59 protein-coding genes, 1 tRNA gene and 1 pseudogene (2 of these 61 cut by a window edge) are annotated in these 54975 nt (G+C 64.1%); 34 read left to right on the forward strand and 27 right to left on the reverse strand.

What is annotated here, in order from left to right:
- The 7 genes from MHZ91_RS15210 to MHZ91_RS15240 form a co-directional block, all read right to left on the reverse strand.
- On the reverse strand, positions 1-100 hold the start of the coding sequence (locus MHZ91_RS15210) for a tyrosine-type recombinase/integrase (RefSeq protein ID WP_239214392.1). Its footprint begins 425 nt before the window's first position; the window shows 100 of its 525 coding nt (coding positions 1-100); it begins with the start codon at positions 98-100; the stop codon falls past the left edge of the window.
- A 108-nt stretch (positions 101-208) separates the two neighbouring features.
- Positions 209-661, reverse strand: coding sequence for a hypothetical protein (locus MHZ91_RS15215; RefSeq protein ID WP_239214393.1), 453 nt, complete (start codon positions 659-661; stop codon positions 209-211).
- 44 nt (positions 662-705) lie between these two features.
- Positions 706-1158, reverse strand: a complete 453-nt coding sequence (locus tag MHZ91_RS15220; RefSeq protein WP_239214395.1) for a hypothetical protein — start codon at positions 1156-1158, stop codon at positions 706-708.
- 50 nt (positions 1159-1208) lie between these two features.
- Complete coding sequence (locus MHZ91_RS15225; RefSeq protein WP_239214397.1) at positions 1209-1580, reverse strand: hypothetical protein; 372 nt, start codon at positions 1578-1580, stop codon at positions 1209-1211.
- A 131-nt stretch (positions 1581-1711) separates the two neighbouring features.
- Positions 1712-2125, reverse strand: coding sequence for a hypothetical protein (locus tag MHZ91_RS15230; protein ID WP_239214400.1), 414 nt, complete (start codon positions 2123-2125; stop codon positions 1712-1714).
- Between the two features lie 105 nt (positions 2126-2230).
- Positions 2231-2662: a hypothetical protein gene (locus MHZ91_RS15235; RefSeq protein ID WP_239214402.1), complete on the reverse strand. Its 432-nt coding sequence runs from the start codon at positions 2660-2662 to the stop codon at positions 2231-2233.
- Positions 2663-2791: 129 nt separating this feature from the next.
- A complete protein-coding gene (locus MHZ91_RS15240) occupies positions 2792-2941 on the reverse strand; it encodes a hypothetical protein (protein WP_239214404.1) in 150 nt (49 codons plus the stop codon).
- 678 nt (positions 2942-3619) lie between these two features.
- On the opposite strand from MHZ91_RS15240, the gene MHZ91_RS15245 reads away from it, so the two are divergent.
- The 5 genes from MHZ91_RS15245 to MHZ91_RS28275 are packed head-to-tail and all read left to right on the forward strand — an operon-like array spanning position 3620 to position 4818.
- Positions 3620-3805 carry a hypothetical protein gene (locus tag MHZ91_RS15245; protein ID WP_239214405.1) on the forward strand — a complete coding sequence of 62 codons (186 nt, stop codon included), beginning with the start codon at positions 3620-3622 and terminating at the stop codon, positions 3803-3805.
- Positions 3802-4041, forward strand: coding sequence for a hypothetical protein (locus MHZ91_RS15250; protein ID WP_239214407.1), 240 nt, complete (start codon positions 3802-3804; stop codon positions 4039-4041). Before MHZ91_RS15245 ends, MHZ91_RS15250 begins: the two co-directional genes overlap by 4 nt.
- Positions 4038-4265: a hypothetical protein gene (locus tag MHZ91_RS15255; RefSeq protein WP_239214409.1), complete on the forward strand. Its 228-nt coding sequence runs from the start codon at positions 4038-4040 to the stop codon at positions 4263-4265. The genes MHZ91_RS15250 and MHZ91_RS15255 overlap by 4 nt, the downstream gene beginning before the upstream one ends.
- Positions 4262-4684 (forward strand): hypothetical protein, encoded by a 423-nt coding sequence (locus MHZ91_RS15260; protein WP_239214410.1) that lies wholly within the window; start codon positions 4262-4264, stop codon positions 4682-4684. Before MHZ91_RS15255 ends, MHZ91_RS15260 begins: the two co-directional genes overlap by 4 nt.
- Positions 4684-4818, forward strand: a complete 135-nt coding sequence (locus MHZ91_RS28275) for a hypothetical protein (protein WP_255809726.1) — start codon at positions 4684-4686, stop codon at positions 4816-4818. Before MHZ91_RS15260 ends, MHZ91_RS28275 begins: the two co-directional genes overlap by 1 nt.
- A gap of 73 nt (positions 4819-4891) precedes the next feature.
- On the opposite strand, the gene MHZ91_RS15265 is transcribed toward MHZ91_RS28275, so the two are convergent.
- Positions 4892-6178 (reverse strand): hypothetical protein, encoded by a 1287-nt coding sequence (locus tag MHZ91_RS15265; RefSeq protein WP_239214411.1) that lies wholly within the window; start codon positions 6176-6178, stop codon positions 4892-4894.
- On the opposite strand from MHZ91_RS15265, the gene MHZ91_RS15270 reads away from it, so the two are divergent.
- Positions 6149-6844, forward strand: a complete 696-nt coding sequence (locus MHZ91_RS15270; protein WP_239214413.1) for a hypothetical protein — start codon at positions 6149-6151, stop codon at positions 6842-6844. The genes MHZ91_RS15265 and MHZ91_RS15270 overlap by 30 nt on opposite strands.
- A 996-nt stretch (positions 6845-7840) precedes the next feature.
- Here MHZ91_RS15270 and MHZ91_RS15275 read toward each other — a convergent pair.
- Positions 7841-8311 carry a hypothetical protein gene (locus MHZ91_RS15275; protein ID WP_239214415.1) on the reverse strand — a complete coding sequence of 157 codons (471 nt, stop codon included), beginning with the start codon at positions 8309-8311 and terminating at the stop codon, positions 7841-7843.
- A 373-nt stretch (positions 8312-8684) separates the two neighbouring features.
- Here MHZ91_RS15275 and MHZ91_RS15280 point away from each other — a divergent pair, with 373 nt between their 5' ends.
- Together MHZ91_RS15280 and MHZ91_RS15285 are read left to right on the forward strand one after the other, a co-directional pair.
- The gene (locus tag MHZ91_RS15280; protein WP_239214418.1) at positions 8685-8879 is read left to right on the forward strand and encodes a hypothetical protein; all 195 of its coding nucleotides are present in this window, start codon (positions 8685-8687) and stop codon (positions 8877-8879) included.
- A 792-nt stretch (positions 8880-9671) separates the two neighbouring features.
- Positions 9672-10553: a hypothetical protein gene (locus MHZ91_RS15285; RefSeq protein ID WP_239214421.1), complete on the forward strand. Its 882-nt coding sequence runs from the start codon at positions 9672-9674 to the stop codon at positions 10551-10553.
- 37 nt (positions 10554-10590) lie between these two features.
- On the opposite strand, the gene MHZ91_RS15290 is transcribed toward MHZ91_RS15285, so the two are convergent.
- The 3 genes and pseudogenes from MHZ91_RS15290 to MHZ91_RS15300 form a co-directional block, all read right to left on the reverse strand.
- Entirely contained in the window at positions 10591-11484 is an 894-nt protein-coding gene (locus tag MHZ91_RS15290; RefSeq protein ID WP_239214424.1) for a hypothetical protein, read from the reverse strand.
- Between the two features lie 33 nt (positions 11485-11517).
- Positions 11518-11811 carry a hypothetical protein gene (locus tag MHZ91_RS15295; RefSeq protein WP_239214427.1) on the reverse strand — a complete coding sequence of 98 codons (294 nt, stop codon included), beginning with the start codon at positions 11809-11811 and terminating at the stop codon, positions 11518-11520.
- A gap of 48 nt (positions 11812-11859) precedes the next feature.
- Positions 11860-12521 (reverse strand): annotated as a pseudogene (locus tag MHZ91_RS15300) (SOS response-associated peptidase).
- 64 nt (positions 12522-12585) lie between these two features.
- Between MHZ91_RS15300 and MHZ91_RS15305 the strand changes: the two are divergent.
- The gene (locus tag MHZ91_RS15305) at positions 12586-13431 is read left to right on the forward strand and encodes a hypothetical protein (protein WP_239214430.1); all 846 of its coding nucleotides are present in this window, start codon (positions 12586-12588) and stop codon (positions 13429-13431) included.
- A 54-nt stretch (positions 13432-13485) separates the two neighbouring features.
- Here the strand turns inward: MHZ91_RS15305 and MHZ91_RS15310 are convergent, their stop codons facing one another.
- Positions 13486-13788: a hypothetical protein gene (locus MHZ91_RS15310; RefSeq protein ID WP_239214431.1), complete on the reverse strand. Its 303-nt coding sequence runs from the start codon at positions 13786-13788 to the stop codon at positions 13486-13488.
- A gap of 1677 nt (positions 13789-15465) precedes the next feature.
- Between MHZ91_RS15310 and MHZ91_RS15315 the strand changes: the two genes are divergently transcribed.
- The 3 genes from MHZ91_RS15315 to MHZ91_RS15325 are packed head-to-tail and all read left to right on the forward strand — an operon-like array spanning position 15466 to position 16783.
- Positions 15466-16152, forward strand: coding sequence for a hypothetical protein (locus tag MHZ91_RS15315; RefSeq protein WP_239214432.1), 687 nt, complete (start codon positions 15466-15468; stop codon positions 16150-16152).
- A gap of 56 nt (positions 16153-16208) precedes the next feature.
- Complete coding sequence (locus tag MHZ91_RS15320) at positions 16209-16430, forward strand: hypothetical protein (RefSeq protein WP_239214433.1); 222 nt, start codon at positions 16209-16211, stop codon at positions 16428-16430.
- Positions 16427-16783: a hypothetical protein gene (locus MHZ91_RS15325; RefSeq protein ID WP_239214434.1), complete on the forward strand. Its 357-nt coding sequence runs from the start codon at positions 16427-16429 to the stop codon at positions 16781-16783. Before MHZ91_RS15320 ends, MHZ91_RS15325 begins: the two co-directional genes overlap by 4 nt.
- A 47-nt stretch (positions 16784-16830) precedes the next feature.
- On the opposite strand, the gene MHZ91_RS15330 is transcribed toward MHZ91_RS15325, so the two are convergent.
- The 6 genes from MHZ91_RS15330 to MHZ91_RS15355 all read right to left on the reverse strand — a co-directional run bounded on the left by MHZ91_RS15330 (position 16831) and on the right by MHZ91_RS15355 (position 20452).
- On the reverse strand, positions 16831-17064 hold the full coding sequence (locus MHZ91_RS15330) for a hypothetical protein (RefSeq protein ID WP_239214435.1): 234 nt from the start codon (positions 17062-17064) through the stop codon (positions 16831-16833).
- A 199-nt stretch (positions 17065-17263) separates the two neighbouring features.
- A tRNA-Ala gene (locus MHZ91_RS15335) sits at positions 17264-17392 on the reverse strand.
- A 73-nt stretch (positions 17393-17465) separates the two neighbouring features.
- Positions 17466-18248 (reverse strand): exodeoxyribonuclease III, encoded by a 783-nt coding sequence (gene xth, locus MHZ91_RS15340; protein ID WP_239214436.1) that lies wholly within the window; start codon positions 18246-18248, stop codon positions 17466-17468.
- 291 nt (positions 18249-18539) lie between these two features.
- Positions 18540-18761 (reverse strand): hypothetical protein, encoded by a 222-nt coding sequence (locus MHZ91_RS15345; protein ID WP_063952506.1) that lies wholly within the window; start codon positions 18759-18761, stop codon positions 18540-18542.
- A gap of 87 nt (positions 18762-18848) precedes the next feature.
- Positions 18849-19631, reverse strand: coding sequence for a 3-oxoacyl-ACP reductase (locus tag MHZ91_RS15350; protein WP_175138908.1), 783 nt, complete (start codon positions 19629-19631; stop codon positions 18849-18851).
- Positions 19632-19648: 17 nt separating this feature from the next.
- Positions 19649-20452, reverse strand: a complete 804-nt coding sequence (locus tag MHZ91_RS15355) for a FadR/GntR family transcriptional regulator (protein WP_175185135.1) — start codon at positions 20450-20452, stop codon at positions 19649-19651.
- Positions 20453-20743: 291 nt separating this feature from the next.
- Here MHZ91_RS15355 and MHZ91_RS15360 point away from each other — a divergent pair, with 291 nt between their 5' ends.
- Positions 20744-22180: an aldehyde dehydrogenase family protein gene (locus MHZ91_RS15360; protein ID WP_200952151.1), complete on the forward strand. Its 1437-nt coding sequence runs from the start codon at positions 20744-20746 to the stop codon at positions 22178-22180.
- Between the two features lie 139 nt (positions 22181-22319).
- On the forward strand, positions 22320-23024 hold the full coding sequence (locus MHZ91_RS15365) for a riboflavin synthase (protein WP_056569982.1): 705 nt from the start codon (positions 22320-22322) through the stop codon (positions 23022-23024).
- A gap of 72 nt (positions 23025-23096) precedes the next feature.
- Here MHZ91_RS15365 and MHZ91_RS15370 read toward each other — a convergent pair whose 3' ends face one another.
- The gene (locus MHZ91_RS15370) at positions 23097-24593 is read right to left on the reverse strand and encodes a M81 family metallopeptidase (RefSeq protein ID WP_239214437.1); all 1497 of its coding nucleotides are present in this window, start codon (positions 24591-24593) and stop codon (positions 23097-23099) included.
- Here MHZ91_RS15370 and MHZ91_RS15375 point away from each other — a divergent pair.
- From MHZ91_RS15375 to MHZ91_RS15430, 12 genes are all read left to right on the forward strand, one after another.
- On the forward strand, positions 24564-24734 hold the full coding sequence (locus MHZ91_RS15375) for a hypothetical protein (protein WP_239214438.1): 171 nt from the start codon (positions 24564-24566) through the stop codon (positions 24732-24734). The two genes, MHZ91_RS15370 and MHZ91_RS15375, sit on opposite strands and share 30 nt — an antisense overlap.
- A gap of 165 nt (positions 24735-24899) precedes the next feature.
- The gene (locus tag MHZ91_RS15380; RefSeq protein WP_239214439.1) at positions 24900-26333 is read left to right on the forward strand and encodes an amidase; all 1434 of its coding nucleotides are present in this window, start codon (positions 24900-24902) and stop codon (positions 26331-26333) included.
- Between the two features lie 59 nt (positions 26334-26392).
- Positions 26393-27976 carry an ABC transporter substrate-binding protein gene (locus MHZ91_RS15385; RefSeq protein WP_175124171.1) on the forward strand — a complete coding sequence of 528 codons (1584 nt, stop codon included), beginning with the start codon at positions 26393-26395 and terminating at the stop codon, positions 27974-27976.
- Between the two features lie 18 nt (positions 27977-27994).
- Positions 27995-28936, forward strand: coding sequence for an ABC transporter permease (locus tag MHZ91_RS15390; RefSeq protein ID WP_056569989.1), 942 nt, complete (start codon positions 27995-27997; stop codon positions 28934-28936).
- An 8-nt stretch (positions 28937-28944) separates the two neighbouring features.
- The gene (locus tag MHZ91_RS15395) at positions 28945-29808 is read left to right on the forward strand and encodes an ABC transporter permease (protein WP_239214442.1); all 864 of its coding nucleotides are present in this window, start codon (positions 28945-28947) and stop codon (positions 29806-29808) included.
- A 5-nt stretch (positions 29809-29813) separates the two neighbouring features.
- Positions 29814-31466 carry an ABC transporter ATP-binding protein gene (locus MHZ91_RS15400; RefSeq protein ID WP_239214445.1) on the forward strand — a complete coding sequence of 551 codons (1653 nt, stop codon included), beginning with the start codon at positions 29814-29816 and terminating at the stop codon, positions 31464-31466.
- Positions 31467-31477: 11 nt separating this feature from the next.
- On the forward strand, positions 31478-32404 hold the full coding sequence (locus tag MHZ91_RS15405; protein ID WP_239214447.1) for a glyoxylate/hydroxypyruvate reductase A: 927 nt from the start codon (positions 31478-31480) through the stop codon (positions 32402-32404).
- Positions 32405-32452: 48 nt separating this feature from the next.
- Positions 32453-33433: an alpha/beta hydrolase fold domain-containing protein gene (locus MHZ91_RS15410; RefSeq protein ID WP_239214450.1), complete on the forward strand. Its 981-nt coding sequence runs from the start codon at positions 32453-32455 to the stop codon at positions 33431-33433.
- A gap of 8 nt (positions 33434-33441) precedes the next feature.
- On the forward strand, positions 33442-34161 hold the full coding sequence (locus MHZ91_RS15415) for an FMN-binding negative transcriptional regulator (protein ID WP_239214452.1): 720 nt from the start codon (positions 33442-33444) through the stop codon (positions 34159-34161).
- An 18-nt stretch (positions 34162-34179) separates the two neighbouring features.
- Positions 34180-34920 (forward strand): class II aldolase/adducin family protein, encoded by a 741-nt coding sequence (locus MHZ91_RS15420; protein WP_175124178.1) that lies wholly within the window; start codon positions 34180-34182, stop codon positions 34918-34920.
- Positions 34917-36119 (forward strand): alanine--glyoxylate aminotransferase family protein, encoded by a 1203-nt coding sequence (locus MHZ91_RS15425; protein WP_239214454.1) that lies wholly within the window; start codon positions 34917-34919, stop codon positions 36117-36119. The genes MHZ91_RS15420 and MHZ91_RS15425 overlap by 4 nt, the downstream gene beginning before the upstream one ends.
- A 144-nt stretch (positions 36120-36263) precedes the next feature.
- Entirely contained in the window at positions 36264-37835 is a 1572-nt protein-coding gene (locus tag MHZ91_RS15430; protein WP_175124179.1) for an ABC transporter substrate-binding protein, read from the forward strand.
- Positions 37836-37860: 25 nt separating this feature from the next.
- Here the strand turns inward: MHZ91_RS15430 and MHZ91_RS15435 are convergent, their stop codons facing one another.
- Positions 37861-38652, reverse strand: coding sequence for an IclR family transcriptional regulator (locus MHZ91_RS15435; RefSeq protein WP_175124180.1), 792 nt, complete (start codon positions 38650-38652; stop codon positions 37861-37863).
- 185 nt (positions 38653-38837) lie between these two features.
- Between MHZ91_RS15435 and speG the strand changes: the two genes are divergently transcribed.
- The gene (gene speG / locus MHZ91_RS15440; RefSeq protein WP_239214456.1) at positions 38838-39422 is read left to right on the forward strand and encodes a spermidine N1-acetyltransferase; all 585 of its coding nucleotides are present in this window, start codon (positions 38838-38840) and stop codon (positions 39420-39422) included.
- 108 nt (positions 39423-39530) lie between these two features.
- On the opposite strand, the gene MHZ91_RS15445 is transcribed toward speG, so the two are convergent.
- The 5 genes from MHZ91_RS15445 to MHZ91_RS15465 all read right to left on the reverse strand — a co-directional run bounded on the left by MHZ91_RS15445 (position 39531) and on the right by MHZ91_RS15465 (position 46005).
- A complete protein-coding gene (locus tag MHZ91_RS15445; RefSeq protein WP_056316357.1) occupies positions 39531-39848 on the reverse strand; it encodes an NIPSNAP family protein in 318 nt (105 codons plus the stop codon).
- Positions 39849-39882: 34 nt separating this feature from the next.
- Positions 39883-40869 carry a tripartite tricarboxylate transporter substrate binding protein gene (locus tag MHZ91_RS15450; RefSeq protein WP_175124182.1) on the reverse strand — a complete coding sequence of 329 codons (987 nt, stop codon included), beginning with the start codon at positions 40867-40869 and terminating at the stop codon, positions 39883-39885.
- A gap of 49 nt (positions 40870-40918) precedes the next feature.
- Positions 40919-42604, reverse strand: coding sequence for a thiamine pyrophosphate-binding protein (locus tag MHZ91_RS15455; RefSeq protein WP_239214458.1), 1686 nt, complete (start codon positions 42602-42604; stop codon positions 40919-40921).
- Between the two features lie 191 nt (positions 42605-42795).
- Complete coding sequence (locus MHZ91_RS15460; RefSeq protein ID WP_175185145.1) at positions 42796-43695, reverse strand: helix-turn-helix domain-containing protein; 900 nt, start codon at positions 43693-43695, stop codon at positions 42796-42798.
- A 150-nt stretch (positions 43696-43845) separates the two neighbouring features.
- Positions 43846-46005 carry a cation-translocating P-type ATPase gene (locus MHZ91_RS15465; protein ID WP_239214476.1) on the reverse strand — a complete coding sequence of 720 codons (2160 nt, stop codon included), beginning with the start codon at positions 46003-46005 and terminating at the stop codon, positions 43846-43848.
- 84 nt (positions 46006-46089) lie between these two features.
- On the opposite strand from MHZ91_RS15465, the gene MHZ91_RS15470 reads away from it, so the two are divergent.
- The 7 genes from MHZ91_RS15470 to lpdA all read left to right on the forward strand — a co-directional run bounded on the left by MHZ91_RS15470 (position 46090) and on the right by lpdA (position 52899).
- The gene (locus MHZ91_RS15470) at positions 46090-46359 is read left to right on the forward strand and encodes a hypothetical protein (RefSeq protein ID WP_239214481.1); all 270 of its coding nucleotides are present in this window, start codon (positions 46090-46092) and stop codon (positions 46357-46359) included.
- A gap of 103 nt (positions 46360-46462) precedes the next feature.
- Positions 46463-46897 (forward strand): Cd(II)/Pb(II)-responsive transcriptional regulator, encoded by a 435-nt coding sequence (gene cadR / locus MHZ91_RS15475; protein ID WP_175126100.1) that lies wholly within the window; start codon positions 46463-46465, stop codon positions 46895-46897.
- 104 nt (positions 46898-47001) lie between these two features.
- A complete protein-coding gene (locus MHZ91_RS15480) occupies positions 47002-47595 on the forward strand; it encodes a nitroreductase (RefSeq protein ID WP_239214460.1) in 594 nt (197 codons plus the stop codon).
- A 199-nt stretch (positions 47596-47794) separates the two neighbouring features.
- Positions 47795-49027, forward strand: a complete 1233-nt coding sequence (locus MHZ91_RS15485) for a 3-methyl-2-oxobutanoate dehydrogenase (2-methylpropanoyl-transferring) subunit alpha (protein WP_175126102.1) — start codon at positions 47795-47797, stop codon at positions 49025-49027.
- Between the two features lie 2 nt (positions 49028-49029).
- The gene (locus tag MHZ91_RS15490; RefSeq protein WP_175126103.1) at positions 49030-50073 is read left to right on the forward strand and encodes an alpha-ketoacid dehydrogenase subunit beta; all 1044 of its coding nucleotides are present in this window, start codon (positions 49030-49032) and stop codon (positions 50071-50073) included.
- Between the two features lies 1 nt (position 50074).
- Positions 50075-51493, forward strand: a complete 1419-nt coding sequence (locus tag MHZ91_RS15495) for a dihydrolipoamide acetyltransferase family protein (protein WP_239214462.1) — start codon at positions 50075-50077, stop codon at positions 51491-51493.
- Between the two features lie 2 nt (positions 51494-51495).
- A complete protein-coding gene (lpdA, locus tag MHZ91_RS15500; RefSeq protein WP_239214464.1) occupies positions 51496-52899 on the forward strand; it encodes a dihydrolipoyl dehydrogenase in 1404 nt (467 codons plus the stop codon).
- Positions 52900-53070: 171 nt separating this feature from the next.
- Here lpdA and MHZ91_RS15505 read toward each other — a convergent pair whose 3' ends face one another.
- Positions 53071-54975: the 3' portion of a PEP/pyruvate-binding domain-containing protein gene (locus MHZ91_RS15505; protein ID WP_239214466.1), read on the reverse strand. 117 nt of this gene lie beyond the right edge of the window; the window shows 1905 of its 2022 coding nt (coding positions 118-2022); its start codon lies beyond the right edge, outside the window; it ends in the stop codon at positions 53071-53073.

Below are 54975 nucleotides of genomic sequence, written 5' to 3' on the forward strand. Positions count from 1 at the left end.
TCAGCGCCGCAAGCTCTTTGGCGCGCAGACCGAGGTAGTGGGAGATGTGAAGGATCGCGCTGTTGCGAGCCGCATTGGGCCCGCACAGGCTTCGGAGCACGAAATCGAGGGTGCTGGGATCGATGTAGGGCGCTTTGCCCTGCTTGCTCGCCCTTGGAGATGACCTCCAAAGATCCTTATTGTAGGAAGGCGAGCCTCAAATTTTGCGTTACGGCTTTAGGGTCGAGACGCAATCAGAAAGATGGCGACTGGATGCTGCGAGGATCACGCCGCCGACTATGTCGGCTTGTGTAAACCAGCCATCCCTCGTCCTTTCGATGAATTGCACCGACGCGAGTCGTTCCTTCGTCGTCGCTCGGGGCGTGCCTGCAAGGATTGTCTCCTCCTGAGCACGAAAGCCGACCGCGTAGTCTGTAAGCTGTCGACCGTCTTTGCCCGTTTCTTTGTGCATGACAAATATGGACGCCCGTGGCTTTTCCCACGTCGTCGGCGGCCCGCCTTTCAAGAGGTCAATTTCCAGCTTTGTCCCGTCCCACTTCAGGGTTAGCGGTTCGAACGGCGCGATGCGGCCCGAACGGCTCACCGCAAAGGCCGGGACAGGATCTGCGATCGCGGTAGCGGAGCAGGCGCCAAGGACAAGCGCAAACACTACACTCTTCATCTGATTATCCAAATTTGAACGTTCGGGCGGGAAGAGAATTTACGTCATAGTTTGAGTTCTGTGCGACAGGCCCCGATAGACCACGCACTGGCATTCACCACTATGCCGTCATTGAACTCAACCGCCCTGTATGTCCCCTGGACAGCCCGACCCGCTGTATTGGTGAGTAACGAAATCGTGAAGTGCCAGTATGTTTTCTGCCCCTTTCGGCCACCTTCTCGCGAAACGCGGGATTCTTTGGTGCGAAAGCCTGCTTCAACCAGGCCGCGCGTGTCAGGGCTCTGCAATGGCATCTCGAAATAGAGCGCTTCGGGATTTTGCCATTCAAGCGTATGCCCATTCCGAAGGGTGCTCAAGACTTGACCATCCCATTTCGCGGTAAAGGCGGTTCTGTCCGAAGAGGTATCGGTGCAGGTCACTTCAAAATGGGGCACAGGCTTCGCGAACGCTATGCCGGAACATGCGGCAAGTGCCAGCGCGATCAGCGCTTTTTTCATCTTTCTGTCCAAAGTTCGAGTTGATAAGGAGTGGTTGAGAGCACCGCACCCTATGGTTTCTGGATGCAGGGATTCGAGGCGAAATATTCCATCAGATACTCACCTTGCCCAAATCCGGCGGCGCTGGGCGTTTGTTGTCGAGTGATGCGGGTCGTGTTCGCTCCCTCTGCCTTCAGCATCAGAATCGTCAGGGGCTGCCGGAACCAGCCGTAGCCTTGTTTCTGATTGAGGTAGCCGTCAGGCTTGGGTTCACTCATCCAAACTCTGGATGTCACCGTCTGGACGCCTTTCTCGAAAAGGCAGTCAAGGGGCGCTTGCACCAGCTCCGTCCGGTTGATGGGGAGCTGCTGAATTTCTTCATAGCTCGGAGCCGTGACGCAGCCGCTTAGACTCAGGGCGGTTGCCGGGATCAGCGCTTTCAAGTTCATAGTCCGTCCAAATGAAGTAACGTAGACGGAAACGAAAGACCCGCGGGCTTCCGAGACGAACGTCCAAAAATAGACCATTGGAGAATGCGTCCAAAGATCCTCGTGGCGGGAAATCGAGTCTCCAATCACCGATCCAGGGTTGAAGTGCAGTCCGCAAGGCTTCCATCGGCGACACCGGAAAGCCGATTTTCGAAGAGAAAGGCCAAGTTGTAGGAGCCAGCGCGCAATTTGCCGTTTGCATCGGCAGTAAGGTTGATGGACACGTATGTGTGTCTCTGTTGGCTCAGTCCATTGAAGCTGAGCGCGACATAGTTCAGCGGCGGCTGCGATGCGCGCATATCGGCGTCCAGGCTCTCCACACTCAGACGAGAACCCGTGCCTTTGGTCTCCATTTTCAGGGTTCGGCCGTCCCACTTTACCGTCATGGGAACTGGCGGGGTCTTTGCGATTGAGCAGTGCAGAACAAAAGGAGGCACGCGATCCGCAAGAGCGGGCGCGGAACAGGCCGAAAGTGCGAAGGCGATCAGTGCTTTCTTCATAGAGGTGTGCGAATTCATTGCTGGCGCGGGTTGCGAGCGGGAATGCCCCAAAAGGGATCTTTTAGGGCATTCCATAAAATTTCTCCCGTACCAAGGCTCAGAGACTCACGACTTCTTCCAAGTGCAATTGCGGTATTCGTTTACCGTGGGTGCTAGCGCGACGCCCTCCGGCGTTACAAGTGACCACACCACCTTGGCAGACAGCTGTTTATTGTCGCGCTCGAAAACTTGGTAAGTCCGGGAAATTCGGTCGCCATTCGGGTTGACCGCCACGACGAAGCCGTAATTTGTGGAGACGACGCTGGTGGCATCACGTTGCACGAAATGAACGGGCTTAAAGCTGGTGGTCTTTCGTTCCTTCTCCCCCGTTGTGTAGGTCGTCGTCATCTCAGCGCCATCCCAATGAAAGCGGATCGGACGCGCATCTTCCTTTCCGGTTTCATAGACCTGAATCTTGCATTCGATGTCGAACGCTGCATACGCCGGCGAGGTGATCGCGGCTGCCAAAAACAGGGCGCCAATTACGGACTTTTTCATAGCTTTTATCCCGTGGGGGGTGAAAAAAAGCCCTAAAGCGCGTTTTAGGGCATTGTTTAATGTGTGCTTTCCTGACCCGACTGAGTCAGCCCAGTGCAGAATCATACAAAATGTTAAGCCATTCGGGCGTCAGGCCTTCTTCCCATCTTTCCTGCTGTCCTGCGCGGCCTTCAGTTCTTCTTGTTGGATACCTGCTTTTGGAGCACCGCGGTTAAAGGTAAATGCATCGGAGGAGCGCATATTCGGATCCCAAATTGGCGCGTTCTTTCCTAACTGCATGCGTGAAATGCTAGCTCTCGGTCGCCTCGCACGGCAACGGAAAATTATCGACTCTTAGTTCATAAAGGCGGCTTGAGCGATTTTCATATCGCGGAACTCCCAAAGTGCGCCGTTAGGGCGAGCAGGTGGGCTTCAAATTTTGACATTACCCCCGCACATGTGCAGGCCGTCTGTCGCGACGGTGTTGAAACCGAGGTCTGGAAAATGACCCATGGCAGCTTTTCGCGTAGATCCGGAAGAGGTTGAAATCCATTTACATTTCAGCCGTCGCTTTCGCATAGAGAATGATCATCAGTATAAATAACTGCGCTGCGACGGACGTTCGAGAAGCTAGTCAGTAGCACGCATCCAACCGCAGATCGGTTACCGATGAGCCTGCAACGCGCGCGCACGGTCTGCCTTTGAGAACAATGGGTTGGGGCTCAATGCTGGCAGAATGTGACCGTTTTGACTAAGTTGCTGCTCGCGGGCCGCATGCTTTGGAGGAGCTTCTCCTGGTCGATCCGGTGAACGACGACCTCTGGGCCTAATCACGCCGAACACGCGTTTCGTTTTCGATTCCATTTCGCACAGCGGGACCGACCACCTGCGCCAGCGCACCAACGCCAGCCTGTGCTTTGAGCGCCTGGCCGAGCACGAGGCGCGGTCGGCGGCCGGCCAGCACATCGGGGGCTGAACATGGCAGCACGCTACAGCCATGCTTTCACGCTCGGATTCGAGTTGGAGACCGAGAGCGCTGATGGGGAGGACGCCACCGGTGCCCAACTCCGGGTCGCCATTCTTTCTCTGCTGCAGGAACTGACCGATGCCCAGCTCGTGGCAGCCTGCGGCGCGCCGTTCGACAGCCACGAGGTGGGGCAATGAAGGCGATATCTGAGAAGGTCTGGTATACCGCGGCAAACGCCTGGGGCCGCGACACGAGGGTCTGCCGGCAAGAGTTCGTTGTCGAAGAGGCGGACATCAACCGGGTGTTGGACCACCATGTTGGCTATCGCCATCGCGCCTATCAGGTTCAACGCGCGGACGTCGGTCGCACCCGCACGGTCTACACGGATGGCACAGGCTGGACCTGCTGGGTCTTCAACCTGGAGCAGAAATGAAAACCTACTCCCAAACCGCAATCACCGGCGACGAGTGGCGAACCATCGAAGAAGTGATGGAATTCTGCGAGATCACCCCTAAGGAAGGCGACCGGGTCCGGGCATTGCTCGAGACGCGCGCCAGGGACACCAGCTTGCCGTTCCGTGCCTACCACGCCGCGCACGCGGCATGCGCTCAGGTGGTGCGAGAGCGCTCCGGCAAGGCACATGAAGGAGAGAAATGATGGCCGACCAAATCCCGAAAGCCGGCGACTTGCGCGTGTGGTGGATACCCCAGGTGCCCGGCGAAGCATTTCACGCAGATGTGGCGACGCCCGATGAGGGCAAGAAGCTGCTCGACGTGCTGGCGCGCTATGACCAGTTCCAGTTCGCGCAGCGGATCAAAGGGGACTACTCCAACGTCGGCGGCCTGGCAGTGTTTGGCGCAGACGGGGAGTGGACCGAATGGGAATGCCCCGACACGTGGGTGGATATCCACGAGTGGGAGCCGAACCCTGAACCGCCGCTGTTCTCGGCGACGAACTCCTCCGTTCTGTCGACTCATTGGCTGCAGTGGCACCGGAAGGCATATGGATCTTCGCTGCGAAGCGCCATTGCAGCGGGCCGCGCGTTGATGAGGTCGCAGATCAAGGCGGGCACCTGATGGACGAGGTCATCAGCTACATGAAGCACCGCGGCTGGCTGGAGGATGGCCAGGTCGTCCGCAGCCCCAAGGGAGACATCTTCGGCTCGTGGAGCGAAGCGGTCACTGCCTGCATCTATTTCGCGGTGCTGTGATGCGCGACCATATCCATGAGACGGTGCGAATGGAAGACCTGTGCGTGGGCGACACCATCGAAGTTTTCAATCCTCATTTGCTAATACACGCAAAGATGTAATGCTGATAACCGCACTTGTGGCCTCCATTTCCGCCGACGTGGACCAGTTTTAGCTGGCGATCGGGGCCGCAGACGGATTGAGCGTGAGCATTTACGTCGGTGTAACAGTAGAGTCGCGGTTGATAGTAGGCGGTCGATCCGACGTCGCGTTCTCCTGTGCTGATCGTATGAAACTCGACGCTAACGTTGTTTAGACGAGCTTGGAGTTGATTTGCTACTTCCTTCGAAGCCGCGGCGTCTATGAGGGCCTGATTCCGATCCGCTAGGGCTTTTCCATAAAGCGCTTTGGATTGGGAGGCCAATTCGAATCCATAGAGCTCGTCCTCTATCAGGTCAACGGTATAAGGCCCAAGAGATGTTGATACGCCAATTGTGGTTCTGGGATAGACGGTTGATTTGGGCGCTGGATTGCCCTTCCGTGTGCATGTGATAGTGAAATTCTGCGTGATTTTTAGCGATTTGCTGCCGTCGAGGGTGATGGCGGAGCCGTCTTTCGAAAAACCGGTGCTCCTGCATGAAACGAGCTTAGGGTCGTATGTGATGGCATCGAGCGACGCAGCGGTATACGCATTGGTTTGTTCACCAAAGATCAGCACGGATCTCGGTGGTTGTTCCTGATGGGTTAACCGTAGGCCTCGTCTTTCGAGTGCTATGCACTCATTAAAGCTTCGCAGGGCGGCCACCACTACCTCGTTACGGACGTCAGTCGCGGTCGAGGAGAAAAAGTTCTGTTGCGCCCCAACCTTGCAGAACTCTTCCATTTTTGTCTTCGCGTCAGTGCTGGTAAGCGAAAATTTATATGGAATTTGCTTTACCGTTGCCTCAAGTCCAATGCCCAGTGAGGACTGATTTACCTCACCGCTCTTCGAGCAGTGAAGACTGAAGAAATAAGAAAGTTCGGTTTGTTGACGGTATGCCTCGGTCACGTTTCTTGTGGAGTTCGCGTAGACCGCAGCGCACTCTGAGGCATGAGCGTTAGTTGTAGCGGCCGACAAAACGAGGAACAGAAACACGTTGCCTAGTCGCGAAGAGTTCGCTAGTGACATTCGCATCTCCCGTAAACCGAGCTCAAAAGACTTGAGGCGGCGGTTCGTGCTTTTTAATTGACGGTTGACCCCCGCGCCACTAGCTTGAAGAATGAACGGTTTGTATCCAACGCTCCGAACCGGTTGGCATCCGGGCGAGGCGGGTGTTGCAGTAGACTCCCGCAATCCGAGGGAGGAAATCGCATGGACGAGAAGGTCGTAGTCGCCATTCATGAGCTGGCGAACGCACTAGCGGGGTTGGGTGGCTGGCAGCAGCAGTTGGTGTCTTTAGCGATCCTGGTGGTGGTCGCCGGCACTGGATCGTTTTTCGGGGCCTACCTCAAGACGCGCGCCACGAACGCAGCGATGGCTGATGACCTAGATGCGATCAAAAGGCAGCTCGCCGCCACTACCCATACGACGAAGTCAATCGAGGCTCAGATCAGCAAGCGCGGAGAGTTGCACAGCTTGCGAATCAAGAAGCTGGAAGACTTGATGGAGAAATTCCTAGACGCGCGAGAGACCTACCGGGATGCGTTCAACGCGATTCAGTCGCCCGAGGGCGTGGATTCCACAGTGGAAGACTCCTTTCCAAGCTTTTTGATGCTCGCCAAATTCTACTTTCCGCAGTTCGAAATTCCTCTAAAGGCCTTCTATGAGAGCTGGATGGTGTGTCTCAGGGAGGCTTCCTTGTGCCGTCGGGCCATTTTGGCGCGGGCGGACGCGCAAGACCCCGCCGGCCTCGTTGAGTTGGCTCTGAGGAATTGGGAATCACAGGGCTTTCCGCTGAAGGACGCGGCCGAGGTCAAAAGCCTGTATCTCGAACGGCAGCTAATCGATGCCATGCACCAGCTCCTCTCGCAAGCGGAACCCGAAGAAGCCGGGCACGCGCCCGCATAATCTCTGTCTCGGTGCTGCACACCAAGCACCGCGAGCTTTACCAAACACTAGGCATGGTGTGACTTTCGACCCCATCTGGCACGCGCTCGATGGGGTCTTTTTTCGCGCAAATTCGCCTATTCCAAGCCCAAGTTTGGACTTTGGTTTGTAAGTCATTGATAACTAACAAATTATTGACCGACCGCAGCTCCGAAGATGGAAACAAGCTCCCGATGAGAGCCGACCAGGATCGAAGGACGCGATTAAACGACGCAGAAGCGCGCCGAGCCCTGCGGACTAGGGCGAATACTCCCGAATGATACGAAGCCCGCAGCGCCCCGAGTATCAAGCGAGGCATGCCCCAATCGAACGCAGAGCAGAAGACCCGAGAAGACCCGAACCCGGCGCTTTCACCGTAAGCGGAAAGAGCGAGCCCGCGAGCCACCACGAAGACCAGCACCGGATCGGACGTAGACGAATCGCATAGAGAGGATGCGCACAACACCACGTCGGACCACCCACACCGGAGAGGGAGGAGATCGCCTACAGGGACAAGCCGAATAGAGAGGAATAGCCCACAGAGAGGGAGACCTCCACGGATAGAGAGGAGCACTCCAATCCCCATACGGAGAGACATCCCATTTCCCATAGGCAGTCATCGCCTGTCTCCAAGCTAGGGAGGGATGAATCGTGGAGAGGCACGAAGCAGGGTAGGAAGGAAGCAAAGCAGCAAAGGTAAGGTTTTGGGGCTTCGCCTCTTGTTCTAAACGCGCTTGCCTGGCGAAAACTCAGCCCCCGCCAATTTGTGTTCGGCGCCCTCGCAGTCACCCGGGCATCCAATTTTCATATACGGCGCGCTCCTAGTTCGCACGGCATCCTCCCTATAGAGAAGGACAACATTCACGCCGCCTGGCTATGCACGGGTCACAGCTAGGCACGCGGCACGGGCGCTCCAGCTCAAACCTTCGCAGATACACGACCGGCACTCCGGACTAGGCGTATTGTGGATGCGGCGTTTCAATCGGGGATGGTGATGTGTGGCATGAAAACGCTGCCTGTGCTACCTGAGTAGTAAATACTCGAGCTTACGAACAGCGAACAAGCCATCAGTGCAGCACCAACAACAATCGCTATAACACCCGGGGAGTGGCTGATTAATTTAACGCGGGGAAGCTGACTCGCGGCTGCCGCAGCCCCGGAAACTTCACTCGCCTTTTCGTGAGCGAAGAACGAGACTGCTAACCCCGCGAATGAAATGCCTCCGCCGATTAACACCACAACGAGACGCAAAAGTATTAGGTTGGCGTGCCCCAACGTAGTCGCAGTGAAGACAAGGTCCGTATCCACTTTCTCAATCACGGTTAGGATCCGCATTTGCGTTATCGCGACCAACGATAGCAATGCAGCGAGCAGCACACACAGGGTCGCGCCGAGTCCCAGCCAGATCATCGTTTGCCATTTTGGCGCGGAAGCTTCCCCTGTTGACATACCGGCCTCTCTTCTGGATTTGAGACTCGCCACTGGTTCGGGGTCAGTGAGAATGTGCAATCGGACCCGCAGAGATTGGTAGCACCTCTACGCGCCTGCCGCATACCCAATTTGGCGTATCGCACGATTGGCCGCAAGATGCAGAGGTCTCCAAGGGTCTTTAGGACGGTCTTTTGAGGGGTCTTTTCAGGAGTCTTTTTCGTCCTGTTTTTCGACCAGGCGCGGCGTTCGCTTCTAGGCCCGCAAATCCCCCATGCGGTTGACCTCTACCAGCGCCCATTGGGTCGGCAAAACTGTAAGCGCCTAACGACCCCGGGGAGAATGGGTTTTGTCGCTTCGACACCCATCAATTTTTCTCAAGGTAGACATATCCATGGCAAACGCAGTCTCTGGCAACATCCCCCTCATCATCGAACTGAAGGCGGAGCCGATCTTCCCGCCGGCCGGTTCCGGCGGCATCGACCTCGACGCCTACGAAGAGATGCAGGACAGGGAAGAGGAGCAGATGCTGCGCTTGCTGACCAGCCGTCGCGGCGTCGCACGCGCCCGCCACAACTACTGGAACTGAGTCCCGCCGCCTCGCAAGACCTCTCTACGCACGCTATACAGGACGGGCTGATGCACCCAACCCCGTCGAAGCAATGATCTGGAAAGAGCTGGGCACCCACTGAGGTGCCCATTTTCATGGCTGCGCGCATCGCACCGCTGAGCACCGAATCGTTGGCGATCACACCGCACCACATCGGGATGGGAGAGGCGCCCGGCACCGTGGTCGTCGGATTTCATATACGGCCGGCTCCTAGTTGGGGCCCCCCAAGCCCCGGAGACGCGCCGCCTAGACCCAGGACCCCCCTCGCGCAAGGGTGACTGCCAGGCCTCAGGGTCCCTATCGCGGAGGCTCCAGCGCGTCCGGTAAATTGTCCATTCTTAGGAAAGGGTGCACGGACCGCGGCGATTTTCCCCCTTGGTGGCGACTTCTTGTTCTGGTGTTAGCCTCACTTGGCGTTCCGTTGCGATAGTGCCCGATGCTCAATTAATGACCATCGGGCATTGTTTTGGATTAGGTGTTGAATAGGTTGTCACCCTTAGATGGAAATCGACCGGTCGTGGCCCTTCACCGGAAATTTTTTCCAGCCAAAAACGGGTTTCCTTAGCCTCTTGCCAAGGTGCCAAGCGCCCGCTTGGACCTTCCCAAATTCCCAGTTCCCCCGGCCCCTGCTGGACCGTGCATCAGACTCCCGCCGGGCGGCCCACAGCACGTCTGATCCTTATCCTCTTGCGCTGTCGCCTTTGTAGCACCTCTGCAGGGCACGTAAATTTTCGATACATTAGCGCTTGCCGAATTCAACGGAGTTAAGAAGTGCCCACACACGGACAAGCCAATGCCAAGTCTTTTGACCTGGAACCTGGTGGTCGCAGGCTGATCATCGTCCAGCCAGACGAGGTCGTGGCCGCTTCTCGCAAGGCTTCATCGTCTCAGTTTGGCAATATGCTTTCTGACTGGAATGTGCTCGACCTCGGCATTGTCGCCGTGTCGTTGGTCATTCCAGGTAGGAACCAATTGGTAAAGGCGGCGAGCGCCGTTGCTGTGGCCGCCATTAAGCACGTCTACGACGCTTGGAAAAGTGCGCGCGAAGGCGGCCTGAACATTCAGCAGGTCAGCTTCACCGAAGCAAAACATTTGGAGATGCAGCCAAGCCACCCGATCTTGGGGACGGTCTACGCCGCCCACCCGTGCGTGGACAGCCGTTTCTACCCGGTCGCCAATTTTCACCGCAAGGTCTTCGAAGATAAGGTCGCCGAGGCAAACCGACTTCTCATGAGCCTGGGTGCGACGAGTATTACGATCGAGCACATTCAGGGTTGGGACAGGACCTTTAACGCTAGTCTGACAGCTCACGGAGCTGGTGCGGATGTGGCCGCTCATGCCAGTAGAACCTCAGCCGCCTCTTCAAACTTGATGTATAAAGCGACCTACGAAAACGACGACGCGCCGGCGCTGCCCGAGAATCTTAATTGGTATGTCCACGAGCGAATGTGGCAGGAGGTAGTCGAAGGGCGACTGAAGCGCGGAATGCGCACCTTCTCCCTGTTCATTACCTACGATGAAGATCACAACATCAACGCTGGGTTGAAGGTGAAACTGGAGAAGGCTGGCCTGGACCTCGGAGGCACTTTCCGCGATCACGTCGCAACGACTTGGAAGATGACTGGCACTTTCAACGATCAAAAGCCTGCTTAAATTCTCCGGCGCGGCATCCCTACACCCATTCCTATTTTTATTCGTCGCCGCTGTGACCGGCAGCGATCTGCGTGCCTTCGCTCTGCTTACGGCGGCCTACGACGGGGCGGTCGTCCTTCCCAAAATGGAAGGGCTCGGCGCTGGAGAACCATTGGTTCCAGAACGCGGTTTTGACGACCCAAAGGTTGTGGCACGGGATGGATTGCAGCAGTAGGTCAGCAACCGCTTGCTGGTCGGACATCATCGATGCGGGGATAACGTTGGGCTTCAGGTTCCAATTTAAGATGCCCTGGGCGTCTATGAACGCTACATCGACGCGCTTGCCCAATTGGTAATTGACGATATAGACAACATTCTGCGAATAGGGCTTGCCGCCCATTGCCTCGCTAGCGGTAAAGGTGAATCCATGCCGGAGCTTCTTTCCCGGCCACAGACCGGAGCTGGCAGCTCTTGATATGGGCGGGGGCGGGCCAAGCAGGATGCACCGTTTCCATTTGCCTACTGTCGAATAGTAGATTTGGGTTCGGGCAACGTGAGACCCGTCGCCGAACAGATCATGCGGTTGTCCGTCAACTACGTATTGCGATACAAGCGGGACGTTCACTTGCACAGAATCATACGATTTCAGAACAAGGGGATCTTTGAATGTGTGAAGTTTGATAGCTACATCGCCGCGGACCGCATACAGCGCAAAGATGGGGGTTGACCGGTATTTCAAATTGGTAAGCGTGACCTGGCTGATGCCTTGCCCATTGAATCTGTCCACTTCATACGTGTGACTTTGTCCGACCTTGTGGCCAGATTTCAAAAAACCGAAATAGACCGCGAACATTGCGCTTGGTAGCGCCGCGATCTTTAGTATTTCTGTAAGCGCACCCAACTCCATAATGCCCTCCATGTTGATGCGCGCATTATGCACCGCGACGCGCACACGGAGGTGGGCAGGGCTTGTCTTGAATTCGCACTACCGGGGCGCCATCCCCTTCCTTAGCTTCGCGGGCTCTTCCATCATTTCGCGCACGTCCTGATCGCGTTCAATGACGCAGGGCCCCGCGCGCAGGGTCTCCATGAAGTCGTCGTATAGCCCCGCCGTGACGCCAACGGGGCGCTTAAAGTCGTTGGAGAGCTGGTGGGCGCGCAGCAGGACCGAACGCAGCCGCTTCACCTCCCAAAGCAGGGTGATCACGTCGGCGTTCCAGGACTGGCGCTCCCTGATGGCGCGCAGCTCGGCGCAGGAGAGTGGGGTTTTGAACGTCATGGTGGAATGCACTGTTTATCCATACAGTGTATTCCGCCCAGGCGCGGGTCAAGTCATCGGCGTGGCGACCAGCTTGTCCGAGGGGAAGGGCACCATGAACTGGCGGCTTTGATCCGCGCTCGCGGTGAGCCAGTCCCCATACGCCCCTTCGGGGAGGATCACGACCATCCGCTTCTCCTTGCCCGCCTGGTGGTAGTCGCGAAACAGGGGATCGTTATCAGCGTTGATGGTCAGCATGGTGTAGCTCTCATGCCACGCGCCCGCCGCGTCGCGGTAGCGGTCCCACAGACCCGCGATCCCCAGGGGCGCCCCGTCAGCGCGCGTGAACCGCGTCGCGATAGCCTTGCCCGACCTCCAGTCGGGTTCGAAGATCGCATCAGCCGGGATCACGCAGTGCTGGGCCCGGTGCCACGCGTTGCGGAAGGTGAAGGCATTTGCGACCCTGTCGTCCCGGGCGTTGAAGGTCGACAGCTTCTCGGCGCCGGCCAGGTCGTCCGGGCGGGTCGTCGAAGAGATCAGGCCCAGCGCCCGAGCACCGCCTCGCGCTCGGGGACCGCTTCATCGCCGGCGTCGTGCTCCGGCGGGCGCCGGACGAAGACACCTTGGTAGCGCGGCCACATATCGTATTTGCCGGCCGGCGGCCTGTCCCGCACACCAAACTTGGCGGGTAGGAGCTCGGCATCTTTCAGGGTCTGATAATGGCTGCACATCACTGCGACCCCCCTGGAATATCCAGACATAATATAGCCCGGACTTCCATATCATTCCGTCTCCATGTCTCGCAGAAAGCCCAAAAACGCCACCAACGCCAAAACCGCCAATGCCAAGCCGTCCCCGCCTCAGCCGGCACCAGCCCTCCAGCCCGCCGCGCCACCTCCGCCAAAATTTGACGTCGCTTGGCTCGGCGTGGTGCCTGTTATCGGCTGGGCCCTCGCTTACGCACACGAGGCGGGATACTTCAGCAAGAATGATGTGCCGTTGGCATTTATCGAACTCAGTCTTACGCAAGTGATCAAGGCAGCATTCACGCTGCTGGTGACTGGCTTAGTGTTCGGTCAATGGGTTGAAGCCGTCGCGCAAAGTAAGTCCAGGGTGCGCACGACGATCGTTCTCATACTGGTTTACATCTCAACGGCCGGCCTCGCGCTGAAGTTTTTGCCCGACGGATTGACGTCTCAGGCCCTTCGATTCCTTGCGGCGATCGGGTTGATCCTGGGAACTGTTTTGGTCTGCGCGTGGGCGCACAAGTTAATAGGGTGGCGGTTAATGGATACGCTACGGGTCTTTGACAGCCCTACGCTTACTGGCGTGCTGAATCTCTTGACTTGGATCTTTGTCCTGTGCGCACTGGCATGGATAGTGGGCTATCAAAGGCTTAATATCTTTCGCCCATCACCCGTAGTCATTGACTCTGGTTGCGGTCCCGTGCCCCAACTAATTAGTAGATCGGGTGACGCATTTATTTTTAAGCTACCCAGCGCGGGATCAGAGCCGCCTTCCTTTCAGCTCCTGCCGGTGACTGACGCTAAAACGCAGCGCTTTCGAACTTCCAACGCATTGGAGATTCAATTTCGGAACGAGAGTTTCAATGGGCCGTGCAGTGCGGTCGGAGGAAAGTGAGCGAGACGCCGGACAGCGCTCCCACAACCCGGATCGGATTCGCGATGAGAACTCCTAGGAGCCGGCTTCTGCCCCCTCGGTTGTGACCCCGGCGGGCGCTGGCTGCGTGGTTGGAATCGGGTTGCGTCCGACCACCCTGAAGAAGCCAACGAAGCGCTCATGGTCACCGGCTCGCGTATCCCAGACGTGATTAGGGTGATCAGGCTCGATCCGGCCATCGTTAAAGCGGACTTCGATATGCTCGCCATACGCAATGGACGGGCGCTTGCCAGAGAGGTTGCACTGCCAGCGCGCGCCAGACCGCGCATCGGTTCGACGCCCTGGAAACAGCGCGATGGAGCTGAAGTCGACCGCCATCACCAGGTCCCCGGCTCTTCATCCTGGGTTTCTACGTCTGCGGGGCGGGGCGGGGCGCCTCCTCTTGCACGCGCCCCTGATGAATGTCTTGGTGCATACGCATAAACGCCTCCCGTTTGCCATTCTCGTCCTCCCCTGCAAGGATGCGCTCGACCCTCTCTATGTCAACCTGACCGACTCAGCTTGGTCGCTGCGACGTGCGCCGACTTCCGCAGTCGCCCCGGATGTCGTGTATTCGTGCTCGGACTATGATCGGCGCTCTTCGAACGGGTGCCGTCGATAGCTCATCCATCCAAATGCGGTTGATCGAGCGGCCGCTGATTTGCCACCTGCGATGCGCGCCAGCTTTATGCGTCGCCCGACGAGCCGGGGCTACGATCATGAATTTGCTGCCGCGGATCGGTATGGGGCTAGGATGAGGCGACGGGGCAAACATCTCCTCGGTCAAGTTGAGCGCATTTGGGGGCTAGGCAAATCCCTCGGCAGCTAGGCCAGCGTTCATCGTTTGCAGGGAGGATCTCCTGCGGGGTCATACATCGTGAAAGTGCTGTCACGCTCATTGCTCAGGGTGTTGGCGACGTGCGGCGGTAGCGCGCGAAACATGCTGCTATCAGAAACCACCCAGGTTCTAGCTCCTTGATTTTTCCATTTACCGTGCATACCTCAAATTTCGAAATCGGAGACCTATAATAGTCATCGCTTACTTTATCGGCAGTAGTGAACGTTCGGGTAGGCTGCGCCTGTAAGGGTGTATGGGGATAGAAGGGATCCGCCACAATCCCACAGGTGGAAGTTGCTCGAAAGAGCTGCTGCGGCCGGGGCGGTGAGCTTTAGTTTGCAAGGCGAACCCTCGGGGCGCACTAAAAAAGCGATACAAAGCGCAGCATTCTCGAGGGAGGGTCCCACAAAAAAGGGTAGAAGCCAATACTTAACCTATTCGACAGTCTCAGTCGGATGGGTTAGGGAAAGTATTGGCTTCCCACAAAAAAGGTTTAAGAAAAAAGCTAGGTTGGGGAAAGATTTTTCAAAGGCATTCCTGTTTCGTGAAGCTTAGAGGCCGACTATCCATCTAGCGCAAGAGAAAAACTATGCATCGATAACTATAATTTGGCGGTTCGTCGCTTATAGCTTAGACGTCTTAACCGTGATGATTTTCCATACCCCCTAAATGGTAGGAACTGGCTGCAACACTCGTCTCTTGTTTCCCAGTCCGCGGGCCGCTGCAGAGTCCGCTTAGCATTTTACCTTGGCACGTCATCAGTGTGGCATTCAAGCAATTGTCGAAATAGTTCGATAAGTGTTTAGGTATTGTCCTATTAATAGCGATGAAAAAGACTAGATATCAACGGCATTGCTACGAGAGTAGCGACGTTGGGCAGCTATCGACGCCATAGCCGCGTTTTACCAGGTCCGCTGCCAAAGGACACTGACCAGCCGCCCGCTTGAGATTGAGCCCGTGACGTGGTCTTCAGCCGAAGGCGGAGGGCATGTTCGTCAACCTCGACCGGGAACGTGACCGCGTGCGTTTCTCCAGCCGCCAGGGAAAGAACATTGACCAGGCGCAGTTCCCGGACCTAGCCGCTGGCGATCGTTCTGCTGGCGCCGGGCACCCAGACCCACGGCGAACTTCTGGTCGAGCGCGACAAGAAGGAGCTGCCGCGGGAGATCGGCTACGGCATGCTGAACAAGATCGATCAGGGCGGCGGGCTCGAACCGGGGTGCCGGGTGGTGCTGCGCGTCTGGGACCAGATCCCGGCATCCGCGGTGGTTCCGAAGGGCAAGCACGCGGTGCCCTACAAGCAGCGCCTGACCGGGCTCGTGAAGCAACTATCTGCCATGAAGCTGCACGATGGCCTGCTCGCCCTGATCGACACGCGCATCGTTCATTCGATGCAGGAAGCGCTGGCCCACTATCGCGAGTATTTGGTCCAGGGCAAAGAGGGGACCGTCCTGAAGAAGAGGGAGGCGATCTGGCGAGACGGCACCAGCAAGGAGCAGATCAAGCTCAAGTTGGAGGCCGAGGTCGATCTGGTCGTCCGCGGCATCGTGCCGGGCAAGGCGAACACCAAGAACGAAGGGCGCGCAGGGGCGCTTGCGTGCGAGTCCGCCTGCGGGCGCCTGAAGACTGACGTCACCGTCAAGAACGAGGCGATGCGCGATGACGTCGATGCGAACCCCGACAACTGGATCAGCAGCATCATCAAGGTGAAGGCCAGCTCGATCATGGCGCCGTCGGCGAGCAGCGACTTCTATTCGCTCTTTCTGCCCCGGATGATCGAAGCGTGCTACCGCACCGACAAGCACGTCGCGGACACCCTAGAGCAGGTGCAGGCGCAGTTCGACGCCGCGGTCGCCGCCGCATAACCCCAAGTCGAACCGCACTGCATACAGTGGTGCGGTTCGGTATCACACAACACGACATGAAACGCGAAAACGAGAAGACGATCGTCGAAGTGCGCGCCGGCAGCCCGTTCCCCTGGAAGGTGATCGACTTCGGGATGGGGCACATGGATCTGGTGGACGCCAACGGCGCCGTCGTTCCGCTGTTGCGCACCCTCGCGCTGGTGACGACGATCACCGCGCACATGGCGACCCAGCAGGGGCAGAAGGAGGGCACGGAGACCCAGGAGGCCGCGGCATGAAAAAGCTCCTGAGCTTTCTGGGCAGGCTGATCTTCAAGCCTGAGCGCACCCCGGACCCGCGCCCGATGGTTCTGGAAATTGCGCATTCCTTGCGAACGGCGCCGGAATTGTGGAAAGAGCAGGGCCTCGCCCTTGTGCGCGGCGTCGGACCGCTCGTCATCCTCCACCACGTGCTCACCGTCGACGGCAAGCTCATCGACCTGACTGTGGACGAGTATCGCGAGCTGATCGCCCCGCGCACGCACTGGCGGGTGACGAGCAGGATGCGGAACTCGTCGCTTTCCCGGTTGCGGCACGACGAGTGGCACCGCACCCAATCGCGTCTCCCGCGACTGCGGGGAGCGAAGCGCTAACCTTGTGTTGAGAAAGAAACAACCCCGGCCACGAGCCGGGGTTTTCATTAAAACTCGCACCGAATCCCGGAAGGCGGCACCCACTCGCAGCGCCATTGCGGCTTCTTCGTGTCCCCGCTGCTATCTGGCGCGGGAACGCCGAAAGACGCCGCGTCAGACCCTTCAGCAACTTTCCAGTTCACTACTACGCTGCCACGAGGCACACCAGCTTGGTCAAGGGCTTCTTGCACTTTGGCGCTGGCGACTTTGAACTGCGCTGCGCTGACGACAGGTTTGTCCATTTTCGATCTCCACACTTCGCTGCGTTGATTGTCTTATTGTTTGCTCCGAGACTAGCGCCCGCGGGCGGTGCCAACCATATGCAAGATTGAGTATGGGGTTATCAGTCCGCGCTAATAAATTAGGGAAGATTGAGGAAGAAATTGGATGACGCGGGCACAAAAAAGGACCAAAGAATTTTGGTCCAATCTTGGTCCACGCAGCGTGGGAGAACTCGGGAATTGCAGTTGTTAGCTGGGACTTGATGTGCTTGAAAACACTCAGGAAAAAGCCTGGATTTGATGCCAATTTCGCATTGCGAACGCGACGCTCTCCCAGCTGAGCTACCGCCCCAAATCAAGCAAGACCAGAAATATACAGGAATTCCCCCCGGCTGCGCAACACGCGCCGGCGCCGATATTTTTCAGACAAATGCGAGCGTGGCGATGACCGGCGCGTGGTCCGACGGTTGCTCGTTGCGGCGGGGTTCCTTGTCGATCACGCAGGCGGTGCAACGCTTGACTAAAGGGGCAGACAGCAGCACGTGGTCGATGCGCAGGCCGGCGTTGCGGCGGAACGCGAATTGGCGGTAATCCCACCACGTAAACGACTTTTCCGGCTGCTCGAACAGGCGGAACGAGTCGGTCAGGCCCACGTCGATCAGCGAGCGCAAGGCCTGGCGTTCAGGTTCGGACACAAGGACCTGGCCTTCCCACTTTTCGGGGTTGTGCACGTCTTCGTCGGCGGGCGCGACGTTGTAGTCGCCCAGCACGGCCAGGCGGGGGAATTGCTTGATCTCTTCAGCCAGCCATTTGCGCATGGCTTCAAACCATTCCAGCTTGTACGCGTACTTGTCGGACCCGACCGACTGGCCGTTGGGGCAGTAGGCGCAGACGACGCGCACTTCGCCTTCGGGGCTGGGGAAGGTCAGGGCCAGGACGCGCTGCTGCGGGTCTTCGTAGCCGGGGATGTTGCGCACCATCGTCGTGCCGGGCACGCGGGAAATGATGGCGACGCCGTTATAGGTTTTCTGGCCGGCCCACACAGCGTGGTAGCCGGCTTCCTTGAATGCCGCCTCGGGGAACTTGTCGTCGGTGAGCTTGAGTTCCTGGATGCACAGCACGTCGACGGGATTGGCGGCGAGCCAGTCGAGGACCTGTTGCAGGCGCACGTTCAGGGAGTTGACGTTCCAAGTTGCGAGTTTCATGTTTTGTTCAGATGTTTGTTTACGCGGCTCTCGGGGCATCGCGTCGGCGTGACGGGCCGATGGCTTCAAATCTGGCTTCGATGGCGTCGTTGAAACGAGAGCAATTCGGGGGGGGGCCGAGGCCGCCCCTGCAGATGCGGAATGATACCGCGCCGCCATGACGCGCTTTTTTGCCCGGCCTGCGCATGTTGGGTGTCAGACACCGGCCAGCGAAGCTCCACCGCCGCCGCAAGGTGTCAGACACGCACAAACAAAAACCCCGATTCCTGCGAATCGGGGTTCTGGCTTTTGCTATTCGCTGATGTGATTGAACTCAACCGATCCCGGCTCGATTCCCCCGCGCCGCAGCCGGCCGTCGACATCGTCCGGATTTCCGCCCGCCGCGTCCGCCGCCGGCAAGTCCAGCCAATTCGCCAGTTCCTGCTTTGCTTGCTGGCTGTCGGATATCCCGCCATTGACCAGCGCCACGCCGTCGCTGCCGTCGAGCTTTCGATAACTGATCTGTGTCTTCATCTTGCCTCCTGGGTTGCGGTGGATTTGCCGGTCCACCGTAACACACGACGCATTAGCGTCATCCGGGGGGCTTCCCGGATGCGGCAATCAACCCTTTACCAAACCGCCGTCCACGATCAGGTTCTGCCCGGTCACGGCGCGCGACCAGGGGCTGGCGAAGAACAGAACCGCGTCGGCGAATTGCTCCGGCGTGGTGACTTCGCGCAGCGGGGTGCCGGCGGCGATCATGTCGAAGACGGCGTCGGGGGTGGCGGCCGAGGCGTCGGTGGTGCGCAGCAGGCCGCCGGACACCATGTTGACGGTGATGCCGTCCGCGCCCAGTTCGTGGGACAGGGTGCGGGTAAAGGCAAGCAGCGCGGCCTTGGCGGCGGTGTAGTCGTGGTACGGCACGACGGGGTTCTGGACCAGATTGGTGCCGACGTTGATGATGCGGCCGCCGCCGGCGGCGCGCATGCCGGGCAGGGCGGCCTGCGTGGTGTTGAGCGCCGCGCGCACGCTGCCTTCGATCTGGGCGTTCATCTGCGCCCAGTCCAGCGTGTCGGCGTGGGGACGGGCGTCGCCGTTGAACTGGAAGGCGGGCAGGGCGTTGTTGACGATCGTGCTGACCGGCTGGCCAAAGTGCTGGCTGGCGCGGGCGACCAGGGCGGCGACGGCGGCGGGGTCGCGCACGTCGGCCTGCACGGCCAGGGCGCGGTCCGGGGCGGAAGCCGCCAGAGCCTCGGCGCGCTCTGCGCTGTTCAGGTAGTTGATGACGACCTTGGCGCCTTCACGCAGGAAGGCCTGCGCGATGGCGGCGCCTAGGCCGCGGCTGGCGCCGGTGACGATGACGAGTTGCTGGTTCAGGTTCAGTTGCGGGCGTTGCGATGACATGGGGTACGACTTCCTGCTCAATGTTCCGAGCCGCTGTTGAGCATGCGGCTGCGGGCTTTTTCGATATGGGCGCGCATGACGTTGCGCGCGCCCTCGGCATCCTGATCGCGGATCAGTTTATAGATGTGGCGGTGTTCGTCGATGGCGGCGCGCGTGCGCTTCCAGGGTTCGCTGTGGACCAGATGGCGCATGACGTTCACGGCGTGGCTCACGTCGTATTCCAGGGACTTGAGCACCTGCACGAAGCGCTGGTTGCCCGTGGCCGTGGCAATGGCGCGGTGAAAGCCATAGTCGTGATGGTGCGCGATGGCGCCGGACGCGTCGGCCTCTTCGTAGCCGGTCAGCATGCGGTCCATTTCCTGCAGGTCTTCGGGTGTGCGGCGCAGTGCGGCCAGGTGCGCGCATTCGGGCTCGATCACCATGCGCAGTTCCAGGCCTTCCAGGATGTGGCCCACGCGGCGCGCGGGGTCCACGGCGGGCATGCCGCCCATCAGGTCCGGTTTGGACTTCACGTAGGAGCCCGATCCGCGGATCGAGTCCACGAGCTGGTCTTCACGCAGCCGGTCCAGCGCCTGGCGCACGACGGGCCGCGACACTTCAAAGAGCGCGGCCAGTTCCAGTTCGGTCGGCAGCTTGTTGCCGGGGGCAATCTTGCCGGTGGCGATCGCGTAGAACAGGCTTTCGTAGACGCGCTCGGCAAAGCGCTCGGCGCGGACATAGCCCAGGCCTGACGCCACCTCGGCCAGCACGTCCAGTTCGGGACGGGGGCGGGTAGCCGCGGCCAGCAGCGATTCAAGCTGCGGGTCACGTACGTTGCTCATCGGGCGCTCCTTCAAGTAGGGACAGGTTGTCATGCGGCATGACTAACCGGCGGGCCGCTAAGCCCCTGAAATATTAGGGATAACCCGATCATCCAGAAAAATATCCTGAAGGTTGGGATTAAAGCTGTCATTTCAATTGACAAGTTGCGGAGGCCTCCCGTACCTTGCCATTCAAACCACAACGCCCGCGCGCACGACGCGCAGGCGGCGCGGCCGGCCCAGCTGCTGGCAAGCGCTCCGAGACATGCAGCTTCCCCCAACCGGCCGTTCGGCCGCTACTTTACTCCGCACATCGTGACTCAGAAGAACTTTATCGCCAACCAATGGGTGGCCGCGGCCACCGGTGAAACCATTCCCGTCCTGAACCCGTCCGATGGCAAGCCTTTCGAGGAACTGGCCCGCTCGAACGAGGCCGACGTGGACCGCGCCGTGCAGGCCGCGCGCCAGGCGTTCGAAGGCGAGTGGGGCCAGATGGCGCCCGCCGTCCGCAGCCGCCTGCTGATGAAGATTGCCTTTGCGCTGCTGGACCGCCAGGAGGAACTGGCGCAGCTGGAATCGGCCGACACGGGCAAGCCCATCAAGCAGGCGCGCGCCGATGCCGCCGCCGTGGCGCGCTATTTCGAGTTCTATGCCGGCGCGGTCGACAAGCTGCACGGCGAGACCATTCCCTACACCCCGGGCTTCACCGTGCTGACGGTGCGCGAGCCGCATGGCGTCACCGGCCACATCGTGCCGTGGAACTACCCCCTGCAGATCTTCGGCCGCAGCGTCGGCGCGGCGCTGGCGGCGGGCAACGCGTGCGTGGTCAAGCCCGCTGAAGATGCCTGCCTGTCGCTCTTGAAGCTGGCCGAGATCGCCGCCGAAGTCGGCCTGCCCGCCGGCGCGCTGAACATCGTCACGGGCTACGGCCATGAGGCCGGCGCTGCGCTGTCCGCGCATCCGGGCATCGACCACATCTCGTTCACGGGCTCGCCGCAGACCGGCAAGATGGTCGCGCACGCCGCTGCCGAGAACCACGTGCCCGTCACGCTGGAACTGGGCGGCAAGTCGCCGCAGATCGTGTTCGACGACGCTGACCTGGACGCCGCGATGCCGGTGCTGCTGGGCGCCATCATCCAGAACGCCGGCCAGACGTGCTCGGCCGGCAGCCGCGTGCTGATCCAGCGCGGCGTGTACGAAACCGTGCTCAAGCGCCTGTCGGACGCGTTTTCCGCCACGGTGACCGGACCGGCGGCGGCGGACCTGGATGTCGGTCCGCTGATCAACGCGCGCCAGCAGGACCGCGTGCGCGGCTTCCTGGCCGAAGCCGAGGCGCAAGGCATGAAGGTCGCCGCGCGCGGCAAGCTGAAGGACGGCACGCCCGAGGCCGGCTTCTATCAGCCGCCCGTGCTGTTCCGCGACGTGCCGCCCGACAGCCGCTTGGCGCAGGAAGAAGTCTTCGGCCCGGTACTGGCCGCCATGGTGTTCGACACCGAGGAAGAAGCGCTGGAAATCGCCAATGGCACGTTGTATGGCCTGGTGGCGGGCGTGTGGACGCGCGACGGCGGCCGCCAGATGCGCTTGGCCCGCAAGCTGCGCGCCGGCCAGGTGTTCGTCAACAACTACGGCGCGGGCGGTGGCGTGGAACTGCCGTTCGGCGGTTCGCGCCAGTCGGGCTACGGCCGCGAGAAGGGCTTTGAGGCGCTGTACGGCTTCACCAGCCTGAAGACCATCGCGATCCGCCACTGATCCCGGCGCGGGGGCGCCGCGTTCGCGCAAGGACCCGGGCAATGGCCCGGGCAGCGGCCCCCAGCAAGGACCCGGACAAAATATCGGTTAACGTTGATGTTTTGCTTCCGGGGCCTGCCGCCCCGCTTTCAGGATCCGTATGTTCACCGGTATTGTTCAAGGCACCGCGAAGATCGCAAAGATCGCGGATCGCGAAGGCCTGCGCACCTTCACGCTGGATTTTCCCCCTGGTTTCTGCACTGACCTGGCCATCGGCGCCAGCGTGTCGACGGACGGCGTCTGCCTGACCGTCACGGAAATCCTGTCCGAGAATCAGGCTACGTTCGACGTCATGCTGCAAAGCCTGGCGATCACCACGCTGGGCAGTTATGGCGAGGGCGACAGCGCGAATGTAGAGCGCGCGGCCAAGGACGGCGCCGAGATCGGCGGCCATCCGTTGTCGGGCCACGTGGACTTCACGTCGCAGGTGCTGATGGTGAAGTCGTCGGACACCAATCGCCTGATGCGCTTCAGCATTCCCGAGGCCTTCCGCAAATATGTGTTCGCCAAGGGCTACATCGCCATCAACGGCGCCAGCCTGACCGTGTCGGAAGTGAACCGCGCCGAAGGCTGGTTCGAGGTCTGGCTGATTCCTGAGACGCGCCGCATGACGGTCTTCGAGGACAAGCAGGTGGGCGACGCGGTCAACATCGAGATCGAGCGCAGCACGCAGGTCATCGTCGACACTGTGCGCGAGACCGTTCAGGAAAGCCTGGGCAAGCTGCAACCGCTGCTGGAGGCGATCCTGAAGGAAAAGGGACTGACGCTGGAAGACTTCGTCAGCCCGCAGGGCAAGCTGAAGTAGTACCGATTGATAGGGGCCACGATGGCCGCCTTCGTCGACATGGCCGGCGCCTTTGCGCCGGCCATGCCGTTTTCACGCCGCCGCGAACGGCCGCCCCTGCGGCCGCACCCGCATCCCGGGCGCCAGACGCGTCCATGGCAGATCCGCGGGATCGGCCTGCATCGGGCCGGGCGCCTTGGCCACCAGTACCTCGTGCGCGATGGGCTGGAAGTCGGCCCGGAAATGCACCGAGCTTTTCACCACCAATATCCCCATTTCCTCGGGCTGCACGCCGCCGACGCGGAACAGGTTGCGGTCCAGCATCTGCGCCTTGCCGGCGCTGACCACTACCCGCACGCCGCCGATCCGCAGCGTGGCCGTCCCGCCCAGGTCGACGTCCATGCCGTTCATCATCGGGCCGTCAAAGCGCAGCTTGCCGTCCGATAGCGCCTCGACCACGAATTCGCCTTCAAAGGCCGCGTCGCCCGTGACGCCGGACTGACCGCCCAGCTTGAGCGCGACGGTCGCGCCGACGCCTGCCGCTGTTGCCTGACGCACCACGTCGGGGTCGTACAGCAAGCCCAGCGCCGCGTTCTGCGCGTCCGCTTCCACCAGCGCGCGCAGCATGCCGGTGGTGTTGGCGTCACCGCCCGCGCCGGGGTTGTCCTGCGTGTCCGCAATGACGATGGGCCGCGTCGCTTCCGCGGCCAGGGCCTGCGCGCGGCGCACCGCCTCGGCCGGTTCCAGAAAGTTCGGCGACCACTCGGGTTCCAGCGCCAATACGCGCGCATACAGCGATTCCGTGACCTGCTCGACCGCGGCGGCGTCCGTGCCGTAGGCCCACACCACCGGCCCGCACTCCGGGAAATCCGCGGCGGGAAAGCCCGGCGCGAAGGAGATGGAGGCCACGCCGGGCGTCTGTTCTAGTTCACCCAGCAGCGCATACACGCCCTGCGAGGGTTCGAGCATCGTGCACATGCCGTTGATGGGAATCAGGAAGGGCAGGCGGCGTTCGCTGCGGGTCCATTTGCCGCCGGCCTGCATGCGCGCCATGAGCAGCCGCGCGGCCAGCACGCCGGTGTCGGCCATGTCCACGTGCGGATACGTGCGAAACGCTACCAGGCCGTCGGCGCTTTGCAGCATCTGCGCGGTGACATTCGCGTGCAGATCCAGGCTGGCGACCACCGGCACGTCCGATCCCACGATCTCGCGCACGCGGGCAAGCAGTTCGCCTTCGCCATCGTCCAGATGTTCCGTGACCATGGCGCCGTGCAGGTCCAGGTAGACGGCGTCAAAGCCGCCCGCCCGCACCGCGTCCAGAATCTCGCCGGCGATGCGCTCGTAGGCGTCCTGCGTCACATGGGCCGACGGGCTGGCGCCTGCCCAGATCACGGTCTGCACGGTGTGGCCGTCGGCGGCCATAGCATTGATGAAGCCGCCGGCCGGGATGTTGACCTCGCGCAGCGCCAGCATGTCCGCGCCTCGCACCATCGCGGGAAAGCCTTCGCCGCGCACGAAGTTGTCGTAGCCCGCCTTGGAGGGCGCGAAGGTGTTGGTCTCGTGCTGGAAGCCAGCAACCAGGATGTGCATGAGCGTTTTTCCTTGCCGATGAGAGGAGGGGAATTCGAGCGTGCGGAAATTATTGGGGGCGGCGCCGCGATCGGCAATACCGATGTCCGCGGCACAACGCGCCAACGCCTCGACAAGCCCGCCATCGCGGGAAATCCCTGATGCATCGCGCGTTGCGTGCCCCGAAGTTGCTCGCTTAGAATATTTTTATGAACTACATCGGTATTGCTAAACAATACCTGAAAAGTAGGCGGCAAAAGCAGGGCATCGAATCGGATGCGGGCTATCGCGCCGGCCACCCAGGCGCATCAAGGTTGCAGGGAAGTCATGCGGACAGACGAGTACGAAGGGCAGGACGGATTGGCGTTGGCGGGGCTGCTGGCGCGCGGACAGGTGACGCCGGCCGAGCTGATGGAATGCGCGTTGCAGTTGGCCGAAGAACGCGGCGCGCCATTGAACGCGCTGACCTACGTGCAGCCTGAAACGGGCCGTAAATTGGCCGGCGGCTGGACCGAGCGCGGCCTGTTCCGCGGCATTCCCTTTCTGCTCAAGGATTCGGGTCTGCCGAGCGTGCGCTTTCCGTCCAGCCTGGGTTCGGCACTGTTTGACGACACGGAATACGCGTTCGACGCGACGTTGGCCCAGCGCTTCGAAGCGTCGGGACTGATCCCATTCGCACGGACCACGGTATCGGAGCTGTGCATGGGACCGTCCACCGAGGCGCGCCGCAACGGCGGCGCCACGCTGAACCCGCGGGCGCTGGACCGGTCGGTCGGCGGTTCGAGCGGCGGCGCCGCGGTTGCAGTGGCGGCAGGCATCGTGCCGGTGGCACACGGCAGCGATGGCGGCGGGTCGATCCGCATCCCGGCTGCCTGCTGCGGCGTGTTTGGCTTAAAGCCCAGCCGGGGCCGCGTGCCGATGGGGCCGGCTCGCGGCGAAGGGTGGGGCGGCATGGCCTGCGAAGGCGTGCTGACGCGCAGCGTGCGCGATACCGCGGCGGCGATGGACGGGATCAGCGGCTATGCGCCGGGTTCGCCCTACGCCGCGCCGCCCGCGCCGGGCTCGTATCTGGATTCGGTGCGCGAGCAACGCCGCGAGCCCCTGCGCATCGCCGTGTGGCGCCAGGCCTGGAATGGAATCCCCATCGCGCCGGAATGCCTGGCCGCCGTCGAACGCACGGCCCGCCTGTGCCGGGAACTGGGACACGAGGTCGTCGACGCGCCGTTGCCGGACCTGGACTATTCGGGATTCGTCCGCGCCCACGGCACCGTGCTGGCCACGAACATCGTGCTGGCCGTGCAGGCGCGCCTGGCAATCCGTGGCCGCGAGCTGCGCGATGACGACCTGGAGCCGGTCATCCGCGACGGCCTGTCGGTGGGCCGCGAACTGACCGCCACGCAATACGTGGATTCGATCAACCGCTTCCATGCGATCGGCCGCGCCATCGAGTCGGCCATGACGGACGTCGATCTGGTGCTGACGCCCACGCTGGCGCAACTGCCCGCCAAGCTGGGCGACCTGGCGCTGGAAGGCGAGTTCTGGGCGTTCCGCGAAAAGGTGTCGCGCTATGCGACCTTCCTGGCGGTGATCAACGCCTCGGGCCAGCCAGCGGCCAGCCTGCCGCTGGACTGGACGGAATCAGGGGTGCCGGTGGCCAGCCAGCTCTTCGGGCACTTCGGACGCGAGGACCAGATCCTGCGCCTGGCGGCCGAGCTGGAACGCGCCGCGCCCTGGACGGGGCGGCAGATCCTGCTGCCCTGATCCGCATCAAGGCCCGCCGGCACGCCGCCGGCGCCGGACCAAACCATAAAGGGGAAGTAATGAAGCGATCCTTTCTGTTTTCCGCAGCACTGATCCTGGCCGCAGCCGCGCCGCTGGCCGCCGTGCCCGCCGCCAGCCAGGCCGAGACCACCGCCAAGTTCGTGATGCACGCGCCGCTGCGCGTGCTGGACCCGATCCTGACGTCGGCCTACGTCACCCGCAACCACGGCTATCTGGTCTACGACACGTTGTTCTCGATGGACGCGTCAGGCCGTCCGCAGCCGCAGATGGTGGAGTCGTGGACGGTGTCCGAAGACGGCATGAACTATGTCTTCAAATTGCGCCCCGGACTGGTGTTCCATGACGGCGCGCCGGTCACGGCTGAAGACGTGGTCGCGTCCCTGCAGCGCTGGCAGGCGGGCGACGCGACGATCGGCAACCGCCTGAAGAACGCCACCGCCGAACTCGCCGCGACGGGGGCCGACACCTTCACGCTCAAGCTCAAGGCGCCCTACGGACTGGTGCTGGAATCGCTGGCCAAGGAAAGCTCGCCGGTGCCGTTCATCATGCCCAAGCGCATCGCATCCGCGCCGGCCTCGCAGGCGATCAGCGAGACGATCGGGTCCGGCCCTTACAAATTCGTGCAGGCCGATTTCCAGGCCGGCGTGAAAGCCACCTATATAAAGTTCGACGGCTACGTGCCGCGCAAAGAGCCGGCCAGTGCGTTCGCGGGCGGCAAGGTCGTCACGGTGGACCGGCTGGAACTCTTGAACATTCCCGACAGCCAGACCGCGGTGAACGCGCTGCGCAACGGCGAGATCGACTTCCTGGAGGACGTTCCGCCCGACCTGATGCCGCAGTTGAAGGACGCCAAGGGCATCGCGCTCAAGTCCTACGGCAAGAACTCCAACATGTTCACCTTGCGGATGAACTGGCTGCAGGCGCCTTTCAACAACGTGAAGGTGCGCCGCGCGGCGCTGGCCGCCCTGTATGAAGCGGACTACCTGGACGCGCAGATCGGCGATCCGGACGTCTACCAGGTGTGCGGGGCGGTGCTGACCTGCGTGTCGCCCTACGCGTCCGAAGAAGGCGCCACGCAGATCAACCCGCCGGATCTGGCAAACGCCCGCAAGCTGCTGAAGGAAAGCGGTTACGCCGGCGAAAAGGTCGTGGTGCTGCATCCGACCGACCTGCCCATCTTCGCCAACATCGCGCCCGTCACGGCGCAGGCGCTGCGCAGCATCGGCATGAACGTCGAGATCCAGTCGATGGACTGGGCCACGCTGCTCAGCCGCCGCAGCAAGAAAGAGGGCGTGGATCACGGCGGCTGGAGCATCTTCCAGTCCAACATGTCCAGCCTGGATCTGATCTCGGCGGTGGGCAATCCCAACCTGGACGGGCGCGCGGATTCCACCTATCCCGGCTGGACGCACGACGCCGTCATGGACGAGCTGCGCAGCCGCTTCGCCGCCGCGCGCACCGAGGACGAACGCCGCGAACTGGCCCAGGCCATCCAGCGCCGCAACTATGAGCAGGTGATGTACGTGCCGCTGGGCGGGTACTCCAAGTTCAAGGGCTACAACGCCAAGTTCGCGGACATGGTCGATGCGCCGATTCCGCTTTTCTGGACCTCGCCCAAGTAGCGGGAAGGGATCTCCATCATGCTCAATCTGATCTTCAAGCGCGTGCTGGCCGCCATCCCCGTGATGCTGGTGGTGGCCACCGTGGTGTTCCTGCTGCTGCGGCTGGCGCCGGGCGACCCCGCCCGCGTCATCGCCGGCGACATGGCCAGCGAGGAGGCGGTGGCGCAGGTCCGCGCCGACATGGGCCTGGACCGCCCGCTGCCCACGCAATACGCCCTGGCGATGGGCGCGCTGCTCCAGGGTGATCTGGGCTCCTCGATCATTTCGAAGGATCCGGTGACCACGCTTATCGGCCAGCGGCTGGGGCCGACGATGGCGCTGGCGATCTGCGCGATTCTGCTCACCATCTTTGCCGCGATTCCGCTGGGCGTGTTTTCGGCGTGGTGGCACAAGGGGCTGTTCGACCGGGTGACGCTGGCGGTCACGGTCCTGGCATTTTCGGTGCCGGCGTTCGTGGTGGGCTATCTGCTGATTCTTGCGTTCTCGGTGAAGCTGAACTGGTTTCCGGTGCAGGGCTACGCGGGGCTGGCGTCGGGGTTCGGGACGTTCCTTTATCACATGGCGTTGCCCACCATCACGCTGGCAACGGTGTTCGTGGCGCTGATCACCCGCATCACGCGGGGCAGCATGCTGGAAGTGCTGGGCGAAGATTTCGTGCGCACGGCACGCGCCAAGGGCGTTCCCGAACGCTACGTGCTGTACCGCCACGCCCTGCGCAACGCCGCGGTGCCCATCGTCACCGTCATCGGGCTGGCGCTCACCACGCTGATCAGCGGGGTGGTCGTCACCGAGACCATCTTCAACATCCCGGGCGTGGGACGCCTGATCGTCGACGCCGTGCTGGCGCGCGACTATCCGGTGGTGCAGGGCACGATCCTGTTCTTCTCGTTCGTGTATGTCTTCATCAACCTGGCGATCGACCTGCTGTATGTCGTGCTCGATCCGCGCATCCGCTACTGAGGCCGGACATGAACACAACTGCTCTGGATCGTCCCCGTTCCTTCTGGCCCGCGCTGACGCGCGATCCCATGATGTTCACCGGGTTGGCGCTACTGGTGGCGCTGGTGGGGCTGGCCATGCTGGCGCCGCTGATCACCTGGCATGACCCCGCCGCGCTGGCGCCCCGCATGCGGCTCAAGCCGGTCAGCGCCGAATACTGGCTGGGCACCGATTCGCTGGGCCGCGACCTGTTTTCGCGCGTGCTGTACGGTGGGCGGCTGTCGATCACGCTGGCGGCGCTGGTCAGCGTGATCTCGGTGTGCGCCGGGCTGCTGCTGGGCCTTTTGGCAGGCTATTTCCGCCGGCTGGACGCGGTGGTGATGCGCATCATCGACGGCATCATGGCTATTCCCGGCCTGCTGCTGGCCATCGCCATGGTGGCGCTGGGCGGCGCGACCATTCCCACGATGGTGACGGCCATCGCCATCCCCGAGATTCCGCGTGTGGCGCGGCTGGTGCGCAGCGTGGTGCTGTCGGTGCGCGAAGAACCTTACGTCGAAGCGTCGCTGGGCATGGGCACGGCGACCTGGCGCGTGCTGTGGCGCCATGTCCTGCCCAGCACGATCAACCCGCTGGTGGTGCAGGCCACGTTCATCTGCGCCTCGGCCATTCTGATCGAAGCCGTGCTGGGCTTCCTGGGCCTGGGCTTTCCGCCCGAGATCCCCAGCCTGGGCAGCATCATTTCCGAGGGCCGCCCGTTCTTCCAGCGCGCGCCGTGGATCGTCCTGTTTCCGGGCGTCTTCCTGGCGCTGCTGATCCTGTCCGTGAACCTGTTCGGCGACGCGCTGCGTGATCGCCTGGACCCGCGCATGGCGCACCAACGCAAGGGTTGAAGCCGATGTCCTCACCTCCCATTCTGGAAATCCGCGACCTGAAGGTCAGCCTGCCCGGCGCCGGCGACCGGCGTTACGCCGCCGAGGGCATCGCGCTCACCGTCAGCCCGCGCGAAATCGTGTGCATCGTCGGTGAATCCGGCTCGGGCAAGTCCGTCACGGCCAGCGCCGTGATGGGCCTCTTGCCCAAGAACGTGCTCAAGCTGGAAAGCGGGCAGATCCTGCTGTCCGGCCGCGACATTACGCACGCCTCGTTGGCCGAGCTGCGCGCGCTGCGCGGCGACCGGATGGCCATGATCTTTCAGGAGCCCATGACGGCCCTGAACCCGCTGATGCAGGTAGGCGATCAGATCGCCGAGATCTTCCAGTTCCACGGCCCGTCGCTGTCGCGCCGCGAGGTCGACCAGCGCGTGCTGGCGCTGCTGACCGACATGCGGCTGCCTTCTCCCGAAACCCTGCGCCACGCCTTTCCGCACCAGTTGTCGGGCGGGCAGCGCCAGCGGGTGATGATCGCGATGGCGCTGGCGATGGAGCCGGCGCTGATCATCGCCGACGAGCCGACCACCGCGCTGGACGTGACGTCGCAGGCGCAGGTGCTGCGGCTGCTGCACGGCCTGCGCGAGCGCCACGACACCGGCATCCTGTTCATCACGCACGACTTCGACGTGGTGGCCGAGATCGCGGACCGCGTGATCGTGATGCAGCACGGCCGCATCGTGGAGGCCGGCGCTGCCGCCGACGTGCTGGCGAATCCGCAGCATCCCTATACCCGCAAGCTGATCGACGCGGTGCCCAAGGGCAAGTTTGGCGCCGGTGCGCCGCTGGCCGAGGGCGACCCGGTCATTTCGGTCGAAAACCTGGGCATGCGCTTCGTGACGTCCAGCCTGTTCCGGTCCAAGCGGCGCGAGGTCAATGCGCTGGACGGCGTGTCGCTGTCGCTGGCGCGCGGCGAAACGCTGGGCATCGTCGGCGAGTCCGGCTCGGGCAAGACGACGCTGGGCCGGTGCCTGGCGCACTTCGCGCGTCCCACGTCGGGCCGCATCGTAATGAATGGCGAGGACGTGTCGAACCTGTCGCGCGCAGCGTGGCGCCAATGGTGCAAGCGGATCCAGATGGTGTTCCAGGACCCTTATCGGTCCTTCAACCCGCGCCTGACCATCGAGGCCACGCTGTCCGAAGGGCCGCTGAACTACGGCGAAGACCCGGCCCGCGTGCAGGCGCGGATGCGCGACATGCTGGCGCTGGTCAGCATCGATGCCAGCGCGCTAAAGCGCTATCCGCATGAGTTTTCCGGCGGACAGCGCCAGCGGATTTCGATCGCGCGGGCGCTGATGATGGAGCCGGAGATCCTGATCGCGGACGAGGCGGTGTCGGCGCTGGACGTGTCCGTGCAGGCGCAGATTCTGGATCTGCTGGAGCGGATCCGCGCGCAACTGAACCTGAGCATGATCTTCATCACCCACGACCTGCGCGTGGCCGCCCGGCTGTGCCATCGCATCGCCGTCATGCAGCGAGGCCGCGTCATGGAGATCGGCCCCGCCGAGCAGATCTTCACGCGGCCCGGCAGCAGCTACACCCAGGAACTGCTGGCCGCCATTCCCGGCAAGGACGGGTTGGGCAGCCGGCCCCCGGCCGGACTGGCATTGGCCGGCGCTTGAAGGAAACCCCGATGACACGCGTTGCCTTATTGAGCCGATCGGCCAATCTTTCCTACTTTCAGCCTTTGTTGCAGGGACTGGCGCCCGAGCTGGACGTCGCCGTCTGGCCGGACCCGCGCAGCCTGCATGCCGACGTGGCGGTCTGCTGGAACCCGCCCGTGGGTGTGTACGACGACATGCCCAACCTGAAACTGATCCACAGCATCGCCGCCGGCGTGGACAACCTGCTGGACGGCCAGCGCACGCGCGGGCTGCCGGTCTGCCGAGTAGTGGATCCGCAGTTGGCCCAAGGGATGCTGCAGTATGTGCTGTGGTGCGTGCTGACGTTTCATCGCAAGCTGGACCTGGCGCTGTCCAACCAGCGTGCCGCTCGCTGGAGCCGGCCGCCGCAGACGCCGGCGTCGCAGTGCCGGATCGGCCTGATGGGCCTGGGCGAACTGGGCGGCGCCATTGCCGCCGTGCTGCCCGGAATGGGCTATCCGGTCAACGGCTGGTCGCGCACGCCGCGCGATATCGACGGCGTGCGCGTCTACGCCGGCGAAGCCGCCTTCGACGAATTCCTGGCCAACACCGATGTGCTGGTGTGCCTGGTGCCGCTGACCGACGCCACGCGCGGCATCCTGAACCGCCGCACGTTCGATGCCTTGCCGCAAGGCGCGGCGGTGGTCAATTGCGGCCGGGGCGAACACCTGATTGCGGCCGACTTGATCGACGCCCTGGCGCGCGGGCAACTGCGCGGGGCCGTGCTTGACGTGTTCGCGCAGGAACCGCTGGATCCCGCTGATCCGCTGTGGTCCACGCCCGGCGTGATCGTCACCCCGCACATGGCGACCATGCCGTCGCCGGGCACCGTGGCCGAGCAGGTCGTGGCCAACATCCGCCGGCTGGGGCAGGGCGAGTCCCTGGCCCACACAGTCGACCTGACGCGCGGCTATTGACGCCGCGATACCCCGTTTTCCGATTGCCAACCCAAGACGAGACATTCCATGCATTTCGAAGATCCCGCGTTCACCATTCCGACCGGCACGCCTGCGCCTCTGGACCCGCAGATCGCCGAATTCCTGCGGCGCATGGCGGCGGACGCGTCGCAGTATCCGCGCCGCGACACCCTGTCCATCGAACAGGGCCGCGCCAATGCCGAGAAGGTGCGCCTGCCGTGGGCCCAGGGTGGCCCGCAGATGGCGCGCACGGTGGAACATCAGGTGGCCACGCGTCACGGGCCCGTGCGCGTGCGGGTCTATTACCCCGCGCAGCGCCGGCTGCCGGGCGCGTTCATGTACATCCACGGCGGCGGCTTCGTGCTGTTCAGCATCGACACGCATGACCGCGTGATGCGCGAATACGCCGAACGCGCCGGGGTCGTGGTGGTGGGGGTGGACTACACCCGCGCGCCCGAAGCCAAGTTCCCGCAGCCGCTGGAAGAATGCGTGGACGTGCTGCGCTGGGTTGCCGCGTCGGCGGGCGAGCTGGACATCGATGCCGGCCAGATCTTCGTGGGCGGCGATTCGGCCGGCGCCAACCTGTCCATGGGCTCGGCGCTGACGCTGCGCGATGAAGGCGTCCCGCTGATCAAGGGGCTGGTGCTGAACTACGGCGGCTTCGGCAGCAACCTGTTCCGCAATTCGGTCGTGCGCTACGGCGCCGGCGAATACGGCCTGTCGCTGCACATGATGATCTGGTTCCGCGGCATGCACATCCGCCACGGCAAGGACTTCTTCGATCCGCGCGTGGACATCCTGCGCGCCGACCTGAAAGGCCTGCCGCCGGCTTGGCTGGTGGTGACCGAGTGCGATCCGCTGCATGACGACAGCATCGAACTGGAGCGCAAGCTGCGCGACGCCGGCGTGGACGTCGCGTCGAAGGTGTATCCCGGCACCGCGCACAGCTTCCTGGAGGCCGTCTCTATTGCCGCGGTCGCGGGCGAAGCCTTCGACGACACGGCGCGCTGGCTGCACGCCAAGGCCTAGGGGGCGACATGTATACCCCGCCGGCCTATGCCGAAGCCGATATCGGCGTCCTGCACGCGTTCATGCGCGCGCACAGTTTCGCCACCCTGGTGACCGTGGGCGCGGCGGGCGCGAACGCCACGCACCTGCCTTTCCTGCTGCGCGACGATGGCGGGCGCGGAACGCTGGTCACCCATCTGGCGCGCGCGAATCCGCAGTGGCGCGACCTGCAGGACGGCGCGCAGGCGCTGGTGTTGTTCCAGGGCCCGCACGCGTTCATTTCGCCCAGCTGGTACGTGAATCAGCAGACCTTCCCGACGTGGAACTACACCGCCGTCCATGCGCGCGGCACGCCGCGCTTGATCGAAGCGCCCGAGGCCATCCGCGCGGTGCTGTCGGAGACGGTGGCGCGCTACGACACGCCGCTCGGCGGCGAATGGCGCTTTCCGGACATGCCCGAGACCCTGACGGCGCCGCGCCTGAAGGCGATCGCGGCGCTGGAGATTCCGATTGCCGGGCTGGAAGGAAAGATGAAGCTGAACCAGGACAAGTCGGTGGCCGACCGCGTGGGCGTGATCCGCCAGCTGGAACGGCGCGGCGACGCGGGGAGCGTGGCGATAGCCCGGTTGATTCGCGCGCAGCCCGATCTTGCGGCTGGTCTTGCGGCGGATCTTGCGGCGGATCTCGCATCGGATTTGCCGGCTGATGTGGCGACCCACGTCGCCGGTCACGCGCCGAACAACGCCTGAAGAAACCGGAGCCTCATCATGCATGAACCTACCGAAGCCCGCGTGCGCGACGAACTGGCGGCCCTGTACCGTCTGGTCGCGCACTTTCGCATGACCGATCTGATCGACACCCACATCAGCGCGCGGGTGCCGGGCACCAAGCACCATTTCCTCATCAACCGCTACGGCGTGCTGTTTCACGAAATGCGCCCGCAGGACCTGGTGAAGATCGACCTGGACGGCAATCCGGTCGATCCCGGCGACGCCGACAGCCAGCTGGTCAACGCGGCCGGCTTCACCATTCATTCGGCGGTGCATGCCGCGCGCCACGATCTGGCGTGCGTGGTGCATACGCATACCGCCGACGGCATCGCCGTGGCGTGCCAGCGCGATGGCCTGTTGCCGATCACGCAGCATGCGCTGCGTTTCTACAACCGGTTGGGCTATCACGATTACCAGGGCATCGCGCTGGACCTGGAAGAGCGCGAGAGCCTGGTCGCCAGCCTTGGCCGGCATAAAGCCATGATCCTGCGCAACCACGGCCTGCTCGCGGCTGGATCGTCGGTGGCGGAGGCCTTCGTCAACATCTATTACCTGGAGCGCGCCTGCCAGGCACAGGTCAAGGCCCAATCGGCCGGCGCGCCGCTGGTATTCCCGTCGGAGGCGGTGTGCGAACGCACCGCGAGCCAGTTTGAACGGCCCACCGCCCCGATCTACACGCAGCGGGTATGGACCGCCGCGCGGCGCCTGCTGGAGCCGGACCTGGAGACAATCGAATGAAAGACAGCCTGACGACACCCCGCGCCGCATTGGCCGGTCCGCAATTCCTGCATACACCAGGCCCGACGCATGTGCCCGATGCAGTGCGCGAGGCCATGGGCCGCCAATGCATGGATCTGTCCGATCCGCGGCTGGCCGATCTGATCGCGGATTGCGAGGCGGGCCTTGCCCGCCTGCTGGGCACCCGGCACGCGGACGTCCTGATGTATGCCGCCAACGGCCACGGCGCGTGGGAAGCCACCATTGCCAATCTGGTCGCGCCCGGCGCGCAGGTGCTGGTGGCGGGGAGCGGCCATTTCGCGGAAGCGTGGGCCGTGCATGCCGAGGCAATGGGCGCCACGGCCCTGCGCACGCCGACCCGTCCGGGACAGGCGTTGGATCCGGCCGCGATCGAGGCGGCGCTGCGCGCCGACACGGCGCACCGCATTGCCGCCGTCTTTGCCGTGCACACCGACACGGCCAGCGGCGTGACCAGCGACATTGCGGCGGTGCGCCGGGCCATGGACGCCAGCGGCCATCCGGCGCTGCTGGTGGCCGATGTGATCGCATCCTTGGGCGCCACGCCGTTCCGCATGGACGATTGGGGCGTCAACGTGGCGATCGGCGCGTCGCAGAAGGCGCTGATGGGGCCGCCGGGGCTGTCCTTCACCGCAGTGGACGCGCGCGCGATGCAGGCCGCGCAGGCCAATCCCACTCCGCGCGCCTATTGGGACTGGGCCAAGCGCAAGAGCGATCTGCTCTACCGCAAGTTTTGCGGCACGCCGCCGCAAAGTTTGCTGGCAGGCATGCGGGCCGCGCTGGATCTGATTGCGGTCGAAGGCGAGGAGGCCGTGTTTGCCCGGCATCGGCGCGTGGCGAATGCGGTGCATGCGGCGGTGAATGCGTGGTCGCAAGGCGGCGCGTTGAAGCTGTTTGTTGAAGACCCCGCGGCGCGCGCGGTGTCGGTCACGACCATTTCGGTCGCCGACGGCGTGGACGTCGAGGCGATGCGAACCGTTGCGCGCGAACGCTTCCACGTTGCGGTGGCGGGCGGGCTGGGGCCGCTTGCGGGACGGATGTTCCGCATCGGCCACCTGGGCGACGTGCATCCCGCGATGATCCTGGGCGCGCTGGGCGGGGTAGATGCCGCGCTGCGGGCGTGCGGGATTCCCGTGGGCGACGGGGCGCTGCAGGAGGCCGTGAAGGCGCTGCAGGAGTGAATCGCAAGACTGAAACGCAGGACGGAATCGCACGACTGAAACACCAGACTGAAACGCAAGACTGATACGAAACCCTGGAACGGCTTTCAGACGCGGCCCGGACGCGGCCGCCATTTCTTCTTCACCTTGAATTGGGATAAGACGATGAGACAACGTGGTTTTGCGGCGGCCGCCCTGGCCGTCCTCGCGGTGGCGGTTCCCCTTTGCCCGGCCCAGGCCGAGCCGGTCAATGCCAAGGTGGTCATGCACGCGCCGTTGCGTGTGCTGGACCCCGTCCTGACCAATGCGTACATCACGCGCAATCACGGGTACATGGTGTACGACACGCTGTTTTCGCTGGACGCGGCCTCGCGCCCGCAGCCGCAGATGGTGGAATCGTGGACGGTATCGCCCGACCAGCTGACCTACGTGTTCACGTTGCGGCCAGGCCTGAAGTTCCACGACGGTGCGCCGGTCACCGGCGAAGACGTGGTGGCGTCGCTCAAGCGCTGGGCGCAGCGCGATCCCATCGGTTCGCGCCTGTCCGCCGTCACCCAGAGCATGGACAGCCCGTCCGCCGACACCTTCCGTATAGTGCTCACCAAGCCGTACGGACTGCTGCTGGACGCGTTGGCCAAACCGGGTTCGCCGGTGCCGTTCATCATGCCGCGGCGCATCGCGGCCACGCCGCCGTCCGAGGCCATCAAGGAAACCGTGGGCTCGGGACCCTACAAGTTCGTGCAGGCCGAGTTCCAGGCGGGCGTGAAGGCCGCGTATGTGAAAAACGCGGACTACGTGCCGCGCAAGGAGCCCGCCAGCCGCTTTGCCGGGGGCAAGGTCGCCATGTTCGACCGGATCGACGTCGTCAACGTGCCGGACGCGCAGACCGCGGTGAACGCGCTGCGCCAGGGCGAGATCGACTTCGTCGAGAACGTGGCGCCCGACCTGCTGCCGCAACTGGATGGCGTGAAGACCCTGACGGTGCAAAGCTATGGCGACGCATCGGAAACCTACACGCTGCGCATGAACTGGAAGCAGCCGCCGCTGGACAACGTGAAGGTGCGCCGCGCCGTGCTGGCCGCGCTGTACCAGGCCGACTACCTGGATGCGTCGCTGGGGGATCCCGCCTATTACAAGCTGTGCGGCGCCATGTTGAGCTGCATCTCGGCCTACCAGACCGAAGCCGGCGCCACGCAGACCAAACCCGCTAATCTGGCGCAGGCGCGGGCGTTGCTGAAGGACAGCGGCTATGCCGGCGAGAAGATCGTCGTCCTGCATCCCACCGACGTGCGCAGCCTGTCCGCGCTGGCGCCCGTCACCGCGCAGGCCCTGCGCAGCATCGGCATGAACGTGGAAGTGCAGTCGATGGACTGGGCCACGCTGCTGTCGCGGCGCAGCAAGGACGCGCCGCTGGCCGACGGCGGCTGGAGCATCTTCCATTCCAGCCTGACCAGCATGGACCTGCTCAACCCCATCGTGAACGCCAATCTGGATGGGCGGGGCGAGGGCGGTTATCCGGGCTGGACCCGGGACGACACCATCCAGCGCCTGCGCGCCGAGTTCGAGTCGGTGACGGGATTGGATGCGCAAAAGCGTGTCGCCGCCGAGATCCAGCAGCGCGCCTATGAACAGGTGATGTTCGTGCCGCTGGGCGGCTATTCGGAGTTCAAGGCCTACGACAAGAAGTTCGACGGCATGGTGGCCGCGCCGTTGCCGTTGTTCTGGCGGGGCAAGTAACGGGTTGGGGCGGCGGGCAGGGCGGTCAGGACAGGCCGACCTTGCCGCTCAGCCCCCGCGCCGCGGTCAGCAGCAGCGGCGAATAACGCCGCGCAAATTCCGCCGGCGAGGCCCATTCGGACACCAGCCCCGCGATCTGGATGGCCGCCACCGGCCGGTGGCGATGATCCAGGATGGCGGCGGCCAGGTTCAGCTCGCCCAGCATGCTCTCCTCGATGGCCGTCGCATAGCCGTCCTGGCGCGCCTGCTGGACCAGGCCCCGGATGCGGTCCGGATCGTTGTCGGTCTTTGGCGTGCTTGGAATCGTGGCAAGCGGCATGTCCTTGGACCGCGCCAGGATGTCCTCGACTTCCTCTTCGGGCAGGTGGGACATGATGGCCCGGCCCCCGGCCGTCTGCACCATCGGCAGGGCGCGGCCCGCCAGCGTGCTGCTGAAAGTCTGACGCTTGGTCTGGCGGCGCAGCGCAAAAATGATGTACAGGTCGTCGAACAGGCTCAGTTCTACGCGCTCATTGGTTTCGCGCTGCATCTCGGCGATGAGCGGGGTGGCGCGTTCCAGCAGCGGCACGCTGCGCATGTAGTCAAAGCTGCGCTGCAGGATCTTCTTGCCCGGCGTATAGCCCTTGCCACCGGCGCCGCGTTCCAGATACCCCAACGTGACCAGCGTGTGCGTCATGCGCTGCGTGGTGCTGCGGTCGAATCCCGTGATTTCCATGAGTTCGTTCATGCTCATGGTGGACGGGCGTTGGGCAAAGGCTTCCAGCAGCTCGAAGCCTTTGGCCAGGGATTGAACGAAGAGAGGGTCGGGACGGCTCATGGGATTCGCTGTAAGAGTGGGCGGTGGGCGTCCGCGGCGGGCGGGGGAATCAGGGATTTTATAAAGATTCTTAGGTATTTCCTAGAGATACTTGTGTGCTCGCAACCATGCAACGGTTTCCTGAGAGCAGGACCCGTGGCCTTGACATAGAATGGCCGCACCCCAGCGGTCATTTCGAGGTATCTATGTCGGTCGCATCCGATATCAAACTACGCCCGCTCGAACGCGGCGACCTGCACTTTGTGCACAAGATCAACAATAACGACGTCATCATGCGCTACTGGTTCGAAGAGCCCTACGAGGCCTATGACGAACTCGTGGCTCTGTACGACCGCCACCTGCATGACCAGAACGAGCGGCGTTTCATCATCGAGCACGACACCGGGCAGCCGGCCGGGCTGGTCGAACTGGTCGAGATCGACTACATCCACCGCCGCGCCGAATTCCAGATCATCATCGCGCCCAGCTACCAGGGCCGCGGCTACGCCAAGGCCGCCACGCGCATTGCGGTGGGCTACGCGTTCCGCGTGCTGAACCTGCACAAGGTGTATCTGGTGGTGGACAAGGACAATACCGCTGCCGTCCACGTGTACGAGCGCTGCGGCTTCCAGATCGAAGGCCTGCTCAAGGAAGAGTTCTTTTCCAACGGCGCGTACCGCGATGCCTATCGGATGGCGCTGTTGCAGCAAGACCATCTGCGCGACGTGGGACCGGGCGCGCCGGATGCGCCCGTGCTGCGGGACTGGCCGCAGGAAGACCAGGCGGGCTGACGCCGCCTGCAAAGGCGAAGGCCGCGGCATCATGCGCCGCGGCCTTCGCCGAACGAAACCTGAACCATCGCGCCGCCCCGCGCTTCATGCGCGAGGCGGCGTTTTACATCAGGGCTTGAAGAATGCCGTCGGCGTCATCAGGCGGTTTTCCTGGCTGATCAGGTAGCCGGCCTCGGCGCTTTTGGTCAGATAGGTCGCCCAGGCCGGATCCTTCTGCAGCGCCTGGCGCTTGGCTTCGCGGTCGGCGGCGCTGTCATAGACCCAGATGTGCATGTAGGTGTTGACGTTGCCCGTCTCGGTCTGCATGTAGGCGAGCGGCTTGCCCAGATGGCGGCTCTGCACCTCGTAGCCGTGTTCGGCATACAGCGCCAGGTGCTTCTTGATGGTGCCGGCGCGGCAGGTGTAGGTACGTACGTCGTAAAGCATGATGAATCCTTGATGGCGGTTGCAAAAACGGGTGTCAGTCGGCGGTGGCGCCGGACTGCTTGACCAGCACGCTCCAGCGTTCCACTTCCGTGTTGACGTATTTCTGGAAGGCGGTGTGACCATCGCCCACCGGGTCGGCGCCCAGGCCCTTGAGCTTGTCCTGCACCGCCGGGTCGGCGATGCCGTCCGTGATGGCCTTGGACAGTTTTTCCACCACGGGCGCGGGCGTGGCGGCCGGTACGAACAGGCCAAACCACGAACGCGCGTTCATGGCCGTGTAGGCTGTCTCGGAAAACGCGGGCACGTTGGGCAGGGCGGCGTGGCGCTGCGTGCCGGTAACGGCGATGGGGGTGAGGCGGCCTGCCTGCACCTGCGACAGCACCTCGGGCAGGTTGGCGAACATGATCTGGACCTGTCCGCCCATGAGGTCGTTGAGCGCCTGCGCGCCGCCCTTGTACGGCACGTGCGTCATCTGCGCGCCGGCCAGCGAATTGAATTGCGCGCCCGCCAGGTGCGAGGCCGTGCCGGTGCCGCCGGACGCGTAGTTCACGCGGTTGCCGTTGGCCTTGGCGTAGTCGGCCAGTTCTTGCGGCGTCTTGGCCGGCACGGACGGGTTCACCACCAGCACCAGCGGCACCGAGGCCAGGTTCGACAGGCCGGCGAAGTCGCGCGTCAGGTTGTAGTCCAGCTTGTGATAGAGCGAGGCGTTAATGGCGTGGCTGGACGTGGCCATCAGCAGCGTGTAGCCGTCGGCCTCGGAACGGGCCGCCATGACGGCGCCGATGTTGCCGTTGGCGCCGGCCTTGTTTTCCACCACGACGGGCTGGCCCAGCCGGGTGGACATGGACTGCGCCACGGTGCGGGCGATGACGTCGGTGGCGCCGCCTGCGGCGAACGGCACGATGATGCGCAGGGGGCGCTCGGGGAAATCAGCCGCGGCAGCCGTTGCGGCCGCGCCCAGCGAGGCGGCGGTCATCAGGAAGGCGGCCGCCAGGCGGCGCGGGGTCAGGGTTGTGGTCATGTCTCTCTCCAGTGTTGGATTTTTTTATGTAAACGCCGCGCCTGATCTGTCAGGCGCCGGCGGTGCGCGCCTTTTCGCGCAGGCTCGTCAATGTGGCCCGGGGCGTGATCACCTCGGGGTCCAGACTGAGTTCGATCAGATAGGGGGAACCGCCGTCCAGCGCACGCGCCAACGCGGGGCCGAACGCTTCATGGGTGTCCACGCGTTCGGCCGTCACGCCGAACGATTGGGCGTAGGCCACGAAGTCCGGGTTGCACAGGTCCGTGCCGATGGTGCGGCCGGGGTAGTGCACCTCCTGGTGCATGCGGATCGTGCCGTACATGCCGTTGTTGAACACGATGAAGACGATGCCCAGCTGGTGCTGCTTCACGGTGGCCAGTTCCTGCGAGGTCATCAGGAAGCAGCCGTCGCCCGCCAGGCAGATCACCTGGCGATCAGGATGGCGCAGCTTGGCCGCGATGGCCGCGGGCACGCCGTAACCCATGGCGCCGCTGGTGGGCGCCAATTGCGTGCGCGGTTGGCTGAAGCGGTAGTAGCGATGCGCCCAGGCGCTGTAATTGCCCGCGCCGTTGGTCAGAATGGCGCTCGGGTCGAGCTGGTCGCGCAGCGTGGCAATGACGCGCGCTGGGTCCATCTCTCCGCGCGCGGCGGGCAGCTCGGTGTAGCGCAGGTAGTTGCCGCGCAGCGTCTGCGTCCAGTCGCGCCACGGGGTCGCATCCACGGGCGTCAGTTCCGCCGCCGACGCCGCAAAGGCGTCCATGCCGGACTGGATCTTCAGCGCGGGTTGATACACGCGGCCCAGCTCTTCGGCGCTGGCCAGCACGTGGATCAGCGTCTGGCTGGGCACCGGCGATTGCAGCAGGGTATAGCCGCCCGTCACCATCTCGCCCAGCCGCGCGCCCACGGCCAGGATGACGTCGGCCTGGCGCACGGCCTCGGCTAGTTCCGGGTTCACGCCGATGCCGACTTCGCCGACGTACTGCGCGTGGTGGTTGTCGAACAGGTCCTGGCGGCGGAACGAGCACGCGACCGGCAGGCCGTTCAGTTCGGCAAAGCGGGTCAGGCTTGCCAGCCCCGCGTCCGTCCAGCCGGAACCGCCGGCGATCAGCAGGGGACGCTGCGCGTTGGCAAGCAGCGTGCGCATGCCGGCCAGCGCGTCGGGCGCCGGGTAGGCCTGCGGCACCTGGATCGCGCCGCAGGACAGGGCCGGGGCCACGTCCGTCAGCATGTCCTCGGGCAGCGCCAGCACCACGGGGCCGGGGCGGCCGGACGTGGCGACGGAAAAGGCGCGGTTCAGGTATTCGGTGACGCGCGCGGCGCTGTCGATCTGCGCCACCCACTTCGTGAACTGGCCGAACATGCGGCGGTAGTCGATTTCCTGGAAGGCCTCGCGCTCGACCATGTCGTTGCCGACCTGGCCCACCAGCACGATCATCGGGGTGGAATCCTGGAAGGCCGTCTGCACGCCGATGCTGGCGTTGGTGGCGCCGGGGCCGCGCGTCACCATGCAGATGCCGGGCCGGCCGGTCAGCTTGCCGTGCGCTTCGGCCATGAATGCCGCCGCGCCTTCATGCCGGCAGGACACCAGGCGGATCTGCTCGCGGTGCGCATACAGCGCATCCAATACATCCAGGTAGCTCTCGCCGGGCACGCCGAATACGGTGTCCACGCCGTGTTCCAGCAAGGCCCGCACCACATGCTGGCCGCCCGTCATCAATGTCGAAGTGTCGTTCATCGCAGTTTCAATCTGGCCGCAGCGCGGCGGGTTGAGTCCGGATGAACTTTACGCAGCCCGGGTCAGGGCGCGTTAGGACAGATCAGAGCTTGTTTTGCACTTTTTTGCGGGGCGGGCGACGCGGCCGTCATTCGGTATGGCCGTCATCCGACGGCGCCGTCATTCAGTACGGCCGCCATCCGACGGGGCCGTCATTCGATGGGGCGGTAGTACTTTTTGCGGAAGTCGCCCGGGGTGCAGCCCGTGTGCTTCTTGAAAAAGCGCGTGAAGTACGCCGGGTCCTCGATGTTCAGCTGGAATCCGATCTCGGCGATGCTCAAGTCCGTGTTGCACAGCAGCCGCTTGGCCTCCAGCGCAATGCGCTCCTGCACGAGCTGGCTGGCGGTGCGCCCCACGCTGCGCTTGACCGCGTCGTTGAGCTGGCGCTCGCTGACGCACAGGGCGTCGGCGTACTGGCGGATAGCCGAGAAGTCCAGGTAATGCTCTTCGATCAGCATGGTGAAGCGCTTGGCCAGCGAATAACTGGGACCGGCGGCGGTCTCGCGTTCGTCGGCCGGATACAGGCGGCGAAGCTGCGTCAGCAGGATCAGCAGGTACGAGCGCACCACGTCAAAGCGGCCCGTCTGCCGGTCGCGCGTTTCGCGTTCGATCTCGGCCAGCAGCGGCAGCATGGCGTCGTGCTGCTCGCGGGTCAGGTAGATCACGGGCGGGCCGCCCGCCATGTGAAAGAACGGAAACTTGGCGATGTCGTCCGCGCGCGGGAACATCTGCGCGAAGAATTCGGTGCTGATGTTCATGACGTAGCCGCTGGGTTTCACCGACGACGTCCACGCGTGAATCTGGCCCGGGGACAGGAAGAAGACCGAGTGGTCGCGCACCGCGTGCTGCTCGAAGTCCAGAAGATGCGTGCCCTGCGCCTCGGTCATCCACAGCAGGTGGTAATAGCGGTGCCGGTGCAGGAAGCCGCGCGGAATGTCGTCGTGATCCTGCAGGCGCACGAGGTCGAAATAGAAGGATCCCTCTCCCGAGAAATCCGATGATTCAAAGGTGGGAAACGTTTCCGGGATGGGCGAATGCGAACCTGCGGACAAGCGGGAGTCTCCTTGATGGCGCGCGGGGCGGCTCTGTTTTTCGCCATCATACGGGCAATCGCGGCGGGGGCTGCGGCGCGGCGGTGCCAGTTCGGCGCCGCCCGCCGCAGCTGGCGCGTTGGCCGGCCTCGGCGCCGCCCGCCGTTCGGGTCAGCGGCTGGCCGGCGCGGCGCGCAGCAGCCGCAGGCCGTTGGCCACCACCAGCAGGCTCGCGCCCACGTCGGCAAACACCGCCATCCACAGCGTCGCGTGGCCCGTCACGGCCAGCGCCAGGAACACCACCTTGATGCCCAGCGCCAGCGCGATGTTCTGAACCAGCACGCGATGCGTTGCACGAGACAGGCGCAGGAAGGTGCCGATCTTGCGCAGGTCGTCGTCCATCAGCGCCACGTCGGCGGTCTCGATGGCCGTGCCGGTGCCGGCCGCGCCCATCGCAAAGCCGATGTCGGCGCGGGCCAGCGCGGGCGCGTCGTTGATGCCGTCGCCCACCATGCCGACCCGCACGTCCGGCGCAAGCTTGCCTTCAATGGCGGTCAGCTTGTCCTCGGGCAGCTGGTCGCCGCGCGCTTCGTCGATGCCGACCTGGCGCGCGATGGCCTGCGCAGTCGGCGTGTTGTCGCCCGTCAGCATCAGCGTGCGCACGCCCAGCCCGTGCAGGTCGGCGATGGCCTGGGCGCTGGTGGGCTTGACCGTATCGGCCACGGCGGCCAGCGCCAGCACGCGGCTGCCGTCGGACAGCGCGATGACGCTTTTGCCCTGGCTTTCCAACTCGTCGAAGCGGGCGTCGAGCGTGGCATTGGAAACGCCCAGCTCGCGCATCAGGCGGCGGTTGCCCAGGTGATACGTCTGGCCGTCGACCTGACCGCTGACGCCGCGGCCGGGCAGGGCGGTGAAGGCGTCGACCTCCAGCAGCGCGCTGCCGGCCTCGCGCGCGGTGGTGGCCACGGCGAGCGACACGGGGTGGTCGGACCGGGCAGCCAGACTGGCGGCGATCAGGGCGGCGGGGTGGCGATCCTGCGCCGGGGCGTCCCAGTCCTGCAGATCGGTCTGCACCGGCTTGCCGTGCGTCAGCGTGCCGGTCTTGTCCAGCGCCAGCCATTTCAGGTTGCGCCCTTCTTCAAGATAGACGCCGCCCTTGATGAGGATGCCGCGGCGCGAGGCGGCGGTCAGGCCACTGACGATGCTGACGGGTGTGGAAATCACCAGCGCGCATGGGCAGGCGATGATCAACAGCGCCAGCGCGCGGTAGATGGCGTCGAACCACGGCTGGCCCCACAGCAGCGGCGGCAGCACGGCCACGGCCGCCGCGACGGCCACGACGGCGGGCGTGTAGATGCGCGAAAACCGGTCGATGAAGCGCTGCGTGGGCGCGCGCGCGCCCTGCGCCTGTTCCACCGCGTGGATGATGCGCGCCAGCGTCGTGTTGCCGGCCGCGGCGGTCACTCGGTATTCAAAGGACCCGGAGGTATTGATGGTGGCCGCGAACACCGGATCGTCCTGGGCTTTTTCGACGGGCAGGCTTTCGCCCGTGATGGGCGACTGGTCCACGGCCGACGTGCCGTTCACGATGATGCCGTCCGCGGCGATGCGCTCGCCCGGCCGCACGCGCACGATGCCGCCCGGCTGCAGCGACGCGGCGGGCACTTCCGCCCAAGTGCCGTCCGGCTGGCGCAAGGTAGCGGTGTCGGGCGCCAGGTCCAGCAGGCCGCGCACGGCGTTGCGCGCGCGGTCCAGCGAGCGGGCTTCGATCAGTTCGGCCACGTTGAACAGGAACATCACCATGGCCGCTTCGGGCCATTGGCCGATCAGCACGGCGCCGGTGACGGCGATGCTCATCAGCGCGTTGATGTTCAGGTTGCCGTTGCGCACGGCAATCCAGCCCTTGCGATAGGTGCTGACCCCGCAGGCCAGGATGGCGGCCACGGCCAGTGCCGCGGTCAGCAGCAACGGGCCGCCGGCAAAATGCGAGAACTCGGACAGCGCCGCCAGCACGCCCGCGCCGCCGATCAGCCACCAGTTCACCGCCTTGGCGGCGGGGGCGGGCGCGGCCGCCGCGCCGTCGGCCAGGGGCTCGGGCGTCATGTCCAGCGATTTGATGGCTGCGATGATTCGGTCCAGCGCGCCGTCGGCGTGGACCACGGTCAGGATGCGCTGCATCAGGTTGAAGTCCAGCGCATGCACGCCGTCCACGCCGGCGAGCTTCTTGCGGATCAGCGTTTCCTCGGTGGGGCAATCCATCTGGCCGATGCGCAGGCGCGCCAGCAGCTGGCCGGGGCCGGCCGTGAGCGTCGCGGCGGCGGCCGGCTGCAGAACGGCGCCATGCGCGTGGCCGCAGCAGGAAGCGTCCTGGGCAGCCGGGGCCGGGGCAGCGGACGCGCAGCAGGTGTCGGCGCCATGTTCGCTGCCATGGCCGTGGCCGTGGCGGTGACGGTGATCGTGGCCGGTGTGGGCATCGTGCCCGTGGCTGTGGTCGTGGCCCGCGTGCGCATCATGCCCACGGCCGGGGGCCTCGCCCGCCGCCTTCGGATGTTCCTGGCCGCAGCAGGCGTCATCGCCTGGCGTCTCAACGCACGCGACGACGACCGGCGCAGGCGAGTGTCCGCCACCGCAGCAGGCGCCGCCGTGCTTGCCCGACTGATGTTTGTGTTCTTTGACCGGAGGTAAAGACATCCGCTTGACCCTTCAAATAAGCTGATGACGCAATTCCACACCTTGGAGTTACTATAGGGTCAACCCCTAATCATCGGATCGGATCCGGGAGGCAGTGATGCGTATCGGCGAATTGGCCACGGCGGCCGGCACCACGGTCGAAACCGTCAGGTATTACGAAAAAGAGGGGTTGCTGCCCGCCCCGGAGCGCGGGTTGAACAACTACCGCACCTATGGCCAGACGCATCTGGAGCGCCTGCGCCTCATCCGCAACTGCCGCGCGCTGGACATGACGCAGGACGAAATCCGCGCCATCCTGTCCGTGGCCGACAACCATCGCACCGGTTGCGGCCCCATCAACAAGCTGTTCGACGAGCACATCTCGCATGTGGACGAGCGCATCGCCGAACTGATGCAGCTGAAAGCCCAATTGAGCGACTTGCGCCAGCGCTGCGTGTCGGCGCGTCCCGACTCGGACGATTGCGGCATCCTGCACGGGTTGAGCGAAATGCAGGTCGAAGAGCGGCAGGAGCGGCACACCCACCTGGGCTGAGCGCACCGCCGGGATGTCCTTGTTGCAGTCCGGGGGATCAGCGACCGGTCAGACGTCATCGCGTACTATGAGAATCTGTTTCTTTCCCATTTGCGCATCGATCAATGACCGTAAACCAGACCGCCACGCCGCTCCACGCCCTGACCTCGCGCCGCTCCTTCAAGTTCCTGCGGGCGCCGGCGCCCAAAACCGACGAACTCGAACAGATCCTGCAGGCCGCCATGTCTGCGCCCGATCACGGCGCGCTGCGTCCGTGGCGCTATGTCGTGATCCAGGGCGAGGCCATCGGCAAGCTGGCGGACATGGCGCTTGACGCCGTCAAGCGCAGCGGCGACCCGCGCATGACGCCCGAAAAGGAAAAGTCGGTCCGCGAATGGATGGCCAGCGTGCCGCTGTTCATCGCCGTGGCCCAGAAGATTGCCCACGGCAACACCAAGATCCCTGAACAGGAACAGCTGCTGGCCGCCGGCTGCTCGGTGATGAACATCCTGAACGCCGTCCACATGCTGGGCTACGCCGCGTTCTGGAGCACCGGCCTGGGCACGTACGTTGAAGACGTGCAGGACGCGCTGGGCCTGGACTCGCTGGATTACCGCTTCCTGGGCTTTCTGGCCGTCGGCACGCCCGCGTGCGCGGTGCCGCCTGCCAAGCGTCCGGACTACCGTGAATTCGTCACGGAATGGACCGGCGCCGCTTGAGGAAAACCCTCAGTCCAATGCGGCCCCAAAAGGCCGCGCGGCCCGCTCATCGGCCCTGTCCCCTGTGCTAATCTCGTCAACGGCTTTGCCCAAGTATCCCCGGGCGCAAGCCGTCGACGGCAGCGTCCGAGGTCACACGCCTCTGGCAACGCCTTGGTAGGAAGAAAACGCATGACACGATCAAGCGTGGAGACAATACATGAGCCAATATGGGCCGCTGAAGTTGCACGTCCCCGAGCCGACAGGGCGACCGGGTTGCAAGACAGACTTCTCCTATCTGCATCTTTCGCCGCCCGGCGAGGTGCCCAAACCCCCCATTGATGTTGCCGCGGTCGACACCGGTCCACTGGCCTACAGCCTGGTCCGCGTCATCGACGAGCACGGCCGCGCCGTCGGCCCGTGGGCGCCTGAGATCAGCCACGACCAGCTGCGCGCCGGCATGCGGGCGATGCTCAAGACGCGCATCTTCGACGGGCGCATGCTGACCGCGCAGCGCAAGAAGAAGATCTCGTTCTACATGCAGAGCCTGGGCGAAGAGGCCATCGGCACCGCCCACGCCATGGCGCTGGAAAAGGGGGATATGTGCTTTCCCACCTATCGCCAGCAAAGCATCCTGTTGTCGCGCGACGTGTCGCTGGTGACGATGATGTGCCAGCTCATGTCCAACGAGCGCGACCCGCTCAAGGGCCGCCAGCTTCCGGTCATGTATTCCGACCGCGAAAACGGCTTCTTCACGATTTCGGGCAACCTGGCCACGCAGTTCATCCAGGCGGTGGGCTGGGCCATGGCCTCGGCCATCAAGGGCGACACCCGCATTGCCTCGGCCTGGATCGGCGACGGCGCCACCGCCGAAGCCGACTTCCATACCGCGCTGACCTTCGCGCACGTCTACCGCGCGCCCGTCATCCTGAACGTGGTCAACAACCAGTGGGCCATCTCGACCTTCCAGGCGATCGCCGGCGGCGAGGGCGCGACCTTCGCGGGCCGCGGCGTGGGCTGCGGCATTGCGTCGCTGCGGGTGGACGGCAACGATTTCCTGGCGGTCTATTCCGCGTCGATCTGGGCTGCCGAACGTGCGCGCCGCAACCTGGGCCCGACGCTGATCGAGTGGGTCACGTACCGCGCCGGTCCGCACTCCACCTCTGACGACCCCACCAAGTACCGTCCCGGCGACGACTGGAGCCATTTCCCCCTGGGCGACCCGATCGAGCGCTTCAAGAAACACCTCATCCTGTTGGGCATCTGGTCCGACGCCGAGCACGACGCGGTCCGCGCCGAACTCGACGCCGAGATCCTGGCGGCCCAGAAGGAAGCGGAGAGCTACGGCACCCTGGTGGACGGCCACGTCCCCAGCGCCGCCAGCATTTTTGAAGACGTGTACAAGGACATGCCGGAGCATCTGCGCCGGCAGCGCCAGCAGCTCGGAGTCTGACCATGGCAATCGATAACAACGCTGGTCCGGCCTCGGCGCCGATGACCATGATCCAGGCTTTGCGCTCGGCCATGGATGTCATGCTCGAGCGCGACAACAACGTCGTCGTGTTCGGGCAGGACGTGGGCTACTTCGGCGGCGTGTTCCGCTGCACCGAAGGCCTGCAGGCCAAGTACGGCAGCTCGCGCGTGTTCGACACCCCCATCTCCGAAGGCGGCATCGTCGGCGTGGCGGTGGGCATGGGCGCGTACGGGCTGCGGCCCGTGTGCGAGATCCAGTTCGCCGACTACTTCTATCCGGCGTCGGATCAGATCGTGTCTGAAGCCGCGCGCCTGCGCTACCGCTCGGTGGGCGAGTTCATTGCGCCCATGACCATCCGCATGCCTTGCGGCGGCGGCATCTATGGCGGGCAGACGCACAGCCAGAGCCCCGAGGCCATGTTCACGCAGGTCTGCGGGCTGCGCACGGTGATGCCGTCCAATCCGTACGACGCGAAAGGCCTGCTGATCGCCGCCATCGAGAACGACGATCCGGTGATCTTTCTGGAACCCAAGCGCCTCTACAACGGCCCGTTCGACGGTCACCATGACCGCCCGGTTACGCCGTGGACCGGCCGCCCGGGCAGCGTCGTGCCCACCGGCTACTACACCGTGCCGCTGGAATCGGCCGCCATCGTGCGTCCGGGTTCGGAACTGACGGTGCTGACCTACGGCACCACCGTGCACGTGTCGCTGACCGCGGCCGAAGAGACCGGCATCGACGCCGAAGTCATCGACCTGCGCAGCCTCTGGCCCCTGGATCTGGACGCCATCGTCAACTCCGTCAAGAAGACCGGGCGCTGCGTGGTCGTGCACGAAGCCACGCGCACCTGCGGCTTTGGCGCGGAACTGATTTCCCTGGTGCAGGAACACTGCTTCCATCATCTGGAGGCGCCCGTCGAGCGCGTGACCGGTTGGGACACTCCCTATCCGCACGCGCAGGAATGGGCGTACTTCCCCGGCCCGCGCCGGGTCGGCGAAGCGTTCAAACGCGCGATGGAGGCATGACATGGGGATTCATATCATCAAGATGCCCGACATCGGCGAAGGCATCGCAGAGGTCGAGCTGGTGGGCTGGCACGTCAAGGTGGGCGACACCGTCGCCGAGGACCAGCCGCTGGCGGACGTCATGACGGACAAGGCGACGGTCGAGATTCCGTCGCCGGTGGTCGGCAAGGTGATTTCGCTGGGCGGGGATGTCGGCCAGGTGATGGCCGTGGGCGGTGAATTGATCCGGCTGGAAGTCGAAGGCGAGGGGAATGTGAAGGCGGGTGCTGCGGCGGCGCCGGCGGCGAAGGCGGCTGTGCCTGCGGGTGAGGGGATTGCTGCCGACGGGGCGCAGCGGGCAGGCGGTCCGAGTTTGGTGGAGAGCGGCGCTGCGGCGTCTGGCGTAACGACGCCCGGCGTAGCGACGCCCGCAACTTCCACGCCGGCCAAGTCGTCGACCCCGTCATCGGCATCGGCATCCGCATCCGGCTCCACGTCGGCGTCGGCCAAATCGCCCGCCGCGCGTCAATCCGGCGGCGCGCCCGCGACCATCCGCCAGCCCGGCGAAAAGCCGCTGGCCTCACCCGCCGTGCGCAAGCGCGCGTGGGACCTGGGCGTCGAACTGCGCTACGTGCAAGGCAGCGGCCCGGCCGGCCGCATCCTGCACGAAGACCTGGACGCCTGGCTGCAAGGGCAGGGCTCGGCAAGCAACGCCCGCGCCGGCTCGGCCTACGCCGAACGCAACGACGAAGACGCCGTGCCCGTCATCGGGCTGCGCAGGAAGATCGCGCAGAAGATGGCCGAATCCAAGCGCCGCATCCCGCACTTCAGCTACGTCGAGGAAATCGACGTGACCGAGCTCGAAGACCTGCGCGTGCAGCTCAACGCCAAATGGGGCGAGCAGCGCGGCAAGCTGACGCTGCTGCCGCTTCTGGCTCGCGCAATGGTGGTGGCGCTGCGCGATTTTCCGCAGATCAACGCGCGCTATGACGACGAGGCCGGCGTGGTGACGCGCTACGGCGCGGTGCACATCGGCATCGCCACGCAAAGCGACGGCGGCCTGATGGTGCCGGTGATGCGTCATGCCGAGGCGCGCGATCTATGGTCCATGGCGGCCGAGATCACGCGGCTGGCGCAGGCGGTGCGCAGCGGCTCGGCCGGGCGCGACGAACTGTCCGGCTCGACCATCACCATCACCAGCCTCGGTCCCTTGGGCGGCATCGTCACCACGCCGGTGATCAACCACCCTGAAGTTGGCATCGTGGGCGTGAACCGCATCGTCGAACGCCCGGCCTTCCGCAACGGCGCCGTGGTGGCGCGCAAGCTGATGAACCTGTCGTCGTCCTTCGATCACCGCGTAGTGGACGGCATGGACGCGGCACGCTTCATACAGGCCGTGCGCGCGCTGCTGGAACAACCCGCGCTGCTTTTCGTGGAGTAAGCATGAGCCAGATCACAAAGACAACGACATTGCTGGTGATCGGCGGCGGTCCCGGCGGCTACGTGGCCGCCATCCGCGCCGGGCAGCTGGGCGTGCCCACCATCCTGGTCGAGGGCGCGCAATTGGGCGGCACGTGCCTGAACATCGGCTGCATCCCGTCCAAGGCCCTGATCCACGCAGCCGAGGAATTCGACAAGGCGCGTCACTACGCCGGCGAATCGGCGCTGGGCATCGCGGTCGACGCGCCGCGCATCGACATCGCCAAGACAGTGGCCTGGAAAGACGGCATCGTAGGCAAGCTGACGGGCGGCGTCGGCGCGCTGCTCAAGAAGAACGGCGTGGAAGTCGTGCGCGGCTGGGCCACGCTGCTGGATGGCAAGACCGCCGAAGTCGAAACGCCTGATGCGGGCCGCATCCGCATCCAGTGCGAACACCTGCTGCTGGCGGCGGGATCCGAACCCACGCCGCTGCCGTCCATGCCATTCGGCGGGATGGTGGTGTCATCCACCGAGGCGCTGTCACCCACCAGCATTCCGAAGCAACTGGTCGTGGTGGGCGGCGGCTACATTGGGCTGGAACTCGGCACCGTTTACCGCAAGCTGGGTGCAGAAGTCGCCGTCGTCGAGGCGCAGGACCGCATCCTGCCGACCTACGACGCCGAACTCACCAAGCCCGTCGCGGCCGCGCTAGGCAAGATGGGCGTGGCGCTGCATCTGGGTCGCAAGGTGCTGGGACTGAACGGCAAGGGCGACGCGGTGCGCGTGCAGGACGCCAGCGGCGCCGAAACGCTGCTGCCCGCCGACCGCGTGCTGATCTCGGTGGGACGCCGCCCGCGCACGCAGGGCTGGGGACTGGAAAGCCTGCAGCTCGATCGCAAAGGCAACGCGTTGCGCATCGACGACCAGTGCCGCACGTCCATGCGGGATGTCTGGGCCATTGGCGACATTGCAGGCGAGCCCATGCTGGCGCACCGCGCGATGGCGCAGGGCGAGATGGTGGCCGAACTGGTGGCGGGCAAGCGCCGCCACTTCCAGCCGGCGTCCATTCCTGCCGTGTGCTTCACGGACCCCGAGGTCGTGGTCGCAGGCCTGTCGCCGCAGGACGCCGAAAGCGCCGGGCTGGATTGCGTGACGGCGGCATTCCCCTTTGCCGCCAACGGCCGTGCCATGACGCTGGAATCCACCGACGGCTTCGTGCGCGTGGTGGCCCGGCGCGACAACCATCTGATCGTGGGATGGCAGGCGGTGGGGCGCGCGGTGTCGGAGCTGTCGACGGCGTTCGGGCAGTCGCTGGAAATGGGCGCGACGCTGGAAGACGTGGCGGGCACGATCCACGCGCATCCCACGTTGGGCGAGGCAGTGCAGGAGGCCGCGCTCAAGGCGCTGGGGCACGCGTTGCACATCTGAAGGCGGGACCCGGCGCGGGTGCAATGTCCGCGCCGGGTCTCTGTTGCTTTGCCGGTTCTACCGCGCCGATGTGCTGTGCCCGATGCAACATGCGCGATCCGGCCGGCCTTTGGCGGCGCGGTTCATGCAGTCCGGGCTGGGCAAGCCGCCTACCGCCCCGCGCGATTGCTGTCAGCGGCTTCCGTCGATGTACCGCCGCGCCTGCAGGATCAGGATCTCGTCGCCTTGGACGGCCCATTCGATGTCCTGGTCCGCATTTCCCAGCCGCTTCTTCACCTGCCGTCCCACGGCGGCCAGGCGCGCGACCAGCGCGTCATTGAGCACCTGCCGGCCGCCCTCGATGGGCACTTCGCGCACGCCGCCGCCCGCGGCGGCCACGAGCTCCGTGTCCTCGGCCGACCGGCTCAACACCTGCACCGCCTTGGACCAGCTGGAATACATGACCTGCTCGGCCTGGCGCTTGCCTTCCACCACCTTGATGCCCAGCCCGCGCTTGGCCGACAGATACGTGACGTGTCGGCGCGAGGCATCGAAGGGATCGCGCGTGATCATGACGCCCGAACTGTCCGATGCCGCGGCCAGTTGCACCAGCACGGCCATGACCACCGCGTCCTGGTTGAAGCCCGCGGCGCGGCGCGCTTCGTAGGCCTCGAAGTTGTAGACCGACGCCCACACCGTCTGCACGGCCCGGGCCAGCGCGTCGGCCTGCGTGACGTTCGGCACGGTGGTGTACAGGCCCGCGCCGCTGAAGCCTGGCAGGTCTTCGGAATTGGACGAGCTGCGCACGAAGACGCCGCGGCCGCCCAGCTGTTTTTTCCAGCGGGCGAGCCAGTCGGCCGACAGGGCGTCGGGCGGTGCGTCGGCGATGTCCTGGCGCAGCTTGGCCAGTTCCGCGCGCCGCACATTGGCGTCGGACGCGAAGTCGGCCCGTTGTTCCAGCGCCGCCAAGCGGGCAGGCACGCCCAGCTTGTGCATGAACGCCGCGTACTGGGCAAACGGAATGCAAAAGCCGTCCGGTACGTTGGCCGCGGGCGGCAGCACGGACTTCAACGCGCCCAGGTTCGCCGCCTTGACACCGCAGTAGCGGCTGTCGCGCGTGGTCATGCCGGACAGCGGCTTGACGGCGCGCACAGACAGATCGGGTTTGGGCAGCGGCGTGGCGGCTTTTGCGGGTGTCGTTGCCGCTTGGTTGGCATTGACCGCAGGCTGTGCAATGCGTTGCACCCGATAGCCGTTGCTTTCGACAATCAGCTCGACCCACTGGCCGTCATGCTTGCGCAACGCCGCCACGGCGTCCCGCACATAGGCATTGGGAATGCGCCAGCCCTTGGCCAGCAGGTTCACGTGCGAGAGCAGGGTGGACGGGCGCTGTGTGAGCAGTCCGGCCACGGGCGTCAGCGCGACGGGCACCTCGTCCAGCACCACGATGTCGGTGGGCGACAGGTCAGGCGTCTCGTCCACGGATTTGACGATGCGCAGCCGGCCCTGCGCGCGCCCCGTATTCAGCGGCAGGAAGGTCTGCTCGCGCAGCAGCGCCTCTTGCGTGACAACATCCATCCCGGCGCGCTGCGCCGTCTGCTCCTGCAAGGTGGAATTGCTCTTGAAGCGCAGCGGCTCGTAGAACGTGGCCGCCAGCCGCTGCGCGGTCAGGGTCAGCAGTTCCGGCGTCAGCAGATCGCCTTCCCAGAATTCAAAGGTGTAGCCCGGCAGGCCGTTCTGCCAGCTCAGCGTGCCGAACAGCAGACGCCGGTTCGGATCCTTGTACTGCGCGATCAGCTTGGCCTTGTCGCCCGACAGCAGACGCCGCTCGCGCGCGAAAGTCTCGTGCAGCCCATACCGGGGCGTGTGCAGGTAATAGATGCGATCCGCGCGCTGGCGGTCGATGACGAACAGCACATGCGGAATCTCCAGCGGCGTGCCGGCGTTGTAGACCCGCGCCAGTTGATCGAATTCGGCCCGGGTCTGGATCTTCCCCAGGAACCGCGGGCCTCCCCAACGCGCGTCCTCCGCCTTGCGCGCCTCGACCTCGTCGGGGCGCAGGGGACGGCCGTTTTCGTAGGGGGAGGGTTTGCGGGC

This window comes from Achromobacter sp. ACRQX, from assembly GCF_022346505.1.
GTDB classification, from domain to species: domain Bacteria; phylum Pseudomonadota; class Gammaproteobacteria; order Burkholderiales; family Burkholderiaceae_B; genus Achromobacter; species Achromobacter animicus.

Excerpts from the sequence above, each read along its gene's own strand:
- MHZ91_RS15215 (WP_239214393.1), bottom strand. The coding sequence starts at position 661 with ATGAAGAGTGTAGTGTTTGCGCTTGTCCTTGGCGCCTGCTCCGCTACC.
- MHZ91_RS15220 (WP_239214395.1), bottom strand. The coding sequence starts at position 1,158 with ATGAAAAAAGCGCTGATCGCGCTGGCACTTGCCGCATGTTCCGGCATA.
- MHZ91_RS15230 (WP_239214400.1), bottom strand. The coding sequence starts at position 2,125 with ATGAAGAAAGCACTGATCGCCTTCGCACTTTCGGCCTGTTCCGCGCCC.
- MHZ91_RS15235 (WP_239214402.1), bottom strand. The coding sequence starts at position 2,662 with ATGAAAAAGTCCGTAATTGGCGCCCTGTTTTTGGCAGCCGCGATCACC.
- MHZ91_RS15240 (WP_239214404.1), bottom strand. The coding sequence starts at position 2,941 with ATGCAGTTAGGAAAGAACGCGCCAATTTGGGATCCGAATATGCGCTCC.
- MHZ91_RS15245 (WP_239214405.1), top strand. The coding sequence starts at position 3,620 with ATGGCAGCACGCTACAGCCATGCTTTCACGCTCGGATTCGAGTTGGAG.
- MHZ91_RS15250 (WP_239214407.1), top strand. The coding sequence starts at position 3,802 with ATGAAGGCGATATCTGAGAAGGTCTGGTATACCGCGGCAAACGCCTGG.
- MHZ91_RS15255 (WP_239214409.1), top strand. The coding sequence starts at position 4,038 with ATGAAAACCTACTCCCAAACCGCAATCACCGGCGACGAGTGGCGAACC.
- MHZ91_RS15260 (WP_239214410.1), top strand. The coding sequence starts at position 4,262 with ATGATGGCCGACCAAATCCCGAAAGCCGGCGACTTGCGCGTGTGGTGG.
- MHZ91_RS28275 (WP_255809726.1), top strand. The coding sequence starts at position 4,684 with ATGGACGAGGTCATCAGCTACATGAAGCACCGCGGCTGGCTGGAGGAT.
- MHZ91_RS15270 (WP_239214413.1), top strand. The coding sequence starts at position 6,149 with ATGGACGAGAAGGTCGTAGTCGCCATTCATGAGCTGGCGAACGCACTA.
- MHZ91_RS15265 (WP_239214411.1), bottom strand. The coding sequence starts at position 6,178 with ATGAATGGCGACTACGACCTTCTCGTCCATGCGATTTCCTCCCTCGGA.
- MHZ91_RS15275 (WP_239214415.1), bottom strand. The coding sequence starts at position 8,311 with ATGTCAACAGGGGAAGCTTCCGCGCCAAAATGGCAAACGATGATCTGG.
- MHZ91_RS15280 (WP_239214418.1), top strand. The coding sequence starts at position 8,685 with ATGGCAAACGCAGTCTCTGGCAACATCCCCCTCATCATCGAACTGAAG.
- MHZ91_RS15295 (WP_239214427.1), bottom strand. The coding sequence starts at position 11,811 with ATGACGTTCAAAACCCCACTCTCCTGCGCCGAGCTGCGCGCCATCAGG.
- MHZ91_RS15305 (WP_239214430.1), top strand. The coding sequence starts at position 12,586 with ATGTCTCGCAGAAAGCCCAAAAACGCCACCAACGCCAAAACCGCCAAT.
- MHZ91_RS15310 (WP_239214431.1), bottom strand. The coding sequence starts at position 13,788 with ATGGCGGTCGACTTCAGCTCCATCGCGCTGTTTCCAGGGCGTCGAACC.
- MHZ91_RS15315 (WP_239214432.1), top strand. The coding sequence starts at position 15,466 with ATGCTGAACAAGATCGATCAGGGCGGCGGGCTCGAACCGGGGTGCCGG.
- MHZ91_RS15320 (WP_239214433.1), top strand. The coding sequence starts at position 16,209 with ATGAAACGCGAAAACGAGAAGACGATCGTCGAAGTGCGCGCCGGCAGC.
- MHZ91_RS15325 (WP_239214434.1), top strand. The coding sequence starts at position 16,427 with ATGAAAAAGCTCCTGAGCTTTCTGGGCAGGCTGATCTTCAAGCCTGAG.
- MHZ91_RS15330 (WP_239214435.1), bottom strand. The coding sequence starts at position 17,064 with ATGGACAAACCTGTCGTCAGCGCAGCGCAGTTCAAAGTCGCCAGCGCC.
- xth (WP_239214436.1), bottom strand. The coding sequence starts at position 18,248 with ATGAAACTCGCAACTTGGAACGTCAACTCCCTGAACGTGCGCCTGCAA.
- MHZ91_RS15345 (WP_063952506.1), bottom strand. The coding sequence starts at position 18,761 with ATGAAGACACAGATCAGTTATCGAAAGCTCGACGGCAGCGACGGCGTG.
- MHZ91_RS15350 (WP_175138908.1), bottom strand. The coding sequence starts at position 19,631 with ATGTCATCGCAACGCCCGCAACTGAACCTGAACCAGCAACTCGTCATC.
- MHZ91_RS15355 (WP_175185135.1), bottom strand. The coding sequence starts at position 20,452 with ATGAGCAACGTACGTGACCCGCAGCTTGAATCGCTGCTGGCCGCGGCT.
- MHZ91_RS15365 (WP_056569982.1), top strand. The coding sequence starts at position 22,320 with ATGTTCACCGGTATTGTTCAAGGCACCGCGAAGATCGCAAAGATCGCG.
- MHZ91_RS15370 (WP_239214437.1), bottom strand. The coding sequence starts at position 24,593 with ATGCACATCCTGGTTGCTGGCTTCCAGCACGAGACCAACACCTTCGCG.
- MHZ91_RS15380 (WP_239214439.1), top strand. The coding sequence starts at position 24,900 with ATGCGGACAGACGAGTACGAAGGGCAGGACGGATTGGCGTTGGCGGGG.
- MHZ91_RS15385 (WP_175124171.1), top strand. The coding sequence starts at position 26,393 with ATGAAGCGATCCTTTCTGTTTTCCGCAGCACTGATCCTGGCCGCAGCC.
- MHZ91_RS15390 (WP_056569989.1), top strand. The coding sequence starts at position 27,995 with ATGCTCAATCTGATCTTCAAGCGCGTGCTGGCCGCCATCCCCGTGATG.
- MHZ91_RS15395 (WP_239214442.1), top strand. The coding sequence starts at position 28,945 with ATGAACACAACTGCTCTGGATCGTCCCCGTTCCTTCTGGCCCGCGCTG.
- MHZ91_RS15400 (WP_239214445.1), top strand. The coding sequence starts at position 29,814 with ATGTCCTCACCTCCCATTCTGGAAATCCGCGACCTGAAGGTCAGCCTG.
- MHZ91_RS15405 (WP_239214447.1), top strand. The coding sequence starts at position 31,478 with ATGACACGCGTTGCCTTATTGAGCCGATCGGCCAATCTTTCCTACTTT.
- MHZ91_RS15410 (WP_239214450.1), top strand. The coding sequence starts at position 32,453 with ATGCATTTCGAAGATCCCGCGTTCACCATTCCGACCGGCACGCCTGCG.
- MHZ91_RS15415 (WP_239214452.1), top strand. The coding sequence starts at position 33,442 with ATGTATACCCCGCCGGCCTATGCCGAAGCCGATATCGGCGTCCTGCAC.
- MHZ91_RS15420 (WP_175124178.1), top strand. The coding sequence starts at position 34,180 with ATGCATGAACCTACCGAAGCCCGCGTGCGCGACGAACTGGCGGCCCTG.
- MHZ91_RS15425 (WP_239214454.1), top strand. The coding sequence starts at position 34,917 with ATGAAAGACAGCCTGACGACACCCCGCGCCGCATTGGCCGGTCCGCAA.
- MHZ91_RS15430 (WP_175124179.1), top strand. The coding sequence starts at position 36,264 with ATGAGACAACGTGGTTTTGCGGCGGCCGCCCTGGCCGTCCTCGCGGTG.
- MHZ91_RS15435 (WP_175124180.1), bottom strand. The coding sequence starts at position 38,652 with ATGAGCCGTCCCGACCCTCTCTTCGTTCAATCCCTGGCCAAAGGCTTC.
- speG (WP_239214456.1), top strand. The coding sequence starts at position 38,838 with ATGTCGGTCGCATCCGATATCAAACTACGCCCGCTCGAACGCGGCGAC.
- MHZ91_RS15445 (WP_056316357.1), bottom strand. The coding sequence starts at position 39,848 with ATGCTTTACGACGTACGTACCTACACCTGCCGCGCCGGCACCATCAAG.
- MHZ91_RS15450 (WP_175124182.1), bottom strand. The coding sequence starts at position 40,869 with ATGACCACAACCCTGACCCCGCGCCGCCTGGCGGCCGCCTTCCTGATG.
- MHZ91_RS15455 (WP_239214458.1), bottom strand. The coding sequence starts at position 42,604 with ATGAACGACACTTCGACATTGATGACGGGCGGCCAGCATGTGGTGCGG.
- MHZ91_RS15470 (WP_239214481.1), top strand. The coding sequence starts at position 46,090 with ATGTTCGCTGCCATGGCCGTGGCCGTGGCGGTGACGGTGATCGTGGCC.
- cadR (WP_175126100.1), top strand. The coding sequence starts at position 46,463 with ATGCGTATCGGCGAATTGGCCACGGCGGCCGGCACCACGGTCGAAACC.
- MHZ91_RS15480 (WP_239214460.1), top strand. The coding sequence starts at position 47,002 with ATGACCGTAAACCAGACCGCCACGCCGCTCCACGCCCTGACCTCGCGC.
- MHZ91_RS15485 (WP_175126102.1), top strand. The coding sequence starts at position 47,795 with ATGAGCCAATATGGGCCGCTGAAGTTGCACGTCCCCGAGCCGACAGGG.
- MHZ91_RS15490 (WP_175126103.1), top strand. The coding sequence starts at position 49,030 with ATGGCAATCGATAACAACGCTGGTCCGGCCTCGGCGCCGATGACCATG.
- MHZ91_RS15495 (WP_239214462.1), top strand. The coding sequence starts at position 50,075 with ATGGGGATTCATATCATCAAGATGCCCGACATCGGCGAAGGCATCGCA.
- lpdA (WP_239214464.1), top strand. The coding sequence starts at position 51,496 with ATGAGCCAGATCACAAAGACAACGACATTGCTGGTGATCGGCGGCGGT.